The following is a 43,183-nucleotide window of genomic DNA, read 5'->3' as shown; positions in this document are numbered from 1 at the left end:
ATGCCATGGTTAGACCTTCAAAGTTGAGTGTTGTACTATTTTGTTTTTTAATTGACTATAATGAATTCAATAATTTTCAAAACATAGTCTTACGATAAAGCTCTTTTCTTATATTTCGGTTTAGAACATCAATCAGCTTTTTGAACTCGTCTGGACAATCATCAAAATCTTTCAGCATATGGTTATAGCGCAAAACACCATCTTTCCATGCCTGAAAGAGATTGTCCGGATAATTATCGATCAGCCACCAACATAAATCCAAAGTATGGTGGCGTTCGATCAGTTCTCTGCTTTCCCATGCTGTACGCTTGCTTTTGTCAATTTTTTGTGGTTGTGAACCGGTTTTTAGGCATAAATAGGAATATAATTTCGGTGCCAGTCGTTGTGAAGTTAATAGCGTGACAAAGTGGTGCAATATTTTCAAACTGTCTCTATAACTGTTTTGTGAACTTTCTACCGGGTAGTGTTCCAACCAAACTAACAGTCTTCGCCATTGTTCAAGTGTATTACCACTCCAAGTTGTAACGGGTTGTGTTTCTGTACAAGCCAAGTCGGTTTTACACTGCCAGCAGAATTTGAGGGGCCGAAACGCTGTTTCTTGCATATTTCCCATCTCTTGCCGATGGAATGCAACACCCGCACCACAATGTGAACATCTGTCGTGAAGTATCACTTTGTGCTTTGGGCAAAAGGTATAGCAGGCAACACGCCATGACACCCTAAAATAAGGTTCATAGTCTTCTGCCAAGCACAATGGACAGAACAATAAACCGTATCCTACGCGTTTCCGATGGTATATCTGCAAACTGTTTACCCACGTCAGATGTCCTGATGGACGTACTTTATCAAACAAAATGCCCTGAAAACGCCGTAGTGAAGTTCTATCGATTTTCTCCGCACTTATTCCGCTTTTTTCACTTAGCTTTGTAACTATCCACTCTGGAATATATCTGTCAATGTCCCGATTCCATATCTCATAATTGTTCCCAAAGACTAAGTTGCAAAATGTCTGAACTTTTAGTCCGTTCGCATGTACCGTTCGAACCAGCCATGAAGACAGTAATTCATTATGATACGGATGGGGATGTGCTGGCCAAAGATGTAAGTCAGACATATCTAAGCCAGTTTGTCTATTTGCCTCTTCCGCTCAGTAGGTGTTACCCAGCCGATTGAATCAAGCACTTCATGATTTATTTGTTCCGTTTCATTTTGTACAGCAGTTGCGGCAGCTTCTGTCAGTACCCGAGATAGCTCTCCAATATATCCTTCGCTCATATTGTACAATCTGACGGCAAGTTCTCTCGTTTGCAGTTCAGACGGTCTTTTCAGGGGGATCATTCTTTCAAAGCTAACCAACAACCGAAGAAAATTTCTATCTAAGTTCCATCTAGGCAGAACAGCTGGTTCGAATCGGTTGGATAACTGCGGATCAGTTTGCAACGCACGGAAAGCATCCTTAGTGCCTATACCGACAATCGGTATTTGTAAATCGTTTCCTAGATATTTGATGACATTCAGAAAAGCCCTTTGCCGGTTCATGCTACCAGCCAAGATATGATGGATTTCGTCAATAATCAGCATTCTAGTTTGCATACGTTTGAGTAAGTGTATGACTTGAGTCTGCTTCTTATCTATTCTGTCATGCGATTTATATGGTGCAAAGATTGCATCTAAAATGGTATTGTAAAATCTTCCTTCATCCGGAACAGGTGGAGCCTGAACCAGCAGTACAGGAACTAATACACTGTCACCATCCAAATTTTGGTCAGCAGGATGTTTTCTCAAAAAACGGTGAGCCAGCATGGTTTTACCGTTATTGGTATCTCCGACAATCAGAAGATTCGGCATACGGTGGATTTTGGGATAAACCAAAAGATCTTCCAGTTTGTTCAAAATGTGCTCAGCTTGGGGATAACCTATCCAATGCGGCGAACGGATGTGCCAGATGCGTTCCTCTGTGTCAGCATCCAAATATGTGGCGGTTTTTTTGTGCAAATGAGGATATTTCATGACAAATCATCCAAGTCGTCAAACGGCTGTACATTTTCAAAAGACATTTCAGTCTCCAGCAAATCCGTTTGCGGAAAAGCAGTGACGGTATTGTTGATACCATTATTATCTTTGGAAACTGGTTTGCTTATAGCAATACTTTCGTTTTTACGTCGTTGCATCGCTCTGCGTACCGCTTTGGTTTTGCCTTGAGCTTGTTCTTCCATCTCGCGCATCTTGCCATAAGCTGAAAAAATCATTCTTTCGTCAATGTTGGATTTGTGTTCCTGTTTGAGTTGGCGGTTGATTTCCCTTAATTCCCAAATACTCATAACTGGATGGGAACTGTCCCGATAAGGGATAGAAAAATAGCTGTTCAATTCAGGGTCAAAAAACCAGATTACGCTGAGATCACGGGGATCAAATCGAAACACAAACTGACGGGCTCTTTTCGGGTTTCCCGGTTCTGTTGCACCAATCCAAGTGCGAAGTGCATCATGCCAATAATGAATTTTATGGATGGATACGCCATATTGCTGGACAGTTCTCATCTCAAAAGGCATGAAATCCAATCGGAATTTGGTTTCATCTAGGACTTTAGGCGGCATACCTGTTCCCGGAAGAGAGTCAGTACCGAATATGCCTTCTCTATATTTGGCCAGCGGCGACATACCCAATGCTGAATGCATTCTCTGGTGATACACACCAGTAATGAAAATTGTCAGCCATTTTTCAAATTCCGACAGTGTAAATACTGCACTGTCTTCGGAATCATAATTACTACGTTCGACAACATTGGAAAAAGTCGTACCGGGCAAAGTGTGAATTTCCTGTAAAACCGTACCCAGCAGTCGCTCTATATGGCCACCGAAATGTGGCCGTGCCACCGGACGCCATTCAATGTCGATGCCGTATTGTTTACAGGCTTTTTCCAATACTTTACCGTGAAATTCTCTTGCATTGTCCAAATGGATTTTTCGCGGTAATCCCCAACACGGCCACAAGCCTTCCACTTCATGCTGGGCAAGCCATGTTTCTTTTGTCAGTACGGAATGAGCCAGACACAATCCTGCCGATAATGCACTAGGTGGATCAAAGGAAATATAGAATCCGGGAATCATTCGGCTAAACACATCAACTGCCATTGTGATCCACGGACGACCAATTGGTTTACGGTAAACATCATCAACCAAAATAATATCTAGTTTGGTATGGTCTATTTGAACGACTGCTAACGGAAAGTCCGCATTGGGAAAACTGCCCTCAGACGGTTTAAATTGCTCCTCAGCAGCTTTTTTTCCCTGTCTTTTCGCTATCTTAAATTGAGGATCCAGCTTGCTGATACGGGCACGGATAGTATTGTTATGAGGATATGCAAATCCTGCATCCAAGCATTGCCGTTTGATCTCGTTAATTATTTGTTGAACTGGCTTTTTTTGTTTGGTCAGATATTCTTTTTCAATAACTGATTGGACGATCTTTTCGACATTGTCGTCAATACGGTAACGGCCCTTGTCTTTTCGGTGTTGTTTGAATAAACCCGTCAGCAAACCTGTTTCGTGGTATTTTCGAAGCCATCGGTAAATGGTATTGGCATGAACACCAAACTGTACAGCTCTTTCTTCAACGGCTTTCTTCGTCCGTTTTTTATTGTCTAGTAAAGGCTTGATAATCTCAAAACGTTTTGTTGCTATGGACCATTCTTGTGCATCAATGGTATTTAAATCTTGTGCGGAAGAAGGTTCATTCGTTATGGAGGACAACTCCGCCACTTTAACTTGATAAGTTTTACGGCTTTCTAACTCAGTCAGCAAAACCGTGTCCAAATCCACAATGTTTGTAATTACACAGCAGATCCCGTTAAATTCGACCATTGCCCCCGGTCGAATATCTAACACAGCCTTTCCGGTATTCATCGCTTTCTCCATAATGTAGAATTCATCGTCAGCGGTAGGTTCAAATCTGCACCGATTTCTCCTACGGCCACTAGATACCATAACACTGGTAAAATCTTTGCCTGATTCCACTCATCTTGAAAAACAGTTGCAACTAGCTCTCTCGGAGTAGCTGTTTTAAGCTCTTTTAATTTTTGGTCAAGTAGTATCATATATGGCTCGTAATATTCATGCACAACGGCATTCCGCATATAGGGCAGCAGAAATCGCACGTTTTGAAGATAGACTGTATGAATTTCAACTTCAGTGACCAGTTTGAACATCCAGCCCTTTTGTCGGCAAAATGCTCTTGCTGCCTTAAATTTTGGCTGCAATACTGACCAGTTTTTCTTCAAATCGCTTCGGTATTTGACTTCATAGAGAATTATCGTAACAGGTTGCCGACTAGGTTTGTAGTGCACCAAAACATCAGGTGTGTACATATGCTTTTTGCCGGAATCATCAAACCATTCGATAGAAACCGGTTGTACCTCGAAGCGGATTACATCGGGACAAAACTCCAATAAACTAAGGAAATCCCGTTCCAAAGAAGATTCATAAGCTGCGCAGCCTACAGACTTAGAATGGGCGGCCATTCCGGTGATATTGCGGTAATTTTTGGGAATTTTTCTGACAGGCATGATAACTCAGTCTCAAATATCGCTGTAATTTTGGCTTAAAGATAAATTTTTAACTCGTTTAGTATTAAATAGCAATGTAGAAAATAAAGTTTTAGGTCGTTTTAGCACCATTTAATGATAGAATTTACAGAAAGTCATGGCGGCGGTTGCGGTCATCATTGATAAATAGAAAAAACGTAAATAATTTTAGTATTGCTTACACTGTTCGCTTTTTTGCATGACTGTTTTAAAAAGCTCTAACAACTTAATCATTTTCTGTAAAAAAGGTCGTCTGAAAATTTCAGACGACCTTTTTTCATTTCATCAACAGCCTAGTGGAATCAATCCAGCTTTTTAAAGTGGCGGCGGCGTTCCAGTTCGCTCAGGTAACGCTTGCGCAGACGGATGGACTGCGGCGTGATTTCAACGAGCTCGTCATCGTCGATAAACTCGACCGCACCTTCCAGCGTCAGCTTGATTGGCGTGGTCAGACGCACGGCTTCGTCGGTGCCGCTGGCGCGGATGTTGGTGAGTTTTTTACCTTTGAGCGGGTTGACTACCAAATCGTTGTCGCGGCTGTGGATGCCGATAATCATGCCTTCGTAGATTTTATCGTTGGGTGATACGAACATACGGCCGCGGTCTTCCAGATTCCATAAGGCATAAGCGACGGCTTCGCCTTGCTCTTGGGAAATCAGTACGCCGTTGTGGCGGCCGGGCATATCGGGTTTTACAGGCGCGTAGTCGTCGAATACGTGGCTCATCAGGCCGACACCGCGCGTCAGGGTCATGAATTCGCCTTGGAAACCGATTAAGCCGCGCGCGGGAATATGGTATTCGAGGCGGGTACGGCCGTTGCCGTCGCTTTCCATATTGGTCAGTTCGCCGCGACGGCGGCCGAGTTCTTCCATTACCGCGCCTTGGTTTTCGTCCGGTACGTCCACGGTCAGGTTTTCATATGGTTCGCATTTTTGACCGTCGATGTCGCGGTACACGACGCGCGGCTTGCCGACTGCCAGTTCAAAGCCTTCGCGGCGCATGTTTTCCAACAAAATGGTCAGGTGCAGTTCGCCGCGTCCGGATACGCGGAACACGTCGGCATCGGCGGTATCTTCCACGCGCAGGGCGACGTTGGTCAGCAACTCTTTTTGCAGGCGGTCGCGGATTTGGCGGCTGGTCACGAATTTGCCTTCGGTACCTGCCAGCGGGCTGGTGTTCACCATAAAGTCCATGGTCAGTGTCGGTTCGTCCACGCTCAACATCGGCAGACCTTTGGGATTGTCTTTGTCGGTGATGGTTACGCCGATACCGATGTCTTCGATACCGGAAATAATCACGATGTCGCCGGCTTCGGCTTCTTCAAGCGGTACGCGTTCCAAACCTTTGAAACCCAAAAGCTGGTTGATGCGGCCTTGGGCGATTTGTTGATCGTGGTTCATTACGGCAACGACTTGGCCGGGTTTGATACGTCCGTTCAGGATGCGGCCGATGCCGAGGCGGCCGGTGTAGTTGTCGTAGTCGAGTTGGGAAATTTGCAGTTGCAGCGTTTCGTCCGCACTGCCGCTCGGCGCGGGCGTGTGTTTTAAGATGGTGTCGAACAGCGGACGCATGTCGTTGCTCTCGTCGGTTTCTTCCAGTTTGGCGAAACCGGACAGGCCGGAAGCGTAGACAATCGGAAAGTCCAATTGCTCGTCGGTTGCGCCCAAGTTGTCGAAGAGTTCGAAAGTTTGGTCGATGACCCAGCTCGGGCGGGCGGACGGTTTGTCGATTTTATTGATGACGACGATCGGTTTCAGTCCCAAAGCCAAGGCTTTTTTGGTAACGAAACGGGTTTGCGGCATCGGGCCTTCCTGTGCATCTACCAACAATACAACGCAGTCCACCATACCCAAAACGCGCTCCACCTCGCCGCCGAAGTCGGCGTGTCCCGGAGTGTCGACGATGTTGATGTGGTAGCCTTCGTAATCGATGGCGGTGTTTTTGGCGAGGATGGTAATGCCGCGTTCTTTTTCAAGGTCGTTGCTGTCCATCACGCGTTCGTCAACCTGCTGGTTGGCGCGGAATGTACCGGATTGGCGCAGCAGTTGGTCAACTAATGTGGTTTTGCCGTGGTCGACGTGGGCGATGATGGCAATGTTGCGAATTTGTTTCATGGTGATATGTATTTCAAATGATTTTTATCAAAAAGTAACTCGTAATTATATCACGGTTCATCTTATTGGACGGAGGGGGAGTAGATTAAATTTGAATCGGTACGGCGTTTATCCCGGTTCAACCGTCATTCACTATATGCGTACTGCGGCACAGTTTGACGATATAGTGGATTAACTTTAAACCAGGACGGCGTTACCTCGCTTTAGCTCAAAGAGAACGATTCTCTAAGGTGCTGAAGCACCAAGTGAATCGGTTGCCGTACTATCTGTACTGTCTGCGGCTTCGTCGCCTTGTCCTGATTTAAATTTAATCCACTATAAAAGCATTTGAGAATAATTAATAATAAAATTTGATTGGGTTTTGTAATTTATTTGCTTTTATTTATGGTTAAAAAGTGTAAATATTTTTGAATGTTGAAATGGATTCTTAATACCAATGGCAACAAATATCTATATAAAACAAGGTATTGAATTTTCAGACGACCTTTTAAGGCTTCTGTTTCTTTTGATAATTGTTTGTATTTTAAATAGAAAATTTGTCAAGCGTCAGGCTTTTTCATACAATTCAGCCATCAAGAAACAACACGCAATGTTTTTTACAGACACTTTACAATTTCAAAGAAAGAGAAAGAATTATGCAAGGCAATCAAGCTGTTATCGATTATATGAACGAACTGTTGTCCGGCGAGCTGGCTGCACGCGATCAATACTTCATCCACTCACGCCTGTACTCCGAATGGGGCTACAACAAACTGTTCGAGCGTCTGAATCATGAGATGGAAGAAGAAACAACCCACGCCGAAGACTTCATCCGCCGTATTCTGATGCTGGGCGGTACGCCTAAAATGACCCGTGCCGAACTGAACATCGGTACCGACGTGATTTCCTGCCTTAAAGCGGATTTGAACACCGAATACGAAGTACGCGACGCGTTGAAAAAAGGCATCAAACTGTGCGAAGAAGCACAAGACTACGTTACCCGTGATTTGATGATTGCCCAGTTGAAAGACACTGAAGAAGATCACGCCCACTGGCTGGAACAACAACTGCGTCTGATCGAACTCGTCGGCGAAGGCAATTACTACCAAAGCCAACTGTAATTAAGCGTATAAGGAGCTGAAAATGAAAGGCGATCGCTTAGTTATCCGCGAGCTGAACAAAAACTTGGGCTTGCTCTTGGTTACCATCAACCAATACTTCCTGCATGCCCGCATTTTGAAAAACTGGGGCTTTGAAGAATTGGGCGAACATTTCTTCAAACAGTCCATCCGCGAAATGAAATCCGCAGACGATTTAATCGAGCGTATTTTGTTCTTGGAAGGCCTGCCTAACCTGCAAGAATTGGGCAAACTGCTGATCGGCGAATCAACTGAGGAAATCCTGTCCTGCGATTTGACAAAAGAACAGGAAAAACACGATGCCCTCATCACTGCCATCGCCATCGCGGAACAACAGCAAGACTACGTCAGCCGTGATTTGTTGGAAAAACAAAAAGACATCAACGAAGAACACATCGACTGGCTCGAAACCCAGCAGGAACTGATCGGCAAAGTCGGTTTGCCGAACTACCTGCAAACAGCGGCGCAAGAGGACTAAAACACAAACCACTGCCAAATATAGCAGTCCCTGCACCCATAAACGGCATATCTTTTCGGATATGCCGTTTTTCTTTGCATCAAGCTCGTCTGAAAAACAGTATTTCAGTTTTTCAGACGACTTACCTTCTTCTAAAGAATATGTAACCCCATGAAACCCCAACCCCATACAAAAGCCCTGAAAACCGGACAAGTTTTCAGGGCTTAATTTTATATTCTACACTTGTTTACACGCTAAAGGCTTGAAAAATAAAATGTAGTTTTAAGTAATAACTGTTCTCATTGATGTAAGTCAAAAAAATATCGGGTAAACGTTCACATCTCCGCCAATCGTTACACTTCATAGAGCTAAAGTGCTATTCTGCAAAGGTAAATTTCTTCTACCTATAAATTCTATCTGACAAATTAGGAGCTTGATATGTCAACCGATGTACAGCAACGCCCTGCCGCTTGGGAAGGTTTTGTCGGCGGTAATTGGGAAACCAATGTCGACGTGCGCGATTTTATTCAGAAAAACTACACGCCTTATGAAGGCGATGCGTCTTTCCTCGCGCCTGCGACCGAGGCGACGACCAAACTGTGGGCGGAAGTGATGGAAGGCATCAAAGTCGAAAACCGCACGCACGAACCCTACAAAATCGACACGCAAGTTGTGTCCGGCATTACCAGCCATGCACCGGGCTATATCGATAAAGATTTGGAAACCATCGTCGGCCTGCAAACAGACGAGCCTCTGAAACGCTCGATCATGCCGTTCGGCGGTTTGAAAATGGTACAAGACGCGTGCAAAGTGTACAACGTCGAGTTGAACCCCGAAGTCAGCGAAATCTTTACCAAATACCGTAAAACCCACAACCAAGGCGTGTTTGACGTTTATACGCCCGACATCCGACGTTGCCGCAAATCCGGTGTGATCACCGGTTTGCCGGATGCTTACGGTCGTGGTCGCATCATCGGCGACTACCGCCGCGTGGCATTGTACGGTATCGACTTCTTGATGAAAGACAAACTCAATCAATTCAATTCGCTGCAAGCCGATTTGGAAAACGGCGTGGATTTGGAAGAAGTTATCCGCCGCCGTGAAGAAATCAACGAACAATACAAAGCCTTGGGTCAAATGAAAGAAATGGCAGCCTCTTACGGCTACGACATTTCCGGTCCTGCGAGAAATGCACAAGAAGCCATCCAATGGACTTACTTCGGCTACCTTGCAGCCGTTAAATCGCAAAACGGCGCCGCTATGTCGTTCGGTCGCGTGTCTTCGTTCTTGGATATCTACATCGAGCGCGACCTGAAAAACGGCGTAATTACCGAAACCCAAGCGCAAGAATTTATCGACCATTTGGTGATGAAACTGCGTATGGTCCGTTTCCTGCGCACGCCCGAATACGACCAACTCTTCTCCGGCGACCCGATTTGGGCAACCGAATCCATCGGCGGTATGGGTTTGGACGGCCGCACGCTGGTAACGCGCACCAACTTCCGCGTGCTGCACACCCTGTACAACATGGGTCCGTCTCCCGAACCGAACATCACCGTATTGTGGTCCGAACAACTACCGCAAGGCTTTAAAGAGTTTTGCGCCAAAGTGTCCATCGATACTTCGTCCATCCAATACGAAAACGACGATTTGATGCGTCCGGATTTCAACAGCGACGACTACGCCATTGCCTGCTGCGTCAGCCCGATGGTGGTCGGCAAACAAATGCAGTTCTTCGGCGCACGCGCCAACTTGGCGAAAACTCTGCTGTACGCAATCAACGGCGGCGTGGACGAAAAATCCAAAGACCAAGTCGGTCCGAAAACCGAACCGATTATGGACGAAGTCTTGGACTACGACACGGTCTTTGCGCGCATGGACAAATTCATGGATTGGCTGGCAACCCAATACGTTACCGCATTGAACATCATCCATTACATGCACGACAAATACAGCTACGAAGCCGCGCTGATGGCGCTGCACGACCGCGATGTGAAACGTACTATGGCCTGCGGTATCGCCGGTTTGTCTGTGGCCGCTGACTCGCTGTCCGCCATCAAATACGCCAAAGTCAAACCGATTCGCGACGAAAACGGTATTGCCGTCGACTTTGAAATCGAAGGCGAATATCCGCAGTTCGGTAACAACGACGACCGCGTGGACGATATTGCCTGCGATTTGGTGGAACGCTTCATGAAAAAAGTGGCAACCCACAAAACTTACCGCAACGCGACGCCGACCCAGTCCGTGTTGACCATTACCTCCAACGTCGTATACGGCAAAAAAACCGGCAATACGCCGGACGGCCGTCGCGCAGGTGCACCGTTCGGTCCGGGTGCCAACCCGATGCATGGTCGCGATGTCAACGGCGCCGTCGCTTCGCTGACCTCCGTAGCGAAACTGCCGTTTGAGTTTGCCAAAGACGGTATTTCCTACACCTTCTCCATCGTGCCAGGCGCATTGGGTAAAGACGAAAACTCCCGCGAACGCAACCTCGCAGGCCTGATGGACGGTTACTTCCACCACGAAGAAGGAGAAGTGGAAGGCGGCCAACACCTGAACGTCAACGTATTGACCCGCGAAACGCTGGAAGACGCGATGAACAATCCGGACAAATATCCGCAACTGACCATCCGCGTGTCCGGTTACGCCGTACGCTTCAACTCGCTGACCCGCGAACAGCAGCTTGACGTGATTACCCGCACCTTTACACAAACCATGTAAAGCAAAGGGTTTACAGTAAACCAAGCCGGGGGACGGATTATCCGGAACCCGGCTTGATTTTGCCTGAAGCAATGGTTTGATATAGTGGATTAAATTTAAATCAGGACAAGACCGACGAAGCCGCAGACAGTACATATAGTACGGAACCGATTCACTTGGTGCCTCAGCACCTTAGAGAATCGTTCTCTTTGAGCTAAGGCGAGGTAACGTCGTCCTGGTTTAAAGTTAATCCACTATATCACTAAAACGCGTTTACCTATTCCCAAACAGCCCATAAACTTCCCACAAAAGGGAACGCAATGCCCGCATATTAATCCAATAAGAAGAACCCTCTGCAACACAAAAACAAGTTTTCAGACGACCCCAATATCCGGTACATCAGACACCATGCAGACATCTATCGCCATCAACCCCGAAACACCCGCCCCCGCCAAAGACCTCGGACACCGCCATTACAACGGCAAAGGCATCGTCCATTCCGTAGAATCCTGCGGCGCAGTGGACGGTCCCGGGTTGCGCTACGTCCTCTTTCTGCAAGGCTGCCTCATGCGCTGCCTCTACTGCCACAACCGCGACACATGGGACTTGCACACCGAACAAGCCCAAGAAATGACCGTGCCCGAAGTCATGAAGCAAGTCATGTCCTACCGCCACTACCTGCGCGCCACAGGCGGCGGCGTTACCGCCACAGGCGGCGAACCGCTCCTGCAATACGAATTCGTGCGCGACTGGTTCACCGCCTGCCGCGAACACGACATCCACACCTGCCTCGACAGCAACGGCTACGCCCTGCATTACGATTCCATCCTTGACGACCTGCTCGACCACACCAACCTCGTCATGCTCGATTTAAAACAAATCGACCCCGAAATCCACAAAGTCCTCGTCGGCATCCCAAACACCAAAACCCTCAAATTCGCCCACTACCTCGCCGAACGCAAACAGCCCGCCCGCGTCCGCTACGTCGTCGTGCCGGGCTATACCGACGACGACCGTTCAGCCCACCTGCTCGGCGAATTCATCTCAGACATGGACAACGTCGAAATGGTCGAACTCCTCCCTTATCACGAACTGGGCGCGCACAAATGGGCATTGTGCGGCGACACCTACAAACTCACCGGCGTACACCCGCCTCCCAAAGAAACCATCCTCAAAATCAAATCGATTTTGGAAAGCTACGGCAAAAACATTATTTATTGAGTTCAAATCTCAAAAAGGTCGTCTGAAAATGAAATATTCGCTTTCAGACGACCTTTCAGCACTCTTAATACATCCAAACATACAACTCATAAATCATATAATTCATATAGTTAACAACAAATTATCCAAAATATGAAATAAAACCGAAATAAAACTATACTTTTTCTTAATTTATGCGATAATAGCTAAACAAATTCTTAGCTACTTTGATAACATCCCTTACGAGAACAGCACCATGTCAGACGAAAAAAGCAAAGCCCTAGCTGCCGCCCTTGCCCAAATTGAAAAAAACTTTGGCAAAGGCTCCATCATGAAAATGGACGGCAGCCAGCAAGAAGAAAACCTTGACGTCATCTCCACCGGCTCGCTCGGCGTGGACTTGGCACTAGGCGTCGGCGGTCTGCCGCGCGGCCGTGTCGTGGAAATCTTCGGCCCCGAATCCTCCGGTAAAACCACGCTCTGTCTCGAAGCCATTGCCCAATGCCAGAAAAACGGCGGTATCTGCGCCTTTATTGACGCCGAACACGCCTTCGACCCGATTTACGCCCGCAAACTCGGCGTTAAAGTAGAAGAACTCTACCTCTCCCAACCCGACACCGGAGAACAGGCTTTGGAAATCTGCGACACGCTGGTACGTTCCGGCGGCGTGGACATGGTTGTCGTTGACTCCGTAGCGGCCCTCGTACCCAAAGCCGAAATCGAAGGCGAAATGGGCGACAGCCACGTTGGCCTGCAAGCCCGCCTGATGAGCCAAGCCTTGCGCAAGCTCACCGGCCACATCAAACGCACCAACACACTGGTTGTCTTCATCAACCAAATCCGTATGAAAATCGGCGTGATGTTCGGCAGCCCCGAAACCACCACCGGCGGTAACGCCCTCAAATTCTACGCTTCCGTCCGCCTCGACATCCGCCGCACAGGACAAATCAAAAAAGGCGACGACGTTATCGGCAACGAAACCAAAGTCAAAGTCATCAAAAACAAAGTCGCCCCTCCGTTCCGCCAAGCCGAATTCGATATCCTGTACGGCGAAGGCGTAAGCTGGGAAGGCGAACTGATCGACCTCGGCGTCAAATACGACATCGTTGAAAAATCAGGCGCATGGTACAGCTACAACGGCGCCAAAATCGGACAAGGCAAAGACAACGTCCGCGTATGGTTGAAAGAAAACCCGGAAATCGCTAACGAAATCGACGCCAAAATCCGCGCCGCCGTGGGTATCAACGTTGATATTACCGAAGGCAAACTGGACGACACCGACGGCGAACGTCCTGAGGAATAAGCCTCTGCCTGTCTTTCAATAAAAAATATGAAAGATCGTCTGAAAACGAATATAGCGTGTTCCGCTAAAAAGTTTTCAGACGACCTTTTCGCATTCGACAGAAAACATAGCCTTAAAAATGATAGAAATGCCTACATCGCCATTCCGATAAAGGTAGGCATCTGGAAATTAGGAATTACGGCAATTTTTAAATGTTACCGAAGAAATAGCCAAGGTCTGGCTTTCTACCATAGCTTGTCCTCGCACAGGCATAGGAGAAAATAGCAACTTCCAAGTTAATCTTCTGTATTTTAAAAAATTTCAGAAATCCTGTTCCCTGTAACTTTTAATCTCCCTACACCTTAACCCGACACCCCGATTTCGCGCTTTCATATACTTTTTCCAGCAGCCCCAGCACCTCCGCCACTTGGCGCGGTTGCACTGCTGCGGGAGATTTGCCTTGCAGCGCGTCATAAAGGTTTTCATAAAACGCCGCATAATTTCCGCTGACGCTTTCGATATTTTTGCGGACGACCGCTCCGTCGATTTCCGTATGCAGGATGCCCCATTCGTCTTCCGGTTCACGATTCCACGATCCGACGGGTTGCGCGCCGTCGAGCAGCAAGGCTTCTTGGTTGTCGGCGTTTTGTTTGACGTATGAACCGCGTTTGCCGTGCAAGGTCATGAACGGCAAAGGTTCGCGGGCATATTTGCTTGCGGTCAGGGCGACTTTTTTGCCGTCGGCGTAATAGAGCGCGATATAGAAATTGTCGTCGCTGACCGCTCCTTCATGCTGATAGCGCACATCGGCATAAAGTTCGTCAGGCATTCCGAAAATATCGACTGCCATATCCATGAGGTGCGAACCCAAATCGTACACCAGCCCCACGCCCGCCTCGCCCGTTTCCTTCCAGCGTTTTTTGTTCAATGCAGCCGCATAACGCTCGAAACAGAATTCCGCATCCACAATTTCGCCCAAAAGGTCGTCTGAAAGCAGTTTTTTGGCGGTCAGCGGCGCGCTGTCCCAACGGCGGTTTTGGTAAACGGTCAGCAATACGCCCTGCCGCTCGGCAAGTTCCGCCAATTCACGAGCTTGCGCCGCCGTGGCGCACAACGGTTTTTCCACCACCACATTTTTACCCGCACGCAAAGCCTGAGCGGCAAAATCGAAATGCGTCTGGTTCGGCGTAGTCACGACCACCAAATCCACATCATCGGTAAGCAACTCCTCAAACGAGCGCACGGTCTGCGCCTGCGGCAGGACTGCCTGAGCTTTGTTGCCGCTGCGTTCAAACACGCGCACGACTTCAAACCGCGCATCCGCACGCCAAAACGGCAGATGGAACACCTGCGCCGACATGCCGAACCCCGCCAATCCGATTTTGATTTTCTGCATAGCCAAACTCCTTTTCAGACAGCCTCAAATTGCCGTATATCCGTTATAATACCGCATTTATTTCACACAGGCCGTCTGAAAACAAAGTTGAAACGGCCGCCGCCGTTTAAGGAAAACCATGAGAAAACCGCAACGCGGCTATGCCCGCCAAGACCGTGTCAAAGAACAAATCATGCGCGAACTGGCCGAGCTGGTCCGCACCGGCCTGAAAGACCCGCGCGCAGGCTTCATCACCATCAACGAAGTCGAAGTCACCCGCGATTACAGCCACGCCACCGTGTTCTACACCGTCCTCGACGACAGCACCCGCGACATCACCGAAGAAGCCTTGGAACACGCCAAAGGCCACTTGCGCAGCGAGTTGGCGAAACGCATCAAACTCTTCAAAACGCCCGAACTGCACTTCAAATACGACGAATCGCTCGAACGCGGCATGAGCATTTCCAGCCTCATCGACAAAGTGGCGGCGGAAAAGCCGGTGGAAGATTAAAAATAAAGCTCTTCTGAACACCCGGTATTAAAACCGAAGATCTGTTTCAGACGGCCTCCTTGCTCTGCTTTAGGATATATCCATGACTTTTCCCGAATTTCTATTGTTTTTAGTCTTTTTCTCCTATTGTGCCTGCTACGCTTTCAGTTTGCGCAAAGGGACAACTGTCTTTAATACCGCATCGGGCAACGAAATCCACATAGGTAAAAACGGGCATTACTCGGTTTGGCATGATGGAGACGGACAAATCCCCTTCCGCATCACCGACCTAAACGGGCGGGAAGCACCTCTCTCCAAACCGCTGTTTCATGCCAGTTTCCGCCGTACCGGCGGCCGCATCACGCTTTTAAAGCAAGGCCGTCTGAAAAAAGGCAGCTACACAGTAGAAACACCAAATCCGCACAGCCACATCATCCTCAGAAAAACAATATCGGAAACGCCGATCATCCTACTCGGCACTTCCATCTTATCCCTTTCCTTCCTCCTTCACTGACATGACCGCCAAACCCGCCAAACGCCCCGTCAACGGCGTCCTTCTGCTCGACAAGCCCGAAGGACTTTCCAGCAACACCGCCCTGCAAAAAGCCCGCCGCCTCTACAACGCTGAAAAAGCGGGACATACCGGCGTACTCGATCCTTTGGCAACCGGACTTTTGCCCGTCTGCTTCGGCGAAGCGACCAAGTTCGCCCAATATCTGCTGGATGCCGACAAAGCCTACACCGCCACGCTGAAACTCGGCGAAGCCAGCAGCACGGGGGACGCCGAAGGCGAAATCATCGCTACCGCCCGAGCCGATATTTCCTTAGCCGAACTTCAGACGGCATGCCAAGCCCTGACAGGCAACATCCGCCAAGTGCCGCCGATGTTTTCCGCCCTCAAACACGAAGGCAAACCGCTGTACGAATACGCCCGCAAAGGCATCGTCATCGAACGCAAACCGCGCGACATCACCATTTACGCCATTGATATTACCGAGTTTGACGCGCCCAAAGCCGTCATCGACGTACGTTGCAGCAAAGGCACCTACATCCGCACCCTCAGCGAAGACATAGCCAAACACATCGGCACGTTCGCCCACCTGACCGCCCTGCGCCGCACCGAAACCGCCGGTTTCTCCATCCGCGAAAGCCACACGCTCGAAGCCTTGGCAGAATTAAACGAAACCGACCGCGACGCCCTGCTCCTGCCCTGCGACGTTTTAGTGCGGCACCTCCCCAAAATCGAACTGAACGACCGCGCCGTGACCATGCTCAAATGCGGCCAACGCCCGCAGTTTACCGAGGACATGTCTGCCGAACAGCCCATCCGCGTTTACGACAGAAGCGGAACATTTATCGGCTTGGTGGAATACCAAAACGAAATCGGCCGCCTCAAAGCCCTGCGGCTGATGAACACGGCGAAAGACTGAATGGTTTGATAATTAAATTAAAATATAGGAAAGGTCGTCAGAAATACAGTTTTTCAGACGACCTTTTCAGTTGAATTTCTTAAAATATTGGCAGATTTGAAACAACCGTTCTAACCCCATGAAAAAAGTCGTCTGAAAACCTGTCATACCCGTTTTCAGACGACTTTTCGACTATTATCTCTATTGCCCTTGTTCCGTTTTCTTTTTGCACGGACGGCGGCGGCGTTTCTTTTTCACACCTTCGTTGCCCTGCGCACGAGCATGGTTTGTTGTCATTTCATTGCGCAAACCTTCATCGGCATGCTGGAAACTGTTCCACCATTCGACCGTTTGGCGGTCAATCTCGCCCACTTCGCCGCGCAACACCAGAAAGTCGTAAGCAGCCCGGAAACGCTGCTGCGCGAGCAGGCGGTGCGGACGGGCGCCGCGCATCTGTTTGAATTGCGGTTGGAACTGCCAGATTTCCCGCATGGTCGCGGCAAAACGCTGCGGCACGCCCCAACCTTTTTCAACATCGCTCCGCAGGGATTCAATAGCGTCTGTCAGTGCAGGCGCAGGCTTTTGCCCCTGTGCCAGATTCTGTTGCCAGCGTCGGTTGACATCCGGCCACAGTACGGCAGCCAAGACGAAGCCGACTGAAACCGATTTGTCCTGACGCAGCCGCTCGTCAGTGTTTTTCAGTGCAAGCGAAATAATGCGGTTTTCAGCCTTTTCCGCCGATTTCAACGCAGTCAAAAGCGGATGGATGTCGTCTGAAACACCCAAGCTGTTGAGCTTTTTCAAACATTCCCGCGCATGGCCGGAAAACAGCAGCTTCATGATTTCGTCAAACAGGCGGGCGACGGGTTCGTGTTTCAGACGACTAGCATACTCGGGAATCGGCGCGGCAGTGGATTCTTCCACCGAAAAGCCAAGTTTGCCCGACAAGCGTACGGCGCGCAGGATACGGACAGGATCCTCGCGGTACCGCTCCGCAGCATCGCCTATCATAACCAGGCTTCTGTCGGCTATATCGTTGACGCCGTTATGGAAATCCAAAATTTCTTCGCGTATCGGATCGTAATACAACGCATTGCAGGTAAAGTCTCGGCGCATCGCATCTTCTTCTATGCTGCCATAAGTGTTGTCTTTCATAATCCTGCCGTGCGCGTTTTGCTGCACCTTGCCGCCGCCGCGGAATGTCGTTACTTCTATGGTTTCCGGACCTGTCATGACATGGACGATTTGAAAACGCCTGCCGATGATGCGGCTGCGGCGGAAAATTTTTCTCACCTGCTCCGGCGTGGCATCGGTGGCGACATCGAAGTCTTTAGGCTCTACACCCAACAGCATATCCCTGACCGCCCCACCTACGATATAGGCTTTGAATCCTTCCTCTTGCAAACGTTTGACGGTTTTTTCCGCTGCAAAACTGATCATATCCGCGCTGATACGGTATTCTTCAGCGGGGATGATTTCTTTGCGAACCTCGGTTTGCCTGCTCTGTCTGCCGGACAAAACTTTGTTCAGCCATTTTTTCAACATATTCCTGATACTCTTTCTTGTTATTCTTCTGCCTGCAAACGGAAGCCACCGATGCGGGCGGGGCGTCATTATACCTTAAGTTGCGCTAACCTACGTCGTCTGAAGCCTTGCCACCTCCGGCTGGCAGGCGCAGCGGTTTTAAATTACAATGAACCAAACTTATCCTTCCTGTCCGATGATGAAAAAAACCAACGTATTATCCTTATTCCTCGCCCTTGCCGCGACCGCCTGTTCAGACGGGTCTTCCGACAGCGTTACCGACAAATTCAAAAGCGAATTCCGCAAAGGTTTTGTCGAAGGCGCAACGGAGCAATGCGTCGCCAAAGTACCGAAAACAAGCCTGCTTTCGGAAGAAACCGTACTTCAAGTCTGCACCTGCACTGCCGAAAAGATGGCAGACCGCATTTCGGTGGAAGATATGTCTGCCATCCTGTCGGGCAATATCAGTGAAAACGTCAAAGAACAAATCAAACAGAGCACCACGGACTGTTTGAAAGAAACTGTCGGATTGGACGGCAAGCGCGCCGCTTCAGACAGCAAATAAACACTCTCTCCTTCTTCAAACCTCGTCTGAACCTTCTTCGGACGTTTTTCAAAATCATTCAAGAAATCGAGTTTGACATGACCACATTCGCGCAATTCCTTCCGGAACATTTACAGCAAAACGCCCTGCCCGAACAATTAGGCAGCGTATTGGAATCCGTCATCTCCGCCTGCAGCGAAATCAGCGGAAAAGTCCGCCTCGGCGCGCTTTCAGGCGTTTTGGGTATGGCAGGTACAGGCAACATCCAAGGTGAAGACCAAAAAAAACTCGACGTTATCGCCAACGATATTCTTATCCGTATCTTAAAAGACAATCCGTCTGTTGCCGGTTTGGCAAGCGAAGAGGAAGACACTTTTGTCGCCGCCCATCCTGACGGACGCTATTTGGTTTTGTTCGACCCGCTGGACGGCTCGTCCAACATTGATGTCAACATCTCCGTCGGCACAATTTTTTCCATTTTGGAGAAACCCGAAGGCGATTTGGAAACGGCGTCATTTTTGCAAAAAGGCCGAGATCAAGTTGCCGCAGGTTATGTTTTATACGGCCCGCAAACCCAACTGGTCTTGACCGTCGGACACGGTGTTTCCGTCTTTACTTTGGACGAGGACGGCAATTTTGTGATGACCAATGAAAATCCGCGCGTTCCCGAAACCACCAAAGAATTTGCCATCAATATGTCCAACCGCCGCCATTGGCTGCCGCCCGTCCAACGTTATATCGACGAATTGCTGGCAGGTGAAACCGACAGTCGCGGTAAAAACTACAATATGCGCTGGGTTGCCAGCATGGTTGCCGAAATCCACCGCATCCTGATGCGCGGCGGCGTGTTCATGTACCCTCAAGACAAACGCGATCTCTCCAAACCGGGCAAACTGCGCCTGATGTACGAAGCCAACCCGATGAGCCTGATTTTGGAACAGGCAGGCGGCGCAGCTTTCGACGGACAGACCGACATGCTGGATGTCAAGCCGGTCGGATTGCACCAACGCGTCGCCGTCTTCATGGGCAGCAAAGAAGAAGTGGACTATATCCGCAAACTTCATCAAGCCTGACAGGTGTAAAAATTAAATGTAAAAAGGTCGTCTGAAATTACCGTGTATGTTTCAGACGACCTTTTCCCAATATTCTGAAAATTGGAATGACCAGATAAAAAAATACCTCCTTACCTTGCTTCCGATTATCCATGCTTTATGTGAATTCCGCTGTGGATATATCAAATTAATAATTGATATAAAAGAAGAAAATATAATTGATTAAAAAACAGGCAGATAAAATTCCCAAAAAATAAGCAGAATTTGTCAAGCCTTTGCTGACCGCCGACTAGAATTTTTTTGCCCCCGTTTTTCAAACGCGTTACACTTCCTCCTCGTCTGTTTTCAGACGACGTTTCACTCCAACCGTGCCGCTGCCGTCATTGCGCCGGCAGTCAGGCAGTCAGCGTCATTGCGCCGCTGTAAATACGAAAGAACACACTATGACCATCTCTCCCGTCGCCTTGCGCCGTAAGACCGAGCGCAAGCCGCATCCGACCGCGCGCTATTGGAAAAAATGCGATGTCGAAGCCCTGTTCGGACTTCCATTCCTCGACCTCGTTTACCAAGCCGCCGAAATACACCGCCAGAATTTCAACCCGCGCGAAATCCAGCTTTCCACGTTGTTGTCCATCAAAACCGGCGGTTGTCCCGAAGACTGCGCCTACTGCCCGCAATCAGCGCACCACAACACCAATCTGGGCAAAGAGCAGATGATGGATGTAGATGAAATCGTTGAAAAAGCCAAAATCGCCAAATCGCGCGGCGCAAGCCGTTTCTGCATGGGTGCGGCATGGCGCGGCCCCAAACCCAAAGACGTGGAAACGGTTTCCGCAATCATCAAAGCCGTCAAAGGATTGGGCATGGAAACCTGCGGCACGTTCGGTATGCTCGAAGACGGCATGGCGGAAGACTTCAAAAAAGCAGGTTTGGACTATTACAACCACAATCTCGATACCGACCCCGAGCGCTACAACGACATCATCCATACCCGCAAACACGAAGACCGCATGGATACCTTGGGCAAAGTCCGCAATGCCGGTTTGAAAGTTTGTTGCGGCGGCATCGTCGGCATGAACGAAACCCGCGCCGAGCGTGCCGGACTGATTGCCAGCCTCGCCAACCTCGACCCGCAGCCCGAAAGCGTGCCGATTAACCAGCTTGTCAAAGTGGAAGGCACGCCGCTTGCCGATGCCGAAGATTTGGATTGGACGGAGTTCGTCCGTACCATCGCCGTGGCGCGGATTACCATGCCGCACAGCTATGTCCGCCTGTCGGCAGGACGCAGCAATATGCCCGAATCCATGCAGGCAATGTGTTTCATGGCGGGCGCGAACTCAATTTTCTACGGCGACAAACTCTTAACCACCGAAAACCCCGACGAAGACGGCGACCGCCTGCTGATGGAAAAGCTGGATTTGTATCCGCTGCGGTTTGAGCTGGAAGAAGAATACGAAGCGGCGCAGGAAACGCCCAAGATTAAGGTCGATTATTAATCCTTCCACAAAAACACAAGGTCGCCTGAAAACGGGTATCAACGTTTCATTTCGTTGAAACAGATTTTCAGACGACCTTTTTTGTAGAGATAAAAATAAGATTCAAGCATTATGCCACCTTGTTTGCCTCCCATCTATTCCATTATAATTCGCCCTTGAAAAAACCTTCGTTTTTCTATGGAATCACTCTCTAAAAAAGAGCAAGTTTCTCCTAGATTCCCGCAAAACGATACAAAGGTCGTCTGAAAGCATCATTCAATGAAGCGATGTTTTCAGACGGCCTTTTTGAACACGCAGACAGGCAGATTCAAACAAAAACATTACCGTCTCTCGCCATTCCATCCGCACTTCCAATACACCGCATCATGTTCCGTCTTACCGCCTATCCCATCTCCCCGAAACAGGCCACCTTCATCGGCCTTTTCGCCGTCTGTTTTTGGAGTTCCGTCATCGGGTTAATCCGTACCTTGAGCCTGCACATGGGGGCGGTAGGCGGCGCAGCGGTCATGTACAGCCTTGCCACGATATTGCTGCTGCTGATTTTCGGCAAACCCGATTTGCGCCGCTTCAGCCGGAATTACCTTTTTTGGGCAGGTATCTTTTTTGTCGGCTGCGAATTGTGCCTGTCCCTTTCCATCGGATATGCGGACAACGCCAGACAAACCGTCGAAATCGGCATGGTCAATTATTTATGGCCGACTTTTACCATCATCGGCGCGGTCTGGTTCAACAAACAGCCGGCAAAATGGTGGATCGCCATAGGCTTTGCACTATCCTTCATCGGCATTGCCATCGTCTTGGGCGGGGAAGGCGGATTGTCCCCAGCCCATATTTACCGCAATGTCCTCGCCAATCCCGCAGGCTATATCATGGCGCTCTTGGACGCGCTGTTTTGGGCGGCATATTGCACACTGACCGCGCGGGTTAAGGCACAGGGCAATGCTGTCGGCTTTTTCTTTTTCCTCGTTTCCTGCGTCCTGTGGGCTAAATATTTTGCAGGCAGCTACGGCAGCCTCAATTTCGATACCGAATCAATCTTATATGCGCTTGCTGCCGCATCCTGTATGGGTTTGGGCTATGCAGTGTGGAACATCGGCATCTCGCGCGGCAATATGACCGTTTTGGCAGGCGCATCTTATTTTATCCCCGTTTTCTCCGCCCTGATTTCATCCTTCCTGCTCGACGCACCGCTTCCTACGGAATTTTGGCAAGGTGCGGCGATGGTATGCATCGGATCGGCCGTATGCTGGTTGGCAACACAAAAGAAAGCATGACCGCACCTCTAAATCATAGAAATAAGATTTTCGGTTGAAACATATACCGATAAAAGCGTAACCGCCCCCGACTGTATCACATCTCAACACAACGTCGTCTGAAAACCGACATGGCAGGTTTTGCTCAAGCCGGTTTTCAGACGACGTTTTTCTTATCAAAGTACCAACTTATCTTTTGGGCGACAGTTTATCGACCAGACCGCCGTCAGCGAAGAATTTTTTCATGATTTCATCCCATGTACCGAATTTTTCGTTGGGGCTGAAGGTTTCGATTTCGGGGAAATCTGCTTTGTGTGCGGCGAAGACTTCGGCATTGCGCGGACGCAGGTAGAGTTTGGCGGCAAGCTCCTGCGCGGGTTTGCTCCATAGATATTCCAAATATTCCTTAGCGGCTTCCTGCGTACCTTTCTTGTCGGCAACGCTGTCCACAACGGCAACAGGGGTTTCAGACAGAATGGTATAGCTCGGATAAACGATTTCAAACTGATCTTGGGTCAGTTTTTTACTGACGTGATTCGCCTCGTTTTCAAAGGTAACCAAAACGTCGCCGATATTGCGCTGACTGAATGTTGTCGTGGCGGCACGTCCGCCGTTTTCAAACACAGGCGTGTTTTTCAGGACGGAAGCGGCAAATTCCTGCGCTTTGGCTTCATCGCCGTTGTTGGCTTTCAAACCGTAAGCGTATGCGCCAAGGAAAGCATAGCGGCCATTGCCGGAAGTTTTCGGGTTGGCAAGTACGATTTTGACACCGTCTTTCGCCAAGTCGTTCCAGTCTTTGATTTGTTTGGGATTGCCTTTGCGGACAAGGAAAACGGTTACGCTGGTATAGGGAACGGCATTGTCCGGCAGACGTTTTGCCCAATCGGGTTTAATCAGCCCTTTTTGAGCCAACAAATCGATGTCAGAAGTCTGGTTCATGGTAACGACATCCGCCGCCAGGCCGTTGGCAACAGACAATGCCTGCTTGCTGGAACCGCCGTGCGACTGTTGAATGTCTATGTCTGCGCCCTTGTGTTTGCTTTGATATTCTTTGACAAACAAAGGGTTGTATTCCTTATAAAAATCTCGTGCCACATCATAAGAAACATTCAACAGTTTGACACCTTTGCCGTCTGCCGCAGGAGAAGACGGTGAAGCGGTGTTTTGTTCGGATTGCGGCGAGCATGCCGCTAAAACGGCGGCGGCGAAAAGGGCGGTTGTGCGGACAGTCATTTTGTTCTCCAAATATTTGACAGGCACACTTTATACCGACGTTTCAGACGACGGAAATAATGTTTGCTTTCGGGTTTAGCGATTTTGGTTATAAACCCCAAAATTCGGCCAATGCCCGATGATTTCATATCGATTGGGAATTTAAAGCACTCGGAAGTTTTTCTGCACGATATACTTTCCGATCGTATCGGCTTCTTCCATATTGCAGGACTTTATTCCATATCCAATCTCAAAAACAACGTCGTCTGAAAACAGGCAGAGCAGACTTTGCTAAAGCCATATTTTCAGACGACGTTTTTATCTAAACCCAGAAGAGGGCTACTCTATCCCAATATCCAAACACACGGTTTCGCCGCAATATGCTTTGCCTGCATCAGTCATATGCGCGGGTTTGTAGGCGGCGAAGGCGTAGGTCAGGTCAGCGCGGAAGGTGTCTTTGTCTGCTTCGCCGGTGTCGCAGTTCAGTCCGGTCGGGATGTCCAGCGCGATTTTGAAACCGTCGGCTTGGTTCAGCAGGCGGCAGACGGCGGCGGCTGTTTCGGGCAATGCGCCGCTGAAGCCTGTTCCGAAAATGCCTTCGATAACGAGGTCGTAACCTGTTTTCAGAGTGCGAAGCCTGCCTGTGGTACGACCTTCCAGTTCATTGGTGCGGATAAAGCTGACACCGTCTAAATGATTCAAACGCTCTTGATTCAACTGCGCCAGCGACGACAGTTTGTCTCCCAAGACGAAAGCGACATCTACCTGCCAATCATGCCCCGACAACACGCGCGCGATAACCAAACCGTCGCCGCCATTATTGCCCTTGCCGCAAACGATTAACGCGCGCCCTGCTTTGGGGAAGCGGCGCAGCAAATCAGTCGCGGCGGCTTGTCCCGCGTTTTCCATCAGTTGCTCGAAAGTCGTGCCTTTATCGACTGCCATTTGTTCGTGTTCGCGCATTTCTGCGGCGGTGTAGATTTTCATCATTCGCTCCTTTGCTCTTCAGTCCTTCATAAAACATCCAAACGAAAACCTTATCAATAGCCCTTCCTGACTTTCACAACGAATCATTCGCTTTCTTTGATTTGTCGCAATATGTCGTCTGAAAATAAGGAACTTGGTCGCTTTGTATTTGATTTTTACGTTAACAAGATTTATTATCAAAATTAAACAAAGTGATAAACAATCAAAACTACTTCTTTTGCGGGGACGGGCGTTGGGATATGCCTCTGGCTACCCTGTGTCTGATTCGTCTTTACTTGCCGTCTCTTTTTTCAATCGACAACGAAAGTAAAACACACTATGTCTGCCATACCTTTGTCAAAACTCAGTAAAGGCGCAGTCGCGCACATCGACTCCATCGTCCCCAATTCGACTTTCGGCGAACTCGACCCGCTGGTTACACGCCGCCTTGCCGACTTGGGCTTTTCAAGTGGAATGCCGTTGCAAGTGATTGCCGTCGGCGGATTCGGACGCGGCCCGTTTGCCGTACGTTTGGGCAACCAGTCGCAATTCTCGTTACGGCAGGAAGAGGCGGGAAAAATTATGTGCCATGTGATTGACGGCTGACCGCCGTACACGCAGGCAGGCTTCTATTTTGAAAATGCGGCATAGGCGGATTTAATCTGACCGCCCCATCCTTTTCAGACGACCTAGGTCGTCTGAAAACACAATTTCAAAACCTTTCCCCCAAATCCCACTCCAAACTTATCAAACAATCAAAAAAGGAGAGTTCAATTCATGGAACTAAGCTATTTTGCCTTGATTGGCGCGCCAAACTGCGGCAAAACCGTTTTATTCAACGGTTTGACCGGCGCACATGCCAAGGTTGCCAATTATCCGGGCGTAACGGTCGATAAGCGCGAGGGTGCCTTCCTCGACGATGCGGCCGTCCGCATTATCGACCTGCCGGGCACATACAGCTTACGCACGACCAGCCCCGACGAAGCGGTGGCGAAAGATGTCGCCGTAGGCAAGCTGGGCATTCCGCCCGACGCCATCATCGCCGTTGCCGACGCGACCAACCTGCGTATGACCCTGCGCATGATTTTGGAACTGAAAACGCTGGGACTGCCTATGGTGGTGTCGCTGAACATGAGCGACGTTGCCCGCAGAAGGGGTTTGAATATTGATGCCGCCAAACTGAGCGAGTTGTTGGATGCACCTGTTTTGGAAACAGTCGCAGTGAGCGCGTCGGGCGTACAGGCGGTACGCGAAGCCGTGGCGAAGCTGCCGCGCAAACGCTCTTTCCCCGCCAACCCCGCTTCTGCCGAACGCACGCTCGAGGCGCTGGATAGCGACAAACTTTATCAAGAAGTCGAATCGATTTTGGCACAAGTGGTACGCACCCAGATGACGCTGCCCGCATGGCACAAAAAACTCGACGACATCGTGCTGCACCCCGTCTGGGGCATAATTATGCTGCTGGTCATCCTGTTTATGGTGTTCCAAGCGGTTTACACATGGGCGGCGCCGATTATGGACGCCATCGAAGGCGGCTTTACCGCGCTGGGCGAATGGATAGGCGCCAACATGGAGCCGGGCATCCTCAGCGACTTGCTCGTCAACGGCGTCATTGCCGGTATGGGCAGCGTGTTGGTGTTCGTGCCGCAGATTACGATTTTGTTCGCCTTCATCCTGCTTTTGGAAGACTCAGGCTACCTGCCGCGTGCGGCTTTCCTGCTGGATAACGTGATGGCGAAAAGCGGCCTGTCCGGACGCTCATTCATCCCGCTCCTGTCGAGTTTCGCCTGTGCCGTTCCCGCCGTTATGTCAGCGCGTACGATTAATGACCCGCGCGAACGCCTCGTTACCATCGCCGTCGCCCCGCTGCTGACCTGCTCCGCGCGGCTGCCCGTTTACGCGCTGATTATCGCCGCCGTCATTCCTAATCGCACCGTAGGCGGGATTTTCAACCTGCAAGGACTGACGCTGTTCATCCTCTATCTCGCAGGCATCCTGTCTGCCGCCTTGGCAGCGTATATCATGAAACGCTTGGCGCGTATGAAAGGCAACGTGCAGCAATTCCCGCTCTTGATGGAGCTGCCGACTTTCCGCACGCCCAACTTCAAACACATCATGACCAGCCTGTGGGACAGGGTAAAAGCCTTCCTCAAACGCGCCGGTACGATTATCTTCGCCCTTGCCGTAGTTTTGTGGGGCTTGGTAAGCTGGCCGCAACCGCCCGCAGGTGCAACAGGCGCGGCAATCGACTACAGCTTGGCGGGTATGCTCGGCCACGCTATCCAACCATTGTTCGCCCCGCTGGGCTTCACTTGGGAAATGTGTATCGCCATGATTCCAGGCATTGCCGCGCGTGAAGTCGTTGTTGCCGCACTGGGTACGGTCTATGCCGTCAGCGCGTCGTCTGAAGACGCCGTACAAAACGCGCTGATTCCGATCGTACACAACAACTGGGGTTTGCCAACCGCCTTTGCCTTCTTGGCTTGGTATGTGTATGCTCCGATGTGTGCCGCGACTTTAACCGTAATTAAACGCGAAACCAAATCCACGAAAAATATGCTTATGATTACAGGCTATTTGTTCCTGATGGCTTATTTTGCCGCATTTGTGGTTTACCAAATTTCTTCAAGGATACTATCGTCATGACTCAATATATTATCGTCGGCTTGATTATGCTCACTTGCATATTCTTCCTCTTGCGAAAATTCGTATTCAAACCGAAAAAACGCGATTGCAGCAGCGGCTGCGGCAAATGCGGCGGTTGCGGTTAAATATGGATAGCTAGGAAGCAGAAAGGTTGTCTGAAATGGTTTCAGACGACCTTTTTAATTTGGAACAGCAATGTACTTCAGATACTTATATCGGATGTTTAGGAAACTATTATTTAATTTAGCCAATCTGGCTCATCTTCGATAATATTTAAATCTAAAATAGCAATACATAAAGACGTTTTAGGCTCTTTAAGTCCAAACGAATTCCATTCGTTACAAATAAGAATGTTGTATCCCAAATCTCTTGCAGCCAAAATCCAATACTCTATTAATTCTCTAGTTTTCCCCTGCAAAAAATTCCGAGAGTATTGGTTATTTGTACTCTGGAAATTTGAATGATGGTACTTAATCTGATCAGAAGATGGACTAACTAATTTAAAAGTTTTTCCTTCTTGCCAGAACTTTTTCCATTGAGACGAATCGGATATCAAGCCAAAATACTCATTAATCACAGGGTATTTTTCAATCACATGGTTCCTAAATTTTTCATAAACATCATCAGAACAATTTCTTAAATCTAATATTTTTTTACATGCTTCTTTTTTATATTTAAAACTAGCTAAATATTTATTTTTATTTTCTTCTTTACCCTTAGCATATTCTTTGTCTGTTGTAAAAAATAAAGCGGAATGTGCTTTATATCCTTTGTTATGTGCTTGATGACCTACTTTCCATTTCTTAAATTTTACGTTTGTTCCATGATACAAAATGTCTTCACCAAATTTTTCCATATAAAATCCTCCTATGATATTAAATATATGATATATATATATTCTTCAAGTTATTTCAACATTCAAGAGACCTTATTTTTACTTCGACACTTTCAGTAAGCGCGGGATAAATTATATCCCAATAAATCCTTCAAATCACCGAAAATATCAGGGTTGACAACCCAATCTATCCATCCCCAACCCACAACAAAAAGGTCGTCTGAAAACCAAACTCCGGTTTTCAGACGACCTCAATCATTCCAAACTTTCAACCGACCTTATTTCAACGCTTCCAGCAGCTTCCCGTGTATCCCGCCGAAACCGCCGTTGCTCATCACCAAAATATGGTCGCCTGATTCGGCATTTTTCACGATTTCGGCGACGAAGGCATCGAAGTCTTTGCCGACGTGCAGCTTGCCGCCCAAAGGCGCGAGGGCTTCGGCGACGTCCCAGTCCACACCGCCGGCGTAGCAGAACACTTGGTCGGCATCTTTGAGGCTTTCGGGCAGTGCGGCTTTCATGGTGCCGAGTTTCATGGTGTTGGAACGCGGCTCGAGGACGGCGAGGATGCGGGCGTTTCCGACGCGCTGGCGCAGGCCTTCGATGGTGGTTTCGATGGCGGTCGGGTGGTGGGCGAAGTCGTCGTAAACGGTGATGCCGTTCACCGTGCCTTTGATTTCCATGCGGCGTTTGACGTTTTTAAACGCGCTCAAGGCTTCGCAGGCGGTCTGAATATCGACTCCGGCATGGCGCGCGGCGGCGATGACGGCGAGCGCGTTCATGCGGTTGTGTCCGCCCATCAAATCCCATGCGACGTATCCGGCTTTTTTGCCGTCAAGCAACACGTCGAACGAGCCGTCGGTATTGACTTCGCCGACCTGCCAGCCGTGTTCGGTGCCGAATTTTTCCACCGGCGTCCAGCAGCCTTTGTCGAGAGTGTCTTGCAGACTTTGCTGCTGTCCGTTGCAGACGATGAGGCCTTCAGACGGCACGGTGCGCACAAGGTGGTGGAACTGGGTCTGTATCGCGCCCAAGTCGGCGAAGATGTCGGCGTGGTCGAATTCCAGATTGTTCAACACGGCGGTACGTGGACGGTAATGCACGAATTTGGAGCGTTTGTCGAAAAAGGCGGTGTCGTATTCGTCGGCTTCGATAACGAAAAACGGCGATTTGCTGTTCAGGTCTTGACGCGGCGTTTGCGGCAGGCGGGCGGAAACGCTGAAGTTTTCGGGTACGCCGCCGATGAGGAAGCCCGGCGCGAGTCCGGCGTATTCCAAAACCCATGCGAGCATGGAAGCGGTGGTCGTTTTGCCGTGCGTCCCCGCCACGCCGAGTACCCAATGATGGTGCAGCACGTTTTCCGACAGCCATTGCGGACCGGAAATATAAGGCAGGCCGCGGTTCAAAATCGCTTCAACCACATCCATCCCGCGCTTGGCGACATTGCCGATAACGTAAACGTCGGCTTTAAATTCGTCCAACTGCGCGGCATCGAAGCCTTCGTGTACGTCTATGCCCAAGGCTTCGAGCTGGGTGCTCATCGGCGGATACATCTTCGCGTCGCAACCGCTGACTTTAAACCCCGCTTCTTTGGCAATGGCGGCAACCCCGCCCATAAACGTGCCGCCGATACCGATAATGTGGATGTGTTTCATGATAAGACCGTCTTTTGAATGAAATAATGGGAAAGCCGCCATTATAACGGAGTTTGGATAGTGGGGTCGTCTGAAAAGCAAAGCTGTGGCAAGATGGAAAATATAAAGGATTTGAACTGAACAGGAGAAAGCCCATGCCCAAGCTGACACCTCAAATGTTCGCTTTTCTGCAAGCGCCTCAAGTCGAAACCGTTTTGCTGCGGCTCTACACCCAAGCCTTAAAGCAAAACAGACAGATGTTTTTTCATTTTCTGCCCAAGATTTTCAAGCTCTTGGGCAAAGGGCTGGATTGGACGGGTGAAAACGAAAGTTTTTACGAAGACAAATACATCCCCATCGCACCGCAACAAGGCAAATTTTTATATATGCAGGCTTTGGCATCAGGTGCAAAAAACATCGTCGAATTCGGGACTTCCTACGGCATTTCGACGCTGTATCTTGCCGCAGCCGCCAGAGTCAACGGAGGGCGCGTCATCACTTGCGAATATCTGCCGCACAAAGCCGCAGCGGCGAGAAAACATTTCCAAGAAGCCGGTTTAGCAGACTATATCGAGCTTCGCGAAGGTGATGCGCTGGAAACCTTAAAAGACTTAGCCATCTGCCCCGATTTCGTCTTACTCGACGGCTGGCCGGATTTGGTATTCCCCGTATTCAAGCTGCTTGAACCTAATCTTGCCGACCGCGCGGTCATCGCCGTGGACGATGTGGAAGGCTTCTCACCTGCCATGCAGGATTATCTCGATTACGTCCGCCGTCCTGAAAACGGTTATGTTTCAAGCACATTAAAACCTTATAAAGCGTTGGAATATACGGTCAAAACAGGCAACCACACCGAAAAGGTCGTCTGAAAACCGGTTTCACCAAGATGAAACCGCCTTTTCAGACGACCTTCAACACGCTTCAGTCCTCGTCCTTTCCGTCCAACAGCAAAAACACCATCGTCGCAAACAGCATCAGTACCGCCGTCAACACCATCGCCCTCGAATAATTGTCCGCCCCCGCCCTGCCTAGATAGGCGTAAATCAGGGTGGTCAGCGTTTGCCATTCAGGGCGCGCCAAAAACAGCGTTGCCGCAAACTCGCCGACGCAGGTTGCCGCCGCCAAAGTCAGCCCGCGCCTGAAAGCAGGTTTCAGCAATGGGGCGGTGATGTAAAAGGTCGTCTGAAAACGGTTTGCCCCCATAGTCCTCGCCGCCTCGCCATAGCCTTGCGGCAACGCATCCCACGCCGCCAAAACATCTTTGGCAACAAACGGATACGCCAACAGCGCATAAGCGGCAATCAAAAGCGGCAGCGATGCCGTCCATTGCGGATACAGCAGCAGCACGCCGAACGCCACACAGACCGGCGACACCATAAACGGCAAAAATACCGCCCCCCTCACCCACGCCGCGCGCCTTGCCAAGCAGGCATACGACACGCCCAATACCGCAGCGGCAGCGACCGCTGCTGCCGAAAAACGAACGGTGTTCCAAAGCGCCGCCAGCGTTTCGCCCTCGAGCAATACCCGCCAAGACCCTCCGGCAAGGACAGCCTGCCGGACAACCGCAAGCAGGGGCATCAGGCAGCACACACACAACACCGACAATACCGCCGCGACCATCAGCCGTTCCGCCGCTGTTTCGGGCTTGCGCGGGCGCGGTGCGGCGTGTGCCTTATCCGCATCCGTCCGACGGCTCAACCGCGCATACAGCAACCCCGCCGCTGCGGTAATCCCCAACACCAGCCATACCAAGACGGAAGCCTGCGCCATATCCAATTCATACGCAATCAGCCGGTAAATCTCCACTTCCACCGTCGCATAGCGGTCGCCGCCCAACAGCAAAGCCAGTCCGAACCCCGAAAAACAATACAGGAAAACCAAACACAAACCGCCCGCCAACCACGGGCGCAATACCGGCCATTCCACCCTTAAAAACCGCTGCCAAGCCCCTGCCCCCAAAGCCTGCGCCGTTTGCAGGCGCGCCTCGGGAACCTGCAAAAATCCCTGATACGCCGCGCGCACCAAAACCGGCAGGTTGAAAAACACATTGCCGTAAATCAACAGATACGGCGTATCCTGCCAGCCCGCCCAAACGGCACCGTTTGTGCCGAACAAAGCCAACACGCCCATACCCGCCACCAAAGTCGGCATCACGAAAGGCAGCATCAACAGCCTCAACACCAAAGCGCGTCCCCGAAAATCCAAACGCGCCAACACCCACGCCGCAGGCACACCCAAAATCCCCGCCAGCACGCAGGTTGCCAAAGCCTGAAACACCGTCCATAAGATAAGGTGCTGCATATAGTCATCTCGCAACACCCCGCCCCATGCACTCCCGTCGTAAAAAGCCAGCGCAACCAAAGGTGCGACGACCATCACGATAAGGAAGCCCAAAGGCAGCAGCGCGAGCAGTAAAGTGGAACTGAAAGAGCGGATGGAAGACATGGTTTGATGCTGTATGAAAATTAAAAAATATAGGATTAGGTCGTCTGAAAAACGGTTTCAGCAAACCTGCCAAGCCGCTTTCAGACGACTTTTTTAAAACTAAGATGCTTGATGGTAAGGTATCAGGCAGATGGCAAGCCAATGGATGATGAGCGGTTTGGACATGGTGTGTGATGGACAAAATAAGGATGATGGTAAAAGAGCAAGTCGGCAGTTTAATCGGGACGAGAGAGGATTTCAAACGGATGGGGAGGTCGTCTGAAATCCTTTCTGTATTGTTTTTTAAAATGTACACAGGGTATTTATGCCTGCTCTGGTGACTGCGTATCGGCTTTGATTTTTTTCTGAAACTCTGTGAAAAATTTTTGATATTTCAAGATATTTTTAATAACACCCTCCCTATCCAATTTATCGTTACCAAACCAGCCCTCTCGTTCAACCACGGCAAACGTCATGGTTTTCCCCTTCCCAAACCTTTCCGGTTTTTTAATCTCGAAGAAACCTTCTTTGCGAGCTTCCGATATAAACAAATCAAAAAGTTTTTTTCGCATTTGTCTTCTATCATTTTCAGCACTCTCGTCAGATATACTGACCTTAAAGCAAAGCCTTGCCTTACTTTGCTCCAACTGCATATAAATAAAATTTTTGTCTGTCAGCGGCAATTTAGAAAAGGCATACCACCAAAAACCGCCACTGGGGTTATTTGCATAATCCCACCACATATCTGCCGCTGGTAATTCATTTTCTAAAAATTGAAAAAATCCCTGCCAATCACTACTCTGCCATTCCGTAATGGCTATCTCTCCAAATTGATTATTTTTCTCCTCCAGCCTTTTAATCCGCTCGAGAAAATCTATAAAGATATTATTCTTTATAAGATCCGTATATTTTTCGAGAATACGAATAAGGTTTTTCCTGTCAAAAACCTTGAACCCTTTATTTTCCACTCTTGTCAGGCTTGCTTTGTTTTCATTACCGGTTTTTATATAAATGCAGACAACGCTTTTGCTTTCCGCCATTCTCTCCGCAGCTTCCCTATACCGGCTTAACTGATTGGAATGCTCCTTAGTATTGGTTTTGTCTTCAATTACAATAAAATATTTATCATTCACTTCAGCCCATATATCAATATTTTCCCTTTGTCTCCCTGCTTTCACAGAAGTAATTTTTTCATCAAAATTCGGATAGTGTGATTTGATTAATTCTGTAACAAATTCCCGCGCACATTCATTTAAAACCTCATCTTCTCGTTTGCATCCCTCATCGGCAAACAGCAATAGCCAAGTAATAAAAGCATCCTGACTCAGTTCTTTAGTGGCTATATCAAAAATATTCGGTTTCATTTTTTCCCTTTTTTATCTAATAACAATACATAGGTCGTCTGAAAGCCGTTTTCAGACGACCTCCTTCTTCTCAATTTTTTGTTTTATCCGTCATCAGCCGATTCCTCAACCATCGGGCGGCAGGGGCGATTTCGCCTGCGAGCATACCGGTTTCTACGCCTATCGAGTGTTTGATGACATCCGCCGCTGCGCCGTGCAGCCATACGCCGGCGCAAGCAGCTTGGAACGGCGGGATACCTTGCGCGAGCAGGCTGCCGATGATGCCGCTTAAAACGTCGCCGCTGCCTGCGGTGGCAAGTCCGGCGTTGCCGCTTGGGTTGGTATAGACCGTGCCGTCGGGCGTGGCGACCAGTGTATGGTGTCCTTTTAGGACGGTTATGGCTTGGAACGTTGCGCTGATGGTTTGGACGGCGGACATTCTATTTTGCTGAACAGCTTGGGTGGATATACCGAGCAGGCGGGCGGCTTCGGCGGGATGCGGGGTCAGAACCAGATTGCTGCGTTTTTGTGCAGCTTCGCGGGTTTCGGGATTCGACCTTGCCAGCAAAGTCAGTGCGTCGGCATCGAGCAGCAGCGGTGCGTCCTGATTTTGCGTCAACACGATATTTAAGATTGAGTCGGCAGTTTCGTCCAAACCCATGCCGCAGCCGACCGCCCATGCGCTGATGTCCTTGCGTTTCAGCAGGTCTTCGGCAGTCGCCAGCATGATTTCGGGGCGTTCGGGGATGACGGCGAAGGGCAAGGCGGTTTGATTGAAGCCCGCCCACACTTTTCCGCTGCCTTGATAAATCGCGGCGGTGGAAGCGAGAACAACGGCTCCGCTCATGCCCGATGCGCCGCCGACGACGGCGAGCGTGCCGTATGTCCCTTTGTGCGATTCCGCTTGGCGCGGGGTGAATACGTCGGGAAATTGCGAGGTCGTCTGAAAAAAATCGGGCGCGTCGGGGAGCGTATAGGACGGGTTCATCATCAATCTGCCTGAGTTTGGGATAAAATAGCGGATGCGTGGCGAAAAGAAGATGTCTTTTATAGTGGATTAAATTTAAATCAGGACAAGGCGACGAAGCCGAAGACAGTACAGATAGTACGGCAAGGCGAGGCAACGCCGTACTGGTTTAAAGTTAATCCACTATATCGACTGTTGTTTTCACGATTCTACCGCCCCGTATAGGAACACTACAACCGCACAACAAGGAATATTTAATGAAACAAAAAGTCAAAGTCTGGGATTTGCCAACGCGCCTGTTTCACTGGCTCTTGGTCTTGTCGGTCGGATTTATGTGGTACAGCGCGCAGGCTGGCGGCGGGATGCTGGTTTGGCACTTACGCTGCGGGCTGCTGGTGGCGGGGCTGATTGTCTTCCGCCTGTGTTGGGGCTTGTGGGGCAGCGATACGGCTCGGTTTTCGCAATTCGTGCGCGGCCCGTCATCCATCCGCCGCTACCTGCAAGGCAGCCTGACGGAAAATGAGCAGCCCGGACACAACCCTTTGGGCGCGCTGATGGTCATCGCGCTGATTGCGGCGGTTTTACTTCAAGCGACGACGGGCTTGTTTGCCGCCGATGAAAACACGTTTACCGACAGCGGCTATCTGAACCATTTGGTCAGCTCGGACACGGGCAGCCTGATGCGCAAAATCCACGTCAATTTCTTCAACCTGCTGGCGGCATTGGCGGGACTACACATCGTTACGGTCTTGGCGTATAAGTTTTTGAAGAAAAAAGATTTGATCCGCCCGATGATCAGCGGCTACAAGTATATCGAGGGGCAAACCGTTACCTTGAAATTTGCTTCCGCCGCCAAACTGATTGCCGCATTGGCAGTGGCGGCTGTGGCGGTGGCTGCGATTTTGATGTTGAAATAACAATTTAAACAAATAGAAAAAGGTCGTCTGAAACTTTCAGACGACCTTTTGTCATTGGATTTATTGCTTTTTCAGCCCTTTGGCTTTGACGGTCGCAATGGTGCCGTCTATGCCTTTTTGCTTGATAAGTTCGCCGAACTGGTTGCGGTAAACCGTTACCAGGCTCGTTCCGTCCACGCGGATGTTGTAGATTTTATAGACAGGGCCGACCTTATAAAGCTGGTAGGCTACTTCGTATTTCGTCCCTTTTTTGGTGTGCAGTTCAGAAAATACGTCAAACTTATTGCCGTTGACCGTCATTTTCGGCAACAGCCTTACCTGCGCATCCGCCGCGCCGATTAAGGCGGAATGCGAATACATGGCTATAATCATGTCTTTAAAAGCGTGGATAAATTCCGTTTTCTGAGTGGCGGAGAATTCACGCCAAGGCGCGCCGACCGCCAAAGCGGAAATGCGTTCGTAATCCAGATAACGGTCTGCATACTGCTCGATCTGCTTGACCTTTTGCGCCTCGCTCAAAGAGCCGTTGCGCGCAATTTTCAAAACTGCATCTATATTCTGCTGCATCTGAGCCTGTGCGGGGTGTGTTTCAGCCGCCACATAAGGCGCGGCAACCACCATCGGGACAGATAATACAAAAGCGGACAAATAAGGGTTCATCATTATTCCATAAGATAAGAAGCAAAGCTGCATTTTAAAACGCCCTGAGGCATAAACCGTTAATCAAATGTAAAAGCAGGAAAGATAACTATATAATCGCCCTATCCGAATTTCTGAAATTCCCGCCATGTACGATGTCAACACACACGATGTCCGCCGATTTTTCGCCCATGTCTGGCAACAACGCCTCACCCCCCTGCAACTGGACGGCCTGCAACAAAAAGCCCTGCGGATTATCGAAGCCCATCCCGAATACTCCCGCTATCTCGAAAATATCGAAGACTATCTGGACAAAACCTGGACGCCCGAAGAAGGAGAAACCAATCCCTTCCTGCATATGTCGCTGCATCTCTCCCTGCAAGAACAAGCAGCCATCGACCAGCCACCCGGCATCCGCGCCATACACGGACAACTCTGCGTGCGCTATGGCGGCGATTGGGTACGCGCCGAACACGATATGATGGATGCGCTGGCAGAAACCATATGGGAAGCGCAACGCTACGGACGCGGATTGGATGTCAACGCCTATATGACGCGGCTGCGCAAATTGGTCGGACTGGGGCAGGAAGAAACAGCCCGCATCAATCCGCGCGAAGTCGGTATGTCCGACATCATCAGCGAAAGGGCTTAAGATCATCTGGGTTAGAGAAAAGAATTTTCAGACGATCCTTCATGTCCGTTTGTTTATAATATCAATTGTATTCAAGGCATTAATCATCAATATCTATCACACTAAAATCAGTAAAGAGGTCGTCTGAAACCTGTTTTCAGACGACCTTAACCCAACTTTTACCCCGCCCAGCAATATCACTTTAACCTTCCATATACCCCCGCTCCCGCATCGAGCAGACTTCTTTCGCCGTAACAATGAAATGATCCAAAAGCGAGACATCAACCAATGCCAAAGCCTGTTTCAGACGACCTGTGAATGCAATGTCGGATTGCGAAGGCGTAGCCGAACCGCCGGGATGATTATGCGCGATAATCAGGCTGTCGGCGTATTCGTCCAATGCGAGCTTGACGATTTCCCTGATATAGACGGTATTTTCTGCCACCGTTCCGCGCGAGAGTTCGCGCATGGCAATCAGCCTGTTTTGGCGGTTGAGCAAAAGCGCGGTGCTGACTTCTATTTTTTCATGCCCTAAATGCAGGCGCAGATAATCGGCAACGACTTTCGGACTGGAAAGCGTGATGTTCTCCTGCAAATCCTCGCCCAAAATCCGCCTGCCGATTTCTTTGACGACGGCAAACTGGGTAAAACTCGCCAAACCCATGCCCTTGTATGCGGAAAGCGTTTTAGCGTCGGCGCTCATCAGCTTGCCCAAGCTGCCAAACTCGTTCAGCAGATAACGCGCCAAATCCACCGCGCTCATCCCGCGCGTACCTACCCGCAGCAAAATCGCCAGCAACTCCGCATCGCTCAACGCGCCTGCGCCATGCGCCAACAATTTCTCGCGCGGCCGCTCGCCTTCAGGCCATTGTTTGATACTCATGTTTTACCCCTTGCGTGAACATTCACGAAAAAATTTGTTTGAAAATCTGCTTGTTATTACACTTTTTACAACGAATGCCTATCAAGCAACTATTGTAAATATTTCATATTTTATTATATTTTGAATGAATATTTAAAATATAAGCATAATATTCATATAAATTAATTGCATAAAAACAACGCGCTCAACTTCGCTTGTAAAAGCGATTGCCTTTCCTTATTCACCCGTATGGATTGACCGCAGATTCAATCTGACAGGTTTCAAAATGTCCCGTTTAAATCAAATCCGCGGGAAATCAGCCCCTTCGGGCAATTTCGTATTGCCCCTGCGTGCCATAGGCTAATATAATAGCGAGTTCGGCGGAGGCGGTTTATCCTTGGATTTCCACCCGTTTCCCATCCATGCTGCCCGTGCGCTTCACAAGAGTTTCAGACGACGTTGCGACGTTGCGACTCCCGCCAGCAATCAAACAGCTTTTTATCACCCTTTCGAAAATCCGTTTTGCCGGTACTCGTCATTTTTATTGGAGTATTGCCATTATGACCGCAACCACTGCGTCTTCAGCCAAACCTTATCTTAAAATCCAAGGCTTGGTGAAAAAGTTTGGTGACAATTACGCTGTCGATAACATCGACTTGGATATTTATCAACATGAAATCTTTGCCCTTTTGGGCAGCTCCGGCAGCGGCAAATCCACGCTGCTGCGTATGCTGGCGGGCATGGAAAGCCCTAATCAGGGCAAAATCATTCTGGACGGTCAAGACATTACCAAACTTGCCCCCTACGAGCGCCCCATCAATATGATGTTTCAAAGCTATGCCCTGTTCCCGCACATGACTGTGGAGCAGAACATTGCCTTCGGTCTGAAACAAGACAAAATGCCCAAAGATGAAATCGCTGCGCGCGTGGAAGAAATGCTGCGTCTGGTGCAGATGACCAAATACGCCAAGCGCAAACCGCATCAATTATCCGGCGGTCAGCAACAGCGTATCGCTTTGGCACGCAGCTTGGCAAAACGTCCGAAAATCCTGCTGCTTGACGAACCTCTCGGCGCGTTGGACAAAAAACTGCGCCAACAAACCCAGCTCGAATTGGTCAATACGCTGGAACAAGTCGGCGTAACCTGCATCATGGTCACGCACGACCAAGAAGAAGCGATGACGATGGCGACCCGCATCGCCATCATGTCTGACGGTCAGTTGCAACAGGTCGGTACGCCCAGCGACGTGTACGACTACCCCAACAGCCGCTTTACCGCCGAATTCATCGGCGAGACCAATATTTTCGGCGGCGTCGTGATTGACGACCATGCCGATTATGCCGTTATCGAATGCGAAGGCTTGGAAAACCACGTCCGCATCGACCACGGTCTAGGCGGCCCGAGCGAACAAGACATTTGGGTCAGCATCCGTCCCGAAGACATTGATTTATACAAAGAAAAACCCGACCACTTGGGCAGCTTCAACTGGGCAAAAGGCACGGTAGAAGAAATCGCCTACTTGGGCAGCTTCGCCATTTACCACATCAAACTCGCCAACGGCCGCGTCGTCAAAAGCCAAGTTCCCGCACCTTATTGGTATGTCCGCAACATCACGCCGCCGACTTGGGACGAAACCGTCTATATCAGCTGGCCGGAAAACCAACCGACTCCGTTGTTCCGTTGATTTAAGGGGAATGAGATGAACCTTAAAAAACTGAAAAACAAACTGTTCCGCCGCCCCGGTCAGCGCGCGGTCATTGCCGTGCCGTATATTTGGCTTTTGGTGCTGTTTCTGATTCCGTTCGCCATCGTGCTGAAAATCAGCTTTGCTGAACAAGAAATCGCCATTCCGCCGTTTACGCCGCTGACCAGCGTCGATGAAGATTTAGGTCGTCTGAACATCGCCATCAGTTATCAAAACTATGCCGATATCTTCCAAAATTTTTGGAATACCCTGAATCCGTTTGGCGACAGCGAAAACAGCAATATCTATCTGATGACCTACTGGTCTTCGATTAAGACTGCGCTGACGACGACCATCATTTGTCTGCTGATTGGTTATCCGACTGCCTATGCGATTTCGCGCGCCAATCCCGCCATGCGCAACGGTCTGCTGCTTGCCATCATGCTGCCCTTTTGGACTTCCTTCCTGCTGCGCGTCTATGCATGGATGGGCCTGCTGGGACACAACGGCATCATCAACAATTTCCTGCTCAAAATGCAGATTATCGAAGAGCCTTTAGACCTGTTCTACAACGCATTCTCGTTGAACTTGGTCATGGTTTATGCCTATCTGCCGTTTATGATTCTGCCGCTTTACACGCAACTGGTGAAACTCGACAACCGCTTGCTCGAAGCCGCTTCTGATTTGGGCGCAGGGCCGATTAAATCGTTTTTCACCATTACCCTGCCCCTGTCTAAAACAGGCATCATCGCAGGCTCCATGCTGGTTTTCGTACCCGCAGTCGGTGAATTTGTGATTCCCGAGCTGGTTGGCGGTTCGGAAAACCTGATGATCGGTAAGGTTTTGTGGCAGGCGTTCTTCGATCAAAACAACTGGCCGCTGGCTTCCGCCGTCGCCGTCGTCATGGTCGCACTGCTGGTCGTGCCGATTGCACTGTTCCAGCATTATGAAAACCGCGAATTAGAAGAAGGATCCAAATAATGCAGAAATCCCGATTATCCTGGTTCCTGAAACTGATGCTGATGCTGTCGCTGGCGTTTCTGTATATTCCGCTGGTCGTTTTGGTCATCTATTCGTTCAACGAATCCAAGCTGGTTACCGTTTGGGGCGGCTTTTCAACCAAGTGGTATGGCGCATTGCTGGAAAACGACACCATCTTGGAAGCCGCTTGGCTGTCGCTGCGCATTGCCGCCGCATCCTCGCTTGCAGCCGTCGTTTTGGGCACGCTGGCAGGCTATGCGATGGCGCGCATCAAACGCTTCCGCGGCAGCACCTTGTTTGCCGGTATGATTTCCGCGCCTATGGTTATGCCTGACGTGATTACCGGTTTGTCCATGCTGCTCCTGATTATTCAGGTGCAAATGTTCCTGCAAGGCAGCGGCGAATTGCTCCAAAGGCTTTACTTCGACCGCGGTTTCTTCACCATTTTCCTCGGACATACGACGCTTTGTATGGCATACATTACCGTCGTTATCCGTTCGCGTCTGGTGGAGCTCGACCAATCGCTCGAAGAAGCCGCCATGGACTTGGGTGCGCGTCCGCTGAAAATCTTTTTCGTCATCACCCTGCCCTTGATTGCCCCTGCCATCGCTTCAGGTTTCCTGCTCGGCATTACCCTGTCGCTGGATGATTTGGTGATTACCTCTTTCCTGTCCGGCCCCGGTTCTTCCACATTGCCGCAGGTGATTTTCTCCAAAATCAAGCTGGGTCTCGACCCGCAGATGAATGTGTTGGCAACCATCCTGATAGGCATCATCGGTACGCTGGTCATCGTCATCAATTACTGGATGATGCGCCAAGCAACCAAACGCGATCGGGAAGCCGCCGAAGCCTACCGTCAGGAAAAGCTTGCCGCAGAAAAAACAAATTGACCCAATCAGACAGGCTGACCGCATCAATGCAAGGTCAGCCTGTTTTCTTCACACAACCCGTTTAACCCACTTTTCAGACGACCCTCAACTACCCTCCAAAGGTCGTCTGAAACCACACAAAGCATTACCCTATGATTCATCCCAATTTCAAAGAATACCTTCCCTCCTATTATTTCAGCACCATCAATCCCCACGCCGCTTATCCCAAGCTTGAAGGTCGTCTGAAAACCGAGACCTGCGTTATCGGCGGAGGATTGACAGGACTTTGCACCGCCCTTCCCCTTGCCGAAAACGGACGCGAAGTAACCGTACTCGAAGCCGCACGCGTCGGCTTCGGCGCATCGGGGCGCAGCGGCGGGCAAGTCATCAGCGATTACGCCTGCGGTATGGAAGAAATCGAAAAACAAGTCTGCTTGGAACAAGCCCGCTGGTTTTGGCAGCAATCCCTGCAAGCCGTCGAACTCGTTGACGAACGGGTTAAAAAACATCAAATCTCCTGCGACTGGCAGCGTGGCTACGCCACCGTCGCCATCCGCCCGCAGCATTGGGAAGAATTGCAACAATGGCATGAACACGCCCAAAAACATTACAACGCCACCCATTACGAACTTTGGGATAAAGCCACACTCAAGCAACAACTTGCCAGCGATATGTATTTGGGCGCACAGTTCGATCCTCATTCCGGCCACCTCCATCCGCTCAACTATACCCTAGGCATGGCCCGCGCCGCTGCCGAAGCAGGCGCGCAGATTTTCGAACAGTCCCCGATGACCCGTATCGAACCCCATCAAGGCGGCTGGCTCGTCCATACCCCGGACGGCAGCATCGAATGCCAAAACCTCGTGTATGCCGTCAACACCTACGCCGGTTTGCATCAAAAATTCAAGCCATTGGAAAAAAAAGCCATCGCCGTCAGCACCTTCATCATCGCCACCGAACCGCTGGGCGAACGCGCCAAAGAACTCATCCGCAACAACATGGCCGTCTGCGACAACCGCTACGTCCTCGACTACTACCGCCTCAGTTCCGACGGCCGCCTGCTCTTTGGTGGCAAAGACAACGAGTTCATCGACGATCCCGACCGCATGACCGAGCTTGTCCGCCAAGACATGCTCAAAGTCTTCCCCCAGCTTGCCGATGTCAAAATCGAACATTCATGGGGCGGCGAATGCGACATCACCGCCAACCTCGCCCCCCACTTCGGCAGACTCGCGCCTACTGTTTACTATGCCCAAGGCTACTCGGGACACGGCATGGCGATTACCGGCATAGCAGGCCTTGCCATCGCCGAAGCCATTATGGGCGACGATGGTCGTCTGAAACCGTTTGAAAAACTCAAACACCCAAGCATCATTACCCAACCTTTCCTGCGCAAACTCGGCTCCTTCCTCGGCTCGAAATATTACCAATGGAAAGACAGCCGTTAAGCATTTGGTTAAGCTCGAACACATCAACAAAAGGTCGTCTGAAACCCGATTCAGGTTTCAGACGACCTTTTCGATATTGAATTGAAGACTTCCAATCAAACTGCTATCGCATCAAATGTTCAACGAACGCCCGATGCATTTAGATTCCTACCCTCTCCGTTTGTGCTCCAAACCCATTACATCAAATGAATTCCGCTTGCCGGATTGGAAACATTTTCATATACGGTAATCGAAACAATTTTCCCGCTTTCGTCAAACACAATTTCCAGATAAGGTTTATCAGGGCTGCGGTCGCGGTTGAAAAGGCGGAATACCCTTTGCGCCTCAAAAATCTTTCCGTGTGCTTTCAAATATTCGGGCAACCGGCTGATGTTTTGAAAACTGCCGCCAAACCCGGCGACGACTACGCCGCCATGAGCGAAGTCCTCACCCGCCGCTACGGCAAAATGCAGGAAGCCGAAGCCAACGGCGAGGCCGTCAAATGGCCCGATGTCGTATTGATTGACGGCGGCAAAGGACAAA

At 49.8% G+C, this 43,183-nt stretch carries 39 protein-coding genes and 2 pseudogenes; 24 read left to right on the top strand and 17 right to left on the bottom strand.

What is annotated here, in order from left to right:
• Positions 1-76 precede the first annotated feature (76 nt).
• From HMPREF2954_RS01680 to typA, 5 genes are all read right to left on the bottom strand, one after another.
• On the bottom strand, positions 77-1,114 hold the full coding sequence (locus HMPREF2954_RS01680; RefSeq protein ID WP_045075435.1) for a TniQ family protein: 1,038 nt from the start codon (positions 1,112-1,114) through the stop codon (positions 77-79).
• A gap of 2 nt (positions 1,115-1,116) precedes the next feature.
• Entirely contained in the window at positions 1,117-2,010 is an 894-nt protein-coding gene (locus HMPREF2954_RS01675) for a TniB family NTP-binding protein (protein WP_016687574.1), read from the bottom strand.
• On the bottom strand, positions 2,007-3,905 hold the full coding sequence (locus tag HMPREF2954_RS01670) for a Mu transposase C-terminal domain-containing protein (RefSeq protein ID WP_231574669.1): 1,899 nt from the start codon (positions 3,903-3,905) through the stop codon (positions 2,007-2,009). The genes HMPREF2954_RS01675 and HMPREF2954_RS01670 overlap by 4 nt, the downstream gene beginning before the upstream one ends.
• Positions 3,902-4,564 carry a heteromeric transposase endonuclease subunit TnsA gene (locus HMPREF2954_RS01665; RefSeq protein ID WP_045075442.1) on the bottom strand — a complete coding sequence of 221 codons (663 nt, stop codon included), beginning with the start codon at positions 4,562-4,564 and terminating at the stop codon, positions 3,902-3,904. The genes HMPREF2954_RS01670 and HMPREF2954_RS01665 overlap by 4 nt, the downstream gene beginning before the upstream one ends.
• A 320-nt stretch (positions 4,565-4,884) precedes the next feature.
• Entirely contained in the window at positions 4,885-6,696 is a 1,812-nt protein-coding gene (typA, locus tag HMPREF2954_RS01660) for a translational GTPase TypA (RefSeq protein WP_003765802.1), read from the bottom strand.
• Between the two features lie 635 nt (positions 6,697-7,331).
• Here typA and bfr (HMPREF2954_RS01655) point away from each other — a divergent pair.
• The 5 genes from bfr (HMPREF2954_RS01655) to recA all read left to right on the top strand — a co-directional run bounded on the left by bfr (HMPREF2954_RS01655) (position 7,332) and on the right by recA (position 13,477).
• A complete protein-coding gene (gene bfr, locus HMPREF2954_RS01655) occupies positions 7,332-7,796 on the top strand; it encodes a bacterioferritin (RefSeq protein ID WP_003755417.1) in 465 nt (154 codons plus the stop codon).
• Positions 7,797-7,818: 22 nt separating this feature from the next.
• Positions 7,819-8,292, top strand: a complete 474-nt coding sequence (bfr, locus tag HMPREF2954_RS01650) for a bacterioferritin (RefSeq protein ID WP_045075445.1) — start codon at positions 7,819-7,821, stop codon at positions 8,290-8,292.
• Between the two features lie 417 nt (positions 8,293-8,709).
• On the top strand, positions 8,710-10,995 hold the full coding sequence (gene pflB / locus HMPREF2954_RS01645; RefSeq protein ID WP_045075448.1) for a formate C-acetyltransferase: 2,286 nt from the start codon (positions 8,710-8,712) through the stop codon (positions 10,993-10,995).
• 387 nt (positions 10,996-11,382) lie between these two features.
• Positions 11,383-12,195: a pyruvate formate lyase 1-activating protein gene (gene pflA / locus HMPREF2954_RS01640; protein WP_045075450.1), complete on the top strand. Its 813-nt coding sequence runs from the start codon at positions 11,383-11,385 to the stop codon at positions 12,193-12,195.
• Between the two features lie 235 nt (positions 12,196-12,430).
• Positions 12,431-13,477 carry a recombinase RecA gene (gene recA, locus HMPREF2954_RS01635; RefSeq protein WP_009173410.1) on the top strand — a complete coding sequence of 349 codons (1,047 nt, stop codon included), beginning with the start codon at positions 12,431-12,433 and terminating at the stop codon, positions 13,475-13,477.
• A 334-nt stretch (positions 13,478-13,811) separates the two neighbouring features.
• Here recA and HMPREF2954_RS01625 read toward each other — a convergent pair whose 3' ends face one another.
• Positions 13,812-14,852, bottom strand: coding sequence for a Gfo/Idh/MocA family oxidoreductase (locus tag HMPREF2954_RS01625; RefSeq protein ID WP_045075453.1), 1,041 nt, complete (start codon positions 14,850-14,852; stop codon positions 13,812-13,814).
• 118 nt (positions 14,853-14,970) lie between these two features.
• Here HMPREF2954_RS01625 and rbfA point away from each other — a divergent pair, with 118 nt between their 5' ends.
• The 3 genes from rbfA to truB all read left to right on the top strand — a co-directional run bounded on the left by rbfA (position 14,971) and on the right by truB (position 16,751).
• Positions 14,971-15,342: a 30S ribosome-binding factor RbfA gene (rbfA, locus tag HMPREF2954_RS01620; protein ID WP_045075456.1), complete on the top strand. Its 372-nt coding sequence runs from the start codon at positions 14,971-14,973 to the stop codon at positions 15,340-15,342.
• Positions 15,343-15,424: 82 nt separating this feature from the next.
• The gene (locus HMPREF2954_RS01615; RefSeq protein ID WP_045075458.1) at positions 15,425-15,835 is read left to right on the top strand and encodes a hypothetical protein; all 411 of its coding nucleotides are present in this window, start codon (positions 15,425-15,427) and stop codon (positions 15,833-15,835) included.
• A 1-nt stretch (position 15,836) separates the two neighbouring features.
• Complete coding sequence (gene truB, locus HMPREF2954_RS01610) at positions 15,837-16,751, top strand: tRNA pseudouridine(55) synthase TruB (protein WP_045075461.1); 915 nt, start codon at positions 15,837-15,839, stop codon at positions 16,749-16,751.
• A 180-nt stretch (positions 16,752-16,931) separates the two neighbouring features.
• Here truB and HMPREF2954_RS01605 read toward each other — a convergent pair whose 3' ends face one another.
• The gene (locus HMPREF2954_RS01605; protein WP_070688972.1) at positions 16,932-18,275 is read right to left on the bottom strand and encodes a polynucleotide adenylyltransferase PcnB; all 1,344 of its coding nucleotides are present in this window, start codon (positions 18,273-18,275) and stop codon (positions 16,932-16,934) included.
• 148 nt (positions 18,276-18,423) lie between these two features.
• Between HMPREF2954_RS01605 and HMPREF2954_RS01600 the strand changes: the two genes are divergently transcribed.
• The 4 genes from HMPREF2954_RS01600 to yddG all read left to right on the top strand — a co-directional run bounded on the left by HMPREF2954_RS01600 (position 18,424) and on the right by yddG (position 22,620).
• Complete coding sequence (locus tag HMPREF2954_RS01600) at positions 18,424-18,819, top strand: hypothetical protein (RefSeq protein ID WP_039406950.1); 396 nt, start codon at positions 18,424-18,426, stop codon at positions 18,817-18,819.
• A 77-nt stretch (positions 18,820-18,896) separates the two neighbouring features.
• Complete coding sequence (locus tag HMPREF2954_RS01595) at positions 18,897-19,871, top strand: class 1 fructose-bisphosphatase (RefSeq protein WP_045075466.1); 975 nt, start codon at positions 18,897-18,899, stop codon at positions 19,869-19,871.
• Positions 19,872-20,293: 422 nt separating this feature from the next.
• The gene (gene bioB, locus HMPREF2954_RS01590) at positions 20,294-21,346 is read left to right on the top strand and encodes a biotin synthase BioB (RefSeq protein WP_040667979.1); all 1,053 of its coding nucleotides are present in this window, start codon (positions 20,294-20,296) and stop codon (positions 21,344-21,346) included.
• Between the two features lie 365 nt (positions 21,347-21,711).
• Entirely contained in the window at positions 21,712-22,620 is a 909-nt protein-coding gene (yddG, locus tag HMPREF2954_RS01585; protein ID WP_141755614.1) for an aromatic amino acid DMT transporter YddG, read from the top strand.
• 168 nt (positions 22,621-22,788) lie between these two features.
• Here the strand turns inward: yddG and HMPREF2954_RS01580 are convergent, their stop codons facing one another.
• Both HMPREF2954_RS01580 and HMPREF2954_RS01575 read right to left on the bottom strand, forming a co-directional pair.
• Positions 22,789-23,832 (bottom strand): sulfate ABC transporter substrate-binding protein, encoded by a 1,044-nt coding sequence (locus tag HMPREF2954_RS01580; RefSeq protein ID WP_039406965.1) that lies wholly within the window; start codon positions 23,830-23,832, stop codon positions 22,789-22,791.
• 318 nt (positions 23,833-24,150) lie between these two features.
• A complete protein-coding gene (locus tag HMPREF2954_RS01575; RefSeq protein ID WP_082054561.1) occupies positions 24,151-24,798 on the bottom strand; it encodes an NAD(P)H-hydrate epimerase in 648 nt (215 codons plus the stop codon).
• Positions 24,799-25,116: 318 nt separating this feature from the next.
• Between HMPREF2954_RS01575 and HMPREF2954_RS01570 the strand changes: the two genes are divergently transcribed.
• The 3 genes from HMPREF2954_RS01570 to HMPREF2954_RS11310 all read left to right on the top strand — a co-directional run bounded on the left by HMPREF2954_RS01570 (position 25,117) and on the right by HMPREF2954_RS11310 (position 27,548).
• Complete coding sequence (locus HMPREF2954_RS01570; protein WP_003742387.1) at positions 25,117-25,383, top strand: FeoA family protein; 267 nt, start codon at positions 25,117-25,119, stop codon at positions 25,381-25,383.
• Between the two features lie 171 nt (positions 25,384-25,554).
• Positions 25,555-27,423, top strand: a complete 1,869-nt coding sequence (feoB, locus tag HMPREF2954_RS01565) for a ferrous iron transporter B (protein WP_070688970.1) — start codon at positions 25,555-25,557, stop codon at positions 27,421-27,423.
• Positions 27,420-27,548 carry a FeoB-associated Cys-rich membrane protein gene (locus HMPREF2954_RS11310; RefSeq protein ID WP_003756918.1) on the top strand — a complete coding sequence of 43 codons (129 nt, stop codon included), beginning with the start codon at positions 27,420-27,422 and terminating at the stop codon, positions 27,546-27,548. Before feoB ends, HMPREF2954_RS11310 begins: the two co-directional genes overlap by 4 nt.
• A 113-nt stretch (positions 27,549-27,661) precedes the next feature.
• On the opposite strand, the gene HMPREF2954_RS01560 is transcribed toward HMPREF2954_RS11310, so the two are convergent.
• On the bottom strand, positions 27,662-28,279 hold the full coding sequence (locus HMPREF2954_RS01560; RefSeq protein ID WP_045075475.1) for a hypothetical protein: 618 nt from the start codon (positions 28,277-28,279) through the stop codon (positions 27,662-27,664).
• A gap of 257 nt (positions 28,280-28,536) precedes the next feature.
• Complete coding sequence (gene mpl / locus HMPREF2954_RS01555; protein WP_045075478.1) at positions 28,537-29,913, bottom strand: UDP-N-acetylmuramate:L-alanyl-gamma-D-glutamyl-meso-diaminopimelate ligase; 1,377 nt, start codon at positions 29,911-29,913, stop codon at positions 28,537-28,539.
• A gap of 134 nt (positions 29,914-30,047) precedes the next feature.
• On the opposite strand from mpl, the gene HMPREF2954_RS01550 reads away from it, so the two are divergent.
• On the top strand, positions 30,048-30,761 hold the full coding sequence (locus tag HMPREF2954_RS01550) for an O-methyltransferase (protein ID WP_045075480.1): 714 nt from the start codon (positions 30,048-30,050) through the stop codon (positions 30,759-30,761).
• A gap of 52 nt (positions 30,762-30,813) precedes the next feature.
• On the opposite strand, the gene HMPREF2954_RS01545 is transcribed toward HMPREF2954_RS01550, so the two are convergent.
• From HMPREF2954_RS01545 to HMPREF2954_RS01535, 3 genes are all read right to left on the bottom strand, one after another.
• Complete coding sequence (locus HMPREF2954_RS01545; protein ID WP_045075483.1) at positions 30,814-32,340, bottom strand: ABC transporter permease; 1,527 nt, start codon at positions 32,338-32,340, stop codon at positions 30,814-30,816.
• 302 nt (positions 32,341-32,642) lie between these two features.
• Positions 32,643-33,683: a PD-(D/E)XK nuclease family protein gene (locus HMPREF2954_RS01540; RefSeq protein ID WP_045075486.1), complete on the bottom strand. Its 1,041-nt coding sequence runs from the start codon at positions 33,681-33,683 to the stop codon at positions 32,643-32,645.
• A 70-nt stretch (positions 33,684-33,753) separates the two neighbouring features.
• Positions 33,754-34,653, bottom strand: a complete 900-nt coding sequence (locus HMPREF2954_RS01535) for an NAD(P)H-hydrate dehydratase (RefSeq protein ID WP_045075489.1) — start codon at positions 34,651-34,653, stop codon at positions 33,754-33,756.
• A 57-nt stretch (positions 34,654-34,710) separates the two neighbouring features.
• Between HMPREF2954_RS01535 and HMPREF2954_RS12800 the strand changes: the two are divergent.
• Both HMPREF2954_RS12800 and HMPREF2954_RS01530 read left to right on the top strand, forming a co-directional pair.
• Positions 34,711-34,818, top strand: a pseudogene (locus HMPREF2954_RS12800) (IS5/IS1182 family transposase); the annotation flags it as partial.
• 68 nt (positions 34,819-34,886) lie between these two features.
• Positions 34,887-35,546: a cytochrome b/b6 domain-containing protein gene (locus HMPREF2954_RS01530; RefSeq protein ID WP_009311383.1), complete on the top strand. Its 660-nt coding sequence runs from the start codon at positions 34,887-34,889 to the stop codon at positions 35,544-35,546.
• Positions 35,547-35,606: 60 nt separating this feature from the next.
• Here HMPREF2954_RS01530 and HMPREF2954_RS01525 read toward each other — a convergent pair whose 3' ends face one another.
• Positions 35,607-36,206, bottom strand: coding sequence for an MlaC/ttg2D family ABC transporter substrate-binding protein (locus tag HMPREF2954_RS01525; RefSeq protein WP_045075492.1), 600 nt, complete (start codon positions 36,204-36,206; stop codon positions 35,607-35,609).
• A 127-nt stretch (positions 36,207-36,333) separates the two neighbouring features.
• Here HMPREF2954_RS01525 and HMPREF2954_RS01520 point away from each other — a divergent pair, with 127 nt between their 5' ends.
• The gene (locus HMPREF2954_RS01520; protein WP_045075495.1) at positions 36,334-36,837 is read left to right on the top strand and encodes a DUF1841 family protein; all 504 of its coding nucleotides are present in this window, start codon (positions 36,334-36,336) and stop codon (positions 36,835-36,837) included.
• 181 nt (positions 36,838-37,018) lie between these two features.
• Here the strand turns inward: HMPREF2954_RS01520 and radC are convergent, their stop codons facing one another.
• Complete coding sequence (gene radC, locus HMPREF2954_RS01515) at positions 37,019-37,699, bottom strand: RadC family protein (protein WP_045075497.1); 681 nt, start codon at positions 37,697-37,699, stop codon at positions 37,019-37,021.
• Positions 37,700-38,238: 539 nt separating this feature from the next.
• Between radC and HMPREF2954_RS01510 the strand changes: the two genes are divergently transcribed.
• From HMPREF2954_RS01510 to HMPREF2954_RS01495, 4 genes are all read left to right on the top strand, one after another.
• A complete protein-coding gene (locus HMPREF2954_RS01510; protein ID WP_009312960.1) occupies positions 38,239-39,363 on the top strand; it encodes an ABC transporter ATP-binding protein in 1,125 nt (374 codons plus the stop codon).
• Between the two features lie 15 nt (positions 39,364-39,378).
• Positions 39,379-40,344: an ABC transporter permease subunit gene (locus HMPREF2954_RS01505; protein ID WP_003766008.1), complete on the top strand. Its 966-nt coding sequence runs from the start codon at positions 39,379-39,381 to the stop codon at positions 40,342-40,344.
• Positions 40,344-41,234, top strand: a complete 891-nt coding sequence (locus tag HMPREF2954_RS01500) for an ABC transporter permease subunit (RefSeq protein WP_045075500.1) — start codon at positions 40,344-40,346, stop codon at positions 41,232-41,234. Before HMPREF2954_RS01505 ends, HMPREF2954_RS01500 begins: the two co-directional genes overlap by 1 nt.
• A gap of 131 nt (positions 41,235-41,365) precedes the next feature.
• Complete coding sequence (locus tag HMPREF2954_RS01495; RefSeq protein ID WP_045075502.1) at positions 41,366-42,661, top strand: NAD(P)/FAD-dependent oxidoreductase; 1,296 nt, start codon at positions 41,366-41,368, stop codon at positions 42,659-42,661.
• A gap of 176 nt (positions 42,662-42,837) precedes the next feature.
• Here HMPREF2954_RS01495 and HMPREF2954_RS13200 read toward each other — a convergent pair whose 3' ends face one another.
• Positions 42,838-43,011 (bottom strand): NMB0938 family lipoprotein, encoded by a 174-nt coding sequence (locus HMPREF2954_RS13200; RefSeq protein ID WP_457818078.1) that lies wholly within the window; start codon positions 43,009-43,011, stop codon positions 42,838-42,840.
• Between the two features lie 30 nt (positions 43,012-43,041).
• Between HMPREF2954_RS13200 and HMPREF2954_RS11305 the strand changes: the two are divergent.
• A pseudogene (locus HMPREF2954_RS11305) lies at positions 43,042-43,183 on the top strand (hypothetical protein); the annotation flags it as partial.

Source organism: Neisseria sp. HMSC067H09, from assembly GCF_001814135.1.
Lineage (GTDB): Bacteria > Pseudomonadota > Gammaproteobacteria > Burkholderiales > Neisseriaceae > Neisseria.
This window is presented reverse-complemented; position numbering and strand designations above follow the sequence as displayed.

Coding starts and splice junctions, on each gene's coding strand:
- HMPREF2954_RS01525 (WP_045075492.1), bottom strand. CDS start 36,206: ATGAACCCTTATTTGTCCGCTTTTGTATTATCTGTCCCGATGGTGGTT.
- HMPREF2954_RS01605 (WP_070688972.1), bottom strand. CDS start 18,275: ATGTTGAAAAAATGGCTGAACAAAGTTTTGTCCGGCAGACAGAGCAGG.
- rbfA (WP_045075456.1), top strand. CDS start 14,971: ATGAGAAAACCGCAACGCGGCTATGCCCGCCAAGACCGTGTCAAAGAA.
- HMPREF2954_RS01495 (WP_045075502.1), top strand. CDS start 41,366: ATGATTCATCCCAATTTCAAAGAATACCTTCCCTCCTATTATTTCAGC.
- HMPREF2954_RS01680 (WP_045075435.1), bottom strand. CDS start 1,114: ATGTCTGACTTACATCTTTGGCCAGCACATCCCCATCCGTATCATAAT.
- HMPREF2954_RS01675 (WP_016687574.1), bottom strand. CDS start 2,010: ATGAAATATCCTCATTTGCACAAAAAAACCGCCACATATTTGGATGCT.
- HMPREF2954_RS01575 (WP_082054561.1), bottom strand. CDS start 24,798: ATGAAAATCTACACCGCCGCAGAAATGCGCGAACACGAACAAATGGCA.
- HMPREF2954_RS01505 (WP_003766008.1), top strand. CDS start 39,379: ATGAACCTTAAAAAACTGAAAAACAAACTGTTCCGCCGCCCCGGTCAG.
- HMPREF2954_RS01615 (WP_045075458.1), top strand. CDS start 15,425: ATGACTTTTCCCGAATTTCTATTGTTTTTAGTCTTTTTCTCCTATTGT.
- bfr (WP_003755417.1), top strand. CDS start 7,332: ATGCAAGGCAATCAAGCTGTTATCGATTATATGAACGAACTGTTGTCC.
- HMPREF2954_RS11310 (WP_003756918.1), top strand. CDS start 27,420: ATGACTCAATATATTATCGTCGGCTTGATTATGCTCACTTGCATATTC.
- HMPREF2954_RS01530 (WP_009311383.1), top strand. CDS start 34,887: ATGAAACAAAAAGTCAAAGTCTGGGATTTGCCAACGCGCCTGTTTCAC.
- HMPREF2954_RS01665 (WP_045075442.1), bottom strand. CDS start 4,564: ATGCCTGTCAGAAAAATTCCCAAAAATTACCGCAATATCACCGGAATG.
- HMPREF2954_RS01625 (WP_045075453.1), bottom strand. CDS start 14,852: ATGCAGAAAATCAAAATCGGATTGGCGGGGTTCGGCATGTCGGCGCAG.
- HMPREF2954_RS01560 (WP_045075475.1), bottom strand. CDS start 28,279: ATGGAAAAATTTGGTGAAGACATTTTGTATCATGGAACAAACGTAAAA.
- HMPREF2954_RS01595 (WP_045075466.1), top strand. CDS start 18,897: ATGACCACATTCGCGCAATTCCTTCCGGAACATTTACAGCAAAACGCC.
- HMPREF2954_RS01510 (WP_009312960.1), top strand. CDS start 38,239: ATGACCGCAACCACTGCGTCTTCAGCCAAACCTTATCTTAAAATCCAA.
- bioB (WP_040667979.1), top strand. CDS start 20,294: ATGACCATCTCTCCCGTCGCCTTGCGCCGTAAGACCGAGCGCAAGCCG.
- HMPREF2954_RS01600 (WP_039406950.1), top strand. CDS start 18,424: ATGAACCAAACTTATCCTTCCTGTCCGATGATGAAAAAAACCAACGTA.
- HMPREF2954_RS01500 (WP_045075500.1), top strand. CDS start 40,344: ATGCAGAAATCCCGATTATCCTGGTTCCTGAAACTGATGCTGATGCTG.
- HMPREF2954_RS01535 (WP_045075489.1), bottom strand. CDS start 34,653: ATGATGAACCCGTCCTATACGCTCCCCGACGCGCCCGATTTTTTTCAG.
- HMPREF2954_RS01570 (WP_003742387.1), top strand. CDS start 25,117: ATGTCTGCCATACCTTTGTCAAAACTCAGTAAAGGCGCAGTCGCGCAC.
- mpl (WP_045075478.1), bottom strand. CDS start 29,913: ATGAAACACATCCACATTATCGGTATCGGCGGCACGTTTATGGGCGGG.
- typA (WP_003765802.1), bottom strand. CDS start 6,696: ATGAAACAAATTCGCAACATTGCCATCATCGCCCACGTCGACCACGGC.
- truB (WP_045075461.1), top strand. CDS start 15,837: ATGACCGCCAAACCCGCCAAACGCCCCGTCAACGGCGTCCTTCTGCTC.
- pflB (WP_045075448.1), top strand. CDS start 8,710: ATGTCAACCGATGTACAGCAACGCCCTGCCGCTTGGGAAGGTTTTGTC.
- HMPREF2954_RS01545 (WP_045075483.1), bottom strand. CDS start 32,340: ATGTCTTCCATCCGCTCTTTCAGTTCCACTTTACTGCTCGCGCTGCTG.
- bfr (WP_045075445.1), top strand. CDS start 7,819: ATGAAAGGCGATCGCTTAGTTATCCGCGAGCTGAACAAAAACTTGGGC.
- recA (WP_009173410.1), top strand. CDS start 12,431: ATGTCAGACGAAAAAAGCAAAGCCCTAGCTGCCGCCCTTGCCCAAATT.
- HMPREF2954_RS01670 (WP_231574669.1), bottom strand. CDS start 3,905: ATGAATACCGGAAAGGCTGTGTTAGATATTCGACCGGGGGCAATGGTC.
- feoB (WP_070688970.1), top strand. CDS start 25,555: ATGGAACTAAGCTATTTTGCCTTGATTGGCGCGCCAAACTGCGGCAAA.
- pflA (WP_045075450.1), top strand. CDS start 11,383: ATGCAGACATCTATCGCCATCAACCCCGAAACACCCGCCCCCGCCAAA.
- HMPREF2954_RS01540 (WP_045075486.1), bottom strand. CDS start 33,683: ATGAAACCGAATATTTTTGATATAGCCACTAAAGAACTGAGTCAGGAT.
- radC (WP_045075497.1), bottom strand. CDS start 37,699: ATGAGTATCAAACAATGGCCTGAAGGCGAGCGGCCGCGCGAGAAATTG.
- HMPREF2954_RS01580 (WP_039406965.1), bottom strand. CDS start 23,832: ATGACTGTCCGCACAACCGCCCTTTTCGCCGCCGCCGTTTTAGCGGCA.
- HMPREF2954_RS01520 (WP_045075495.1), top strand. CDS start 36,334: ATGTACGATGTCAACACACACGATGTCCGCCGATTTTTCGCCCATGTC.
- yddG (WP_141755614.1), top strand. CDS start 21,712: ATGTTCCGTCTTACCGCCTATCCCATCTCCCCGAAACAGGCCACCTTC.
- HMPREF2954_RS01550 (WP_045075480.1), top strand. CDS start 30,048: ATGCCCAAGCTGACACCTCAAATGTTCGCTTTTCTGCAAGCGCCTCAA.